The organism is Sphingomonas hankookensis (assembly GCF_022664465.1).
Taxonomy (GTDB): Bacteria; Pseudomonadota; Alphaproteobacteria; order Sphingomonadales; family Sphingomonadaceae; genus Sphingomonas; species Sphingomonas hankookensis.
This window is the reverse complement of record NZ_JAKREV010000003.1, coordinates 1-55,537: the sequence shown is the minus strand read 5'-3', so window position 1 is coordinate 55,537 and position 55,537 is coordinate 1. Positions and strand designations below refer to the sequence as shown.

Below are 55,537 nucleotides of genomic sequence, written 5' to 3'. Positions count from 1 at the left end.
CAGCTGGGTGAACTCGGCGGTCTTGGCGGCGACGAACTCGCTGTCGATCACGCCTTCGGCCGCGAGCCGCTTGCCATAGATTTCGCTGACGCCGGGATGGCCCTTGATCTTGGCGTACATCAGCGGCTGGGTGAACGACGGTTCGTCGCCTTCGTTATGGCCGAAGCGGCGATAGCACCACATGTCGATGACGATGTCGCGCTTGAACTGCTGGCGGAACTCGATCGCCATCTTGGTGGCGAAGGTCACCGCCTCGGGATCGTCGCCGTTGACGTGGAAGATCGGCGCCTGCACGCCCTTCGCCACGTCCGACGGATAGGGCGACGAGCGCGCGAACTGCGGGCTGGTGGTGAAGCCGACCTGGTTGTTGATGATGAAGTGGACGCAGCCGCCGGTATTGTAGCCGCGGATGCCGGAGAAGCCGAGGCACTCCCACACGATCCCCTGACCCGCGAACGCCGCGTCGCCATGGATCAGGACGGGCAGGACTTGTTCGTGCTTTTCCAGGTCGCCGCGGAAGGTCTGCTGCGCGCGCACCTTGCCCAGCACGACCGGGTTCACCGCTTCGAGGTGGCTGGGGTTGGCGACCAGCGACATGTGCACCGACACGTCGTCGAAGCTGCGGTCGGTCGAGGTGCCGAGGTGATATTTGACGTCGCCCGACCCGCCGATATCGTCGGGGTTCGCGCTGCCGCCGGCGAACTCGTGGAAGAGGACGCGGAACGGCTTGTTCATGACGTTGGTCAGCACGTTCAGGCGACCGCGATGCGCCATGCCGTACACGATTTCGCGCACACCCAGCTGGCCGCCGTATTTGATCACCGCTTCCAAGGCCGGGATCATCGATTCACCGCCGTCGAGGCCGAAGCGCTTCGTGCCGACATATTTGCGGCCGAGGAACTTTTCCCACTGCTCGGCCTCGATGACCTTGGCGAGGATCGCCCGCTTGCCCTCGGTGCTGAACTGGATCGCCTTGTCGCGGCCTTCCATCCGGTCCTGCAGGAACTTGCGTTCCTCCACGTCGGCGATGTGCATGTACTCGAGGCCGACATTGCCGCAGTAATTGGCGCGCAGGATTTCGACGATCTCGCGCACGCTCGCCCATTCGAGGCCCAGCGAACCGCCCAGATACACCGGCGTGTCGATTTCGGCATCGGAGAAGCCGTAATATTCGGTGCGCAGATCCTCGGGCAGCTCACGCCGCGCCAGACCCAGCGGATCGAGATTGGCGGCAAGGTGCCCGCGGACGCGATAGGTGCGGATCAGCAGCTGCGCGCGGATCGCGTCGCCCGCGGCCTTCGCCACATCGACCTTGGGTGCGGCAGGAGCGGCCGCCGCGGCGGGCTTGCCGCCCTTGGCGGGCTTCGGCGCCGGTTCCATCTGCGTCGGGTCGAGCGCGGCGGTCAGCGCGTCGGTCTCGGTCAACGGCCAGCGCTTGCTCTGCCAGCTGGGATGCTGAGTCGCACCCTCCAAGCCGTCGAACCACTGACGCCAGCCGGCATCAACCGACGAGGGATCCTCGCGGTAGCGACCATAGAGCGTTTCCACGAATGCCGGGCTGACGCCGGCGGCGATGTCGAAATCCTGGCCTTCGTAGCCCATGGTCGTTTCCTGTCCGCTTGCGCCCGGTCGAACCGGGCAGTGCCCCGTGCGGTTCCCCGCACGGGGCAAGTCACCTTCAGCCGTTCAGCACTTGCAGCAGCGTCGAACCCAGCTCGCTGGGGCTGGCCGCAACCTTGATGCCGGCGGCTTCCATCGCCGCGATCTTGCTTTCCGCGTCGCCCTTGCCGCCCGACACGATCGCGCCGGCATGGCCCATGCGACGGCCCGGAGGCGCAGTGCGACCCGCGATGAAGCCGGCCATCGGCTTGCTGCGACCGCGCTTCGCCTCGTCGATCAGGAACTGCGCGGCCTGTTCTTCCGCATCGCCGCCGATCTCGCCGATCATGATGATCGACTGGGTAGCGTCGTCGGCGAGGAACAGTTCGAGCACGTCGATGAAGTTGGTGCCGTTGACCGGATCGCCACCGATGCCGACCGCGGTCGTCTGACCGAGGCCCGCGTTCGAGGTCTGGAACACCGCCTCATAGGTCAGCGTGCCCGAGCGCGAGACGACGCCGACGCTGCCCTGCTTGAAGATCGACCCCGGCATGATGCCGATCTTGCACTCGCCCGGCGTCAGCACGCCCGGGCAGTTCGGGCCGATCAGCCGCGACTTCGAGCCGCTGAGCGCGCGCTTGACCTTGACCATGTCCAGCACCGGAATGCCTTCGGTGATCGCGACGATCAGCGGAATCTCCGCATCGATCGCCTCGAGGATCGAATCGGCGGCGAAGGGCGGCGGGACGTAGATGACTGAGGCATCGGCGCCGGTCTTCGACTTGGCTTCGGCGACGGTGTTGTAGACGGGCAGGCCGAGATGCTCGGTGCCGCCCTTGCCCGGCGTCACGCCGCCGACCATCTGCGTGCCGTATTCCAGCGCCGCCTTGGTATGGAAGCTGCCGGTTTCGCCGGTCATCCCCTGGGTGATGACCTTGGTGTTCTTGTTGACGAGGATGCTCATTCGCTCTCAATCCTATCGATGCGTGCATTCTGTTCGGCGTTGAAACGAAACAAAATTATCGCGAAACTTACGAAGCCGCCGAACCAAAGCGGTAGAAATCCGAGAAGGATAAAGCCGTGCGGCCCCAGGCCGATGGCGTACAGCGCGACCGCTGACAGCGACATCCAGATGGCGGTGACGAGTAGTCCCGTACCTGCCCGGCTAAACCTAAGTGCGATCAATCCCGGTGCCGCGCCGATCACGACGCAAGCACCGAAAAAGATCGTATCCTCCATCTTACGCCAGCGTCTCGTCGATCCCCTTGCAGGCGACCAGCAGTTCCTTGACCGCGTCGACCGACACGGTGAGGTTCGCCTTGGCTTCGGCGCCCAGCTTTACTTCGACGATCTTCTCGACGCCGCCGGCGCCGATCACGACGGGGACGCCGACATACAGGTCGTCGATGCCGTACTCACCCGACAGATACGCTGCGCAGGGCAGGACGCGCTTCTGGTCGTAGAGATAGGCTTCGGCCATCGCGATGCCGCTGGTCGCGGGCGCGTAGAAGGCCGAGCCGGTCTTGAGCAGGCCGACGATCTCGCCGCCGCCGCCGCGCGTGCGCTTGACGATCGCGTCGACGCGTTCCTTGGTCGACATGCCCATTTCGATCAGGTCGGTTACCGGGATGCCGCTGACGGTCGAATATTCGAGGACCGGGACCATCGTGTCGCCGTGCCCGCCCAGCACGAAGCTGTTGACGTCCTTGACCGACACCTTGAACTCGTCCGCCACGAAGTGGCTGAAGCGCGCGCTGTCGAGGACGCCGGCCATGCCGACGACCTTGTTATGCGGCAGGCCGCTGAATTCGCGCAGCGCCCATACCATCGCGTCGAGCGGGTTGGTGATGCAGATGACGAACGCATCGGGGGCATTGTTCTTGATGCCCTCGCCAACGGCCTTCATCACCTTCAGGTTGATGCCGAGCAGGTCGTCGCGGCTCATGCCCGGCTTGCGCGCGACGCCGGCGGTGACGATGATGACGTCCGCGCCCGCGATGTCGGCATAGTCGTTGGTGCCGGTGATCGTCGCGTCGAACCCTTCTACGGGTCCGCACTGCGACAGGTCCAGCGCCTTGCCCTGCGGCACGCCGTCGACGACGTCGAACAGAACGATGTCACCCAGCCCCTTAAGGGCGGCGAGGTGGGCGAGGGTTCCGCCGATGTTGCCAGCGCCGATCAGCGCGATCTTCTTGCGAGCCAAGACGTCTCTCTCCGTAGCAAGTTCGGACGCGGTCCTGCCGCGACGCGGGCGCTGTACGGCGTTTTGCCCGGAGAAACAACCCTAAAGCGCGCTTTAATGATAACGTATCGCAAAAGCAATATAGATCGTTCGTGGCAGTTTCGTGGCGGTTTGGCCGATCGCGGCTGCCGGAAATGGCTTTATCGGTTGATTCGTCTTGCACTGGTATTCGATTCGGACGCGTTGTCGTCGCGACTCTGCTGGCATGATGCGCCGGCTTTGCTATGCAGGGGCTAATTCGCGATCGCTCACAAGGTTTCGTCCATGCCCAACGCCCGTATCTATCAGATCCCCAAGAACGCGATGCAGTCGGGTCGCGCCAAGACGCATACCTGGATGCTGGAGTTCGAACCGACCGAGGCGAAGCAGGCCGATCCGCTGACCGGCTGGGCCGGGTCGGGGGACACGCGCGAGCAGGTGAAGCTGCAATTCCCGACGCTCGACGCCGCGACGGACTATGCCCGGCGCGAGGGGATCGAATACCACGTCGCGCCGGCGCCCGAGCGCAAGCTGAAGCTGCAAGCCTATGCAGACAACTTCAAATGATCCGCCCGATGGTCGCAACCGCCGCGCTGCTGATCGCGGTCCCGGCATCGGCCGCGACGCCGATTGCCGGGCGCTATCTGACCGAGGACGGGGCGGGTGTGATCGAGGTCGGTCGCTGCGGCAATCGCGTGTGCGGCAGGCTGGTGCGCATCCTGAAATCGGAACCGAACGCGCCCAAGACCGACGTCAACAACAGCGATCCGGCGCTGCGCTCGCGGCCGATCCTCGGCATGCCGATCCTGTCGAACTTCGCCGATGCGGGCAGCGACTGGCGCGGGCGCATCTACGACCCGCGCAACGGCAAGACCTACAAGTCGATCGTGTCGCGCCAGCCGAACGGGTCGCTGAAAGTGCAGGGGTGTATCGCGATCTTCTGCCAGACGCAGGTGTGGAAGCCGGCGGGGTAAGGCGGTTATCGCGCCTCGGCGATGGTCGCTTGTCGCGCGATCAGGCGCCAGCCCTCGGGCCGTTTGGCCCATATGTCGGTGAACGGACGCATCACCTGTTTTCCGGCACCCGGTCCCTTGACCGGAACCATCGTGTCGTACCCCATGACCACCGTCACTTCCGGCTTTTCGCCGACGAAGGCGATGTGCTTGTGGAAATCGCGATATTCCAAGAAGTCCTGCGCCATCACGGCGATGACTTCTTCGCGCCGCAGGACGCGGTTGTCGGGGGAGTTCACAATGAAGTCGTCCGCCCACACCGCGCGGACGCCGTCGGCGTCGCGGGCCATGATCGCCTTGCCCAGTCGCCCATAGGCCGCGCCGATGTCAGGCGGCATGCGTAGGCCGGGGGCAAGCTGCGCCGCAGCGGGCAGTGCGATGACGAGCGATGACAGTAGCGCGAATTGCTTGAGCATGATGGGCTCACCGATCGACGGGGCGGATCATGCTACCGGCGCCGATCGCCGGCAATAGGGGGCGGACAGGGAAAAGGCCGGGAAGGGGGGTCCCTTCCCGGCCTTTTCTGCCTTGAGCAGAACCGGCACCGGCGAAGCCGGTGCCCGTCGGTCGGGTGCCTTGGCACCCGCCGGCCGTTCTGATCTTGTATCCGGGGCAGGTTTCCCTGCCCCGGTCCAAAATCAGAAGTCCATACCACCCATGCCGCCCATGCCGCCGCCGGCAGGCATCGACGGTGCCTTGTCTTCCGGCAGTTCCGAAACGGTCGCTTCGGTGGTGATGAGCAGGCCGGCGACCGAGGCCGCGTTCTGCAGCGCGGTGCGGACGACCTTGGTCGGGTCGATCACGCCGGCGGCGACGAGGTTCTCGTACACGTCGGTCGATGCGTTGAAGCCGAACGAAGTGTCGTTCTGGTCAAGCAGCTTGCCCGAGACGACCGCACCGTCGTGGCCGGCGTTCTGTGCGATCTGGCGGACCAGCGAGGTCAGCGACTTGCGGACGATGTCGACGCCGCGCGTCTGGTCGTCGTTCGCGCCGGTGACGCCGTCGAGCGCCTTGGTCGCGTACAGCAGCGCGGTGCCGCCACCGGGGACGATGCCTTCCTCGACGGCTGCGCGGGTCGCGTGCAGTGCGTCGTCGACGCGGTCCTTGCGCTCCTTCACTTCGACCTCGGTCGCACCGCCGACCTTGATGACCGCGACGCCACCGGCGAGCTTCGCCAGACGCTCCTGCAGCTTTTCACGGTCATAGTCCGACGAGGTGACTTCGATCTGCTGACGGATCGCATCGGTGCGGCCCTTGATCGCGTCGGCTTCACCGGCGCCGTCGACCAGCGTGGTGTTGTCCTTGTCGATCGTCACGCGCTTGGCGGTGCCGAGCATGCCCAGCGTCACGGTCTCGAGCTTGATGCCGAGGTCTTCGCTGATGACTTCGCCCTTGGTCAGGATCGCGATGTCTTCCAGCATCGCCTTGCGACGATCGCCGAAGCCCGGGGCCTTGACCGCTGCGACCTTCAGGCCGCCGCGCAGCTTGTTGACGACGAGGGTCGCCAGCGCTTCGCCTTCGATGTCCTCGGCGATGATCAGCAGCGGACGGCCCGACTGTACCACCGCTTCGAGGATCGGCAGCATCGCCTGCAGCGACGACAGCTTCTTCTCGTGGATCAGGATGTACGGGTCGTTGAGTTCGACCTGCATCTTTTCCGGGTTGGTGATGAAGTACGGCGACAGGTAGCCGCGGTCGAACTGCATGCCTTCGACGACGTCGAGTTCGAATTCGAGACCCTTGGCCTCTTCGACGGTGATGACGCCTTCCTTGCCGACCTTTTCCATGGCTTCGGCGATCTTTTCGCCGACTTCACGGTCGCCATTGGCCGAGATGATGCCGACCTGGGCGATCTCGTTGGTGCCCGACACCGGCTTCGAACGCGCCTTGATGTCCTCAACGACCTTGGTCACGGCGATATCGATGCCGCGCTTCAGGTCCATCGGGTTCATGCCGGCGGCGACCGACTTCATGCCTTCGCGGACGATCGCCTGCGCCAGCACGGTGGCGGTGGTGGTGCCGTCGCCCGCGATGTCGTTGGTCTTCGAGGCCACTTCGCGCACCATCTGTGCGCCCATGTTCTCGAACTTGTCCTTCAGTTCGATTTCCTTGGCGACCGACACACCGTCCTTGGTGATGCGGGGCGCGCCGAACGACTTGTCGATGACGACGTTGCGGCCCTTCGGCCCGAGCGTCACCTTCACCGCGTCGGCGAGGATGTCGACGCCGCGCAGGATGCGTTCGCGGGCGTCACGACCGAATTTTACGTCCTTGGCTGCCATGGTGGCTACCCTTTCCAAATGTCAAAGTTCACTAAGTTCACACTCGCGACGCAAGTGTGACAGGATCAGAACCGGTCGCTCAGCCAACGATGCCGAGGATGTCCGATTCCTTCATGATGAGCAGGTCTTCGCCGTTCACCTTGACCTCGGTGCCCGACCACTTGCCGAACAGGATGCGGTCGCCGGCCTTGACGTCGAGCGGCGAAACTTCGCCCTTGTCGTTCTTGGCACCGGCGCCGGCGGCGACGACTTCGCCTTCCTGCGGCTTTTCCTTGGCGGTGTCGGGGATGATGATCCCGCCGAGCGTCTTTTCCTCGGCCTCGACGCGGCGGACGAGCACGCGGTCGTGCAGCGGACGGAAGTTCATGCGCGGTTCCCTTTAGTATGTTGAACGGTCTTGGCACTCACCGATCGGGAGTGCCAGCAGCCGGGATATGTGGAGCCGTTCGGCGACCGTCAAGCAGCGCCGGAACAAATTTGCGGGTAATACGTGGCCGCGATCAGACGGGCCGAACCAGCCCCAGTTTTTCCCGCCGCCGCCAGCGGTCGACCAGCAGCAACGCGACGACCAGCAGTCCGAGCGCAAGTCCGATCCACACGCCGGTGCCGGCGAGCGGGGTCCAGAAGCCCAGCGCCACTGAAATGGTGAAGCCGACCGCCCAATAGCCGATCAGCGCGATCACCATCGGCACGCGCGTATCCTGCACCCCGCGCAGCACGCCCGCCGCGACGGCCTGCGCTCCGTCGGCGAGCTGAAAGATCGCGGCGATGGCGAGATATTGCAGCGCCAGCGCGATCATCGCCGTATTGGCGGGCGCGTCGACATCGACATAGACCGACAGGAACGCGCGCGGGAACAGCCACAGGATCAGCGCGGTGAACCCCATGAAGCCGGTGCCGACCGCCAGCGCCGACCAGCCCGCGCGCGCGATCCACAGCCGGTCGCGCGCGCCGTACGCCAGGCCGACGCGGATCGTCGCCGCCTGCGCGATGCCGAACGGCACCTGGAACAGGAAGGCGGCGATCTGCAACGCTATGGCGTGGGCGGCTACTTCGGTCACGCCGATCCGGCCCATCAGGAAGCCGGCGGCGGAGAACAATGCTCCTTCGAAGGTCATCGTCGCCGCGATCGGCAGGCCCAGCACGACGATCTGGCGCAGGCGCGACCCTTCGCCGCGCCACCAGTTGCCGAACAGGTGGAAGCGCCGCAGCCGCCGGTCGATGACCAGCACCGCGGCATAGGCGAGCATCATCGCGATCGCGGTCGACAGGCTGGCGATCGCCGATCCCTCCAACCCCAGCGCGGGGAAGCCGAAATTGCCGAACACCAGCAGCCAGTTGACGAACACCGACACGCCCAGCCCCATGGCGGTGATCGCCATCGCCCAGCCGGGTCGGCCGAGCGCCGAGGCGGTGATGCGCATCACGGTGCCGGTCAGCGCCGGGACCAGCGCCCAGAGCAGGATGTCGAGGAAGGCGTCGGCGCGGGCGGCGACGCGCGCATCCTGTCCGGCGAGCAGCAACAGGCTCTGGCCATGCGCCATCAGGGCCATGAACGGAATGGCGCCCAGCACCGCGATCCACGCCGCCATGCGGAACGATCGGCGAACCTCGCGCACCGCATGGCGGCGCTGGCCCAGTTCGGCAGCGATGATCGGCGCGGCGGCACCGACCAAGCCGGACAGCGCGAACAGGATGACGCTGTAGACATAGACGCCCAACGTCGCGGCGGCGAGTTCGACCTCGCCCAGCCGCGCCACGAACACCACGTCGACCGCATAGACCGCCATCTGCAACAGGTTCGCGCCGACCAGCGGCGCGGCGAGCCGCAGCGTCGCGGCCAGTTCGGCGCGGGCGGTCGCGGGCGCAGCGGGGGCGGCGGCGTTGGTCATGGGAGGGCGTGTAGTCGGTTGGCGGTGGGGATGCCAGTTGGGGGGCGTGGTGAGGAATACGGGTTGAAGCCCAGCCTGCGCTGGGGCGACGGATGGGGAAAGATCTTCCTTCGTCACTCACGCGAAGGCAGGAGTCCATATGCGCCGACCGCGCGGTTCCAGCCGGACCGTCGGCGTGTATGGATTCCCGCCTTCGCGGGAATGACGCGGGGTAGGGGCAAGCACGACGTTGCCCCACCCCCATGACGCCGCCCGTTTTTCCCGGTAGGGCAAGGCGATGACCGAACCCGCCGACCCCCGGCCGACCCGCGCACCGCGTCGCGATGCCGCCCGGCGGCGTGAGGCATTGATCGCCGCTGCCGCCGCGCGTTTCGCCGAACAGGGCTATGGCGTACCGCTGGAGACGATCGCCGCCGCCGCCGGGGTCGGGCGGGCGACGCTATACCGCAATTTCGTGGATCGCGAGGCGTTGGCGCTGGCGATCTTTTCCAGCGCGGTCGACCGGCTGGAGGCGATGATCGATCCGCAAGCACCGATCGCCGCCACGCTGGCGACGACGGTGCGGGCTGGGACCGGTGCGCTGTCGCTGTTCGCGCGGATCGCCGCCGATCTGCATCTCGACGATGCCAACCGGGCGGCGTTCCAGCAGTTGGCGACGCGGATGGAGACGATGTTCGCACCGGTGCTGGCCGCGGCGCAGGCGCGCGGCGAGGTGAGCGGCGAGGTGACCCCCCGCGACCTCGTCCTGTCGATGCGCATGGCGGGCAGCGTGGTGCTGCCGTTCATGGACGAGGCCGAGGTCAGCGCGAAGATCGAGGTGGCGTTGCGGTTGCTGCTGAACGGCCTGCGTCCACGCTGACCGGGTCGGTCCAGCCAAGGCCCAGCGCCTTGTTCACCGCGATATAGCTCTGGGTCAGCTGGGCGCGCGCCTGCGTTACCGCGCTGGTCGCCGACAGCTGTTGGCGTTCGACGTCGAGCTGGTCGATCAGCGTGGTGGTGCCCGCCGCCACCCGTTGCCGGTTGAGCGCGGTGGCGCGAGCGGCGGTCGCCTGCGCCTGCACCAGCTGGCCCAGTTGTGCGCGCGTGTTGCCGAAGCGCGATAGCGCGGTTTCGGCGTCCTGCAGCGCGTCGAGCACGGTCTTGCGATAGGTCGCGTCGGCCTGGTCGCGCTGCGCCTCGCTGACGCGGGTGGCAGCGCGGTTCTTGCCGAAATCGAGGAACGACCAGCTTAGCGAGGGCGCGGCGAGCGCCGTCAGGTTGCCGAGGTCGAAGACCGAACCGGGCGAGGTGCCGCCGAGGCCAAGCAGCCCGAGGAAACGGATGCCGGGCAGTTCGCGCGCCTTTGCCACGCCGATCGCGGCGGTACCGGCGGCGAGCTGGCGTTCGGCGGCGCGGACGTCGGGGCGGCGGGCGATCAGTGCGGCGGGATCGCCGACCGCGACCTGCGCCGGGGGCAGCGGTACCGGCACGACGGCGCTGAGCGTCGCGTCGAGCGCGCCGGGGGTGCGGCCGGTCAGCACCGCCAGCTGGTTCAGATATTCGTCGCGCTGCGCGGCCAGCGGGATCGCCTGCGCCTGCGTATTTTCCAGCTGGGTCTGGAGCCGTTCGACCGACAGCTGCGACGCGGTGCCGGCGGCGAGGCGCTGGCGGGTGAGCGCAAGTTGTTGTTGTTGCAACCGGGTGGTGGCGTCGCTCAAGCCGATGCGGGCCTGTACGTCGCGCAAGGCGACATAGGCCTGCGCGACGCCGGCCGACAGCGACACCTGTACGTCGGCAAGGTCGGCGATGCGTGCGTCGCCGGTCGCGCGGGTCTGTTCGATCTGGCGCCGGCCGCCGCCGAACAGGTCGAGTTCCCAGCTGGCATTGGCGCCGACATTGTAGAATTGCACGCTGGTGGCGTCGCTGCCGGGCTGGAACGGCGGCAGTTCGGCGGCGAGCACCGTGGCGTTGGCGCTGGCGCTGGGTTTCAGCGAGGCGCGCTGTTGCGACAGTTGCGCTTGGGCCTCGCGGACGCGGGCGAGCGCCTGATCGATGGTCGGGCTGTGCGCCAGCGCATCGTCGACGAGGCGGGTGAGCAGCGGGTCGTTAAGTCCTTCCCACCAGCGCGCCAGACCGGGGGCGGGGGTAAAGGCGGGATCGGTCGCGCGCACGAAATTGCCGCGCGTCACCGCATCGGTGGCCGTGGCGGGCGGGCCGGCATAGTTCGGGCCGACGGTGCAGGCGCCGAGCAGCAGCAGGGCGGACAGGGAAAGCGTTCGGGTCATCAGTGCACCGTGGCCGGTTCGACGCCCTTGGGCAGGGGCCGGAGGAAAAAGACGAGCGGCAGGACGGCGAAGGCGCCGACGCCCATGATCCAGAAGATATCGTTGTAGGTCATGGTCAGCGCTTCCGCCGAAATCTGCCCAGACAGCAGGCGCATGCCGGCCGACGGGTCGCCGACCGCGCGGCCGAGCTGTGCGACGTAGCTCTGCACCGCTTCGCTGTTCGCGTTCAGGCTCTCCTCCATCCGGCGCGAATGGAAATACATCCGCTGGTCCTGCAGGATCGAGATGCCGGCGAGCGAGAAGCTGCCGCCCAGATTGCGGAACGCGTTGAACAGCCCCGACGCGTCGCCGGCATCCTCGGGCGGGACCGAGCGGACGCAGGCCTGGCTGAGGAACAGCATTGCGAGAATCTGCCCCACGCCGCGCAGCAGCTGCGACACGGTGAAGTCGGGGCCGGACGACAAGGCGGTCAGGTTCGCGTCGAGCAGCGCGGCGGTGCCCATGATGAGCAGCCCCGACGCCACCGCGATGCGAATGTCGATGCGCTTCAGCAGGATCGGGACCAGCGTCATCATGATCAGGCTGGGGATGCCCGACAGCAGCACGACCTTGCCCGCCTGCAACGCGTTATAGTTGGCGAGTGCGGCGAGGAATTGCGGGATGGCGTAGCTGGTGCCGTAGAGGACGATGCCGAGCACGATTCCCATCAGCGCGACCGATCCGAACTGGCGGTCGAGCAGCAGCTTCAGCTTGATGATCGGCCGCGGTGCGGTCGCCTGTCCCCAGAACAGCAGGACGAAGCCGATGACGCTGGTGAACGCCATCCAGCGGATCAGTTCGGAATCGAACCATTGTTCGCGCTGCCCGTCCTCGAGGAACACGGTCAGCCCGCCCAAACCCAGCGCGAGGCCGGCGATGCCGAGCCAGTCGGCCTGACGGAACAGGTGCAGCTTCGCCTTTTCATGCGGCAGCCCGACCAAGAGCAGCGTGATGAGGATCGCGCAGATCGGGATGTTGAGGAAGAAGGCATAGTGCCAGCTGATATTCTCGGTCAGCCAGCCGCCGACCAGCGGCCCCAGCACCGGCCCGAGGATCGCGGTCACGCCGAACACGGCGATGCCGATCGGCTGTTGCGAGCGCGGCAGGCGCTGCGCGATGATCGTCTGCGCGGTCGGGATCATCGCCCCGCCGGTAAACCCCTGTCCGACGCGGCCGAAGATCATCATCGGCAGCGTGGTGGCGATGCCGCAGATCACCGAAAAGACGGTGAACAACCCGGCGGCGACCAGCAGGAAGGTGCGCATCCCCAGCATCCGCTGCAGCCAGCCGGCCATCGGGATGATCACGATCTCGGCGACGAGATAGGCGGTGGCGATCCACGTCCCCTCGGTCCCGCTGGCGCCGATTTCGCCCTGGATCGTCGGCAGCGCCGAATTGACGATCGAGATGTCGAGCGTCGCCATCAGCGCGCCGAGATTGCCGGCGATCACCGCCAGCCATGCGGCGAGGTCGGCGCGTTCGGGCGGGGCGGCGGCGGCTACGCCCGCGCTGGCCATCTCAACGGTCCGCCTGTTCGCGCAAGCGTTTCAGCTCGTCGCGCGCGCTGCGGGTGTCGACGGTCACCGTCACCGACAGGCCGGGTACCAGCAGGCGGCGGGCGGCGGGCGTCGCCTCGATCGAGACGCGCACCGGCACGCGCTGCGTGATCTTGGTGAAGTTGCCGGTCGCGTTTTGCGGCGGCAGGAGCGAGAATTGCGCGCCGGTGCCCGGCGCGAGGCTTTCGACCCGGCCCTTCACTGCTACGCCGTCGAGGGCGTCGACGCTGATCTCGACCGGCTGGCCCGGCCGCATCAGCGCGAGCTGCGTTTCCTTGAAATTGGCGGTGATATAGAGCCGGTCGAGCGGGACGACCGACATGAGGCGCGTGCCGGCCTGCACGAACTGGCCGATCGTCACCGTCTTGTCGCCGATGCGGCCGCCGATCGGCGCGGTCAGCTGGGTCGCGCCGACATCGACGCTGGCGGCGGCAAGCTGCGCGCGGGCGGCCTGTCCTTGTGCGCGACCCTGCGCCACCTGACTTTCCAGCGAACCGACGCGGCGTTGTTGCGCGGCGACGGCGGCCTCAGCAGCGCGGACATTGTCGGCCGACTGGCGCGCGGTGATTTCGAGCTGGGCCAGCTGCTGCCGGGTTTCGGCACCCGACGCGGCGAGCGGGCGGTAGCGGGCGACCTCGGCGGCGTCATAGGCGGCCTTGCTGCGTGCGGCGGCGAGCTGGGCCTGCGCCTGATCGATCGCGGCAAATTGTTCGCGGATCTGTGCGCGGGCGGTATCGGCCTGTGCCCCGGCGACCGCGATCTGCGCCTCGGCCTGCGCCGCCTGCGCGCGGGCGTCGCGCGGGTCGATGCGGACCAGCGGCTGGCCGGCCGTCACGTCCTGATTCTCGGCGACCAGCACCTCGGCGACATAGCCCGACACGCGCGGGGCGATCGTCACCATGTCGGCCTGCACGGTAGCGTCGTTGGTTTCCTCGAAGAATTTGCCGTTGTTCTGATAGTCGACATACCACCAGATGCCGCCGACCAGCGCGATCAGCACCACCGCCAGCAGGATCAGCTTCGTGCGCGGGCTGATACGCTTGGCGGGCCGTTCGCCCGCGTCGTCTTGTGCCGCTTCGTCACCCTGCCGTTCGTCGCTCATCGCCTGCTCGCCACCCGTGCGGGGCCACAGTGTCCCGCGAGGTTCGGCTGATAAGCGGACAAAATGTCCGGATCAAGGCGGGTGTTGGTGCAGTGCACAATTTTTCTGTCGAGGTTCGTCATTCTCTCGCAGGCGCGAATCCGTTGACGCGACCGTATCGGCTTCCAGCGCGAGGGCAGTGGGTATGGACTTCCGCCTGCGCGGGAATGACGACGGGGATCAGGCGCCCTACGCCAATATCGTCGGATCGGCGGTGCGCAGCGTGGCGAGGATGGTGGCGATGACCAGTTGGTCGTCGTGGCCGAGGAAGTGACCGCCGGGCAGGCCGACGACCTGCGCCTTGCCGCCGCGCAGGGTCGGGCACAGGCTGTCGGCCTCTTCCTGCCCATAGATGCACACGACCGGCGCCCAGTTCAGCGCGCGCAGCGCCTCCGCCGGGCGGGCGTCGGGGGTGCCGTGATAGAGGATGCCGGTCGGGTCGGAGCGGAAATAGACGGTCTGGGCGGGCACGACGACGCTGATCGCGGCGATGCGCGCGCGCAGGTCGGCGGGCAGGTCGGGGGCGGTGGCCGATACCATGTCGGCGCCGAACGACTGGCCCATCAGGATCACCCGCTGCGCACCGGTGCGGGCGAGCGCGGTGCGGATCGCGCCCGCGATCACCGCGTCGACCTCGGCGCGCGTCTTGCGCGTGCCGAAATTGACCGGCGAGCTGACGCCGACGACCGGGATGCCGTGCCGGGCGAGCGCGGGGACGACGACGCTGCCCAGACCGAAGCGCAGCCCCATGTCGCCCGACACATAGACCGCGACGACCGAGGGGTGGCGCTTGCCCCCGTCGAACAGGCGCAGCGACTGGTTGTCGATCAGGTGCAGCGCCGGTGCGGCAAGGCCGAGCAGCACCAGCAGCCCGGCGAGCAGCGCGCCGATGCCGATGCGGCGGCGCAGGCGACGGCGGCGGGCGGGGCGGGACAGCGTCATGGCTGGGGTACTTTCGCAGGCGGCTGGGCGGGTTCGGCGGGGGCGGTGCCGAGATAATGGCGCGGCTGGGGCCGGCCGATCAGGCGGGAAAGGTCGCGCAGGCCCTTCAACAGGCCGATACCGCCGGGACCGGCGATGTAGCGCGGCTCCCAACCGGGCGCGAACTTCTCCTTGTAGGTGCGCAGGCCCCGGAAGCCGTAGAAGCGCTCGCCATGGCGGAAGATGAACGCGGCGGCCTTGGCCCAGGCGGGGGCGAGGCGGCGGTCCTCGATCCCCGACAGCGGCGCCATGCCGATCGAGAAGCGGGCATAGCCCTCAGCCTGCGCCCACAGCATCAGGTTGACCATCAGGAAGTCCATCGTTCCCGGCGGGGCATCGGCGCGGTGGCGCATCAGGTCGACCGACGCCTCCTTGCGGTTGGCGGTCAGCCAGAGATTGGCGAAGGCGATGATGCGGTCGTCGATCGTCACCACCGCGACGTCGAAATGGTCGAGATAGGCGCGGTCGAAATGGCCGAGGCTGAAGCCCTTTTCCTGCTGTGCCTTGGCCGACAGCCATTCGTCGGACACCGATTGCAGGTCGTCGAACACCGTCGCGATCTCCGCCGCGGCGACGATGTGCAGCCGGGCGCCCTTGCGCTCGACCGCCCGTTCGGACTTGCGCAGCGCGCGCAGGCGGGGGGTGTCGAGGGTGAAGGTGGTCAGGTCGACCACCGCGTCCTCGCCGAACTTGACGATGCTGAGCCCCATGCCGATCGCGATGTCGAGGACGGGCGAAGAGACTTCGTAGAGCAGCAGCCGCCCCTGTTCGCGGTCGGCAAGGTCGCGCAGGTTCCACAGCAGCTCGCCCCATGCCTCGCGCGGGCCGACCGGGTCGCCCATCGCGATCCAGCTGGTGCCATGGACCTGGTACATCACGAACGCGTCGCCGGCGTCGGACAGCAGGAAGCGCTTGTCGCCGGTCAGCGCCAGCATCGCGTCGGTGCGGTTCGCCTGGGTCAGGATGCGGCGGACCGTCGCCGAATCGACGGCCGACAGCGCGCCGCGCGCCGATGCCCGTCCGGGCGCCATCAACCGCCACACGCACGCGCCGGCGAGCATGACGATCACGCCCAGCGTCGCGCGCAGGAAGCGCGGCGCGTCGCTGTGCAGCGCGAACTTCCACCACAGATTTTCCGAATAGGGGACGTGGCGATAGGCGAAGAACCCGGCCCAGATCGTCAGCGCGATGACCGCCGCGACCGAGGCGAGCCAGCCCGCGCCGACCGGCTGGCCGGTCAGCGTGGTACGGCGGTAGAAGGCGGCGCGGGTCCATTGCAGCAGCGCGGCGAGGCACAGGCAGGCGGTCGCTTCCTCGTAATCCAGCCCTTTGCCGATCGAGAACAGTGCGGCGGCGATCAGCAGCGCGCGGGTAGCGAGGAACGCGCCGTCGAGCCGGCGGTAGAGCGCGGGGGCGAGCAGCAGCAGCGCGGTGCCGGTCAGGCTGGCGGCGATCGAGCTGCCCTCGATCAGCGGCAGCGGCAGGATCGCGGCGAGATCGCCCATGCGCGCGCGGACCGAGGGGAGCGAGCCCGACAGCAGCAGCATCGCGCCGCCCATGAAGGTCGCGGCGCTCAAGGCGAGCGGAGCGACGCCGGTGGCGATGGCGCGGACGCTGGAGAGGAAGCGGACCGAGTGCCGCCGCTGCCGTGCGCCTTCGTGCCATGCGAGGACGAGGATGCCGACACCCAGCGGCAGCAGGTAATAGAGGACGCGATAGGCGATGAGCGCCGCGAACAGCGTGGCGCGATCGACCGGGATCACCGCCAGCACCACCGCTTCGAACACGCCGATGCCGCCGGGGACGTGCGTCACCACCGCCGCGACGATGCCGAGCGTATAGGCGAGGATGAACGCAGGCAGCAGCGCGGGCGCGGCGCCGGGGATCAGCACGAACAGCGCGGCACTGGCGCAGGCGATGTCGGCCAGCGCGATGGCGATCTGCATCAGCAGCAGCGCAGGGGTCGGCAGCGGCAGGGTGAAGCCGAACAGGCGGATCGGTGCGCGCACCACCGCACAGGCGCCGAGCAGCGCGAAGGTCAGCGCGACCACCGCCCAGCCGGCGAAGCGCACCTCCGCCGCTGACAGGCGAAGGCCGGCGAGGTCGAGCGCGCCGGGATGGAGCAGCAGCGCGACGCCGGTGACGCTGACGACTCCGGCCCAGAAGGTACCGCTGGCGATCGCGACGATGCGGGCGACGTCGGGGCCGTCCAGTCCGGCGGCGCTGTAGATGCGGTAGCGCGCCGACCCGCCGGTCAGGAGCGCGAGGCCGAGATTGTGGCTGAGCGTATAGCTGGTGAACGATGCCAGTGCCGCGGTGCGCCAGGGCAGCGGTCGCCCGATCGTGCGCAACGCCAGCACGTCGTAAAAGGTCAGCGCGAGATAGCTGCCCGCGGTCGCCAGCAGCGCCAGCGCGACCTTGTCCACCGACAGGCTGTGCAGCGCGGCGCGGACGTCCGAAAACTTGATCTCCTGCGTCAGATGTTCGAGCGCGGCGAAGCCGAGGCCGATCAGCACGAGCACCACCAGCACACCGATCGGCGTGCGGTAGCGCTCCATCAGGCGGCGCAGCTCAACCATGCGGCACCTGGGCGATGCGCGACCATGTCTGGCTGCGACAGAGCATCCCGCCCCACAGGCAGCCGCGAATCCGCAGCCTGTCCGGATCGGGCAAGTCGATGCGCGAGGCGAAGCGGCGGCCCATGTCGGGGACGAACACCGTCCCGCTCCACGCACCGCTGCTGTCGGCGGCGTAATCCTGCAGCAATTCGGTGCCGAGCAGCCGGTCGGTGCCGCCGTCCTTCGCATCCGCCCGCGCCGACGCGCTGGCCCACACGACCCAGCCGCACAGATGCGCGCCGCACGGCCCGGTGCGGACGGCGACATTGTTGTGCGGGCTGAGCCACAGGCCGGCCGGCAGCTGCGTCGGTGCGTTGGCGCTGGCGGGCATGGTGATCGCCATCCCCAGCGCCGCCGCGATTCCGGTCGATCCGCGCATCGTTCGATTCCCCTTCATGGTGCGGGGATACCGGATCGCGGGTTGCCGGCGGTTCAGCGCGCGCTGAACAATCGGTAATGTTGGGGGATCGAGCGAGGCGACCCGTGCCTACCGATTGAGCGCGTACGTGATGATGAAGCAGGCGGCGGTCAGTAGCAGCATGGCGAGGATGAAGGTCGCATCGGCGATACGTTCCAGCCAGTGGAGCCGCGCGGTACCCTGTACCCGGAGCGCGAAATAGGAACTGAGCGTCGCGATCAGGAACAGCAGCGCGTCGACCGACAGCAGGTCGTCGGCCACCGTCTGGCGCGCACGCAGCGTGAGGGTGACGTGCAGCAGCCCGATGCCGGTCAGGCACACGCCGACCATGGCCGACGCGATCGGGCAGATCATCCGGCAGGTACGCTCGTCCAGCGCGATGCGGCGGCGGTGTCCGGCGGACGACGAGTCGTTGGGTTGGACCATGATCGCGCTCCAGCACCCGCAGTGGGCATGTCGTCAAGTCCCCCAGGGCGGCGGGGCGATGTGGCGGCGGTGCAACGCACGCGGCGGAAAACGGGGATTTCGCGCATCATATCGCCAAAGCATTATCCATTCGCTATGGCGCGCTTCGCCCGTCCGTGATGCCGATGCGGGGGCATGGGGTAGCTTGTCCCAAGCTGTCACAATTCGCCGATAGGGCGATGCGTTCATTCGGCAGGGGAATTTTGATGACGAGCGCAGCGCTGGAGCGGGATGGACGCCCCGGCCCGAGACTGGACGACGGATTCGGTCGTGCCGGTACGTGGGGATTCGCCGTCGCCATCGTCGCCGCCCTCGGCTATGTCGTCTATAACGTGTATCACGATGCGGCCGCGGCCAGCGTCGATCCGTTGACGCTGATGCCCTTCGCGCTGCTCGTTCTCGCGCTGATCATCGCGCTGGGGTTCGAATTCGTGAACGGATTCCACGACACCGCCAACGCGGTCGCGACCGTCATCTACACCAATTCGATGCCGGCGCATGTCGCGGTCGTGTGGTCGGGCTTCTTCAACTTCCTCGGCGTGCTGCTGTCGACCGGCGCGGTCGCGTTCGGCATCATCTCGCTGTTGCCGATCGAACTGATCCTCGGGGTCGGATCGTCGTCCGGGTTCGCAATGGTCTTCGCGCTGCTGATCGCCGCGATCGTGTGGAACCTCGCCACCTGGGCGCTGGGCATCCCGTCGTCGTCGTCGCACACGCTGATCGGGTCGATCATCGGCGTCGGCGTCGCCAATGCGGTGCTGCAGGGGCGCAGCGGCTCGGCCGGCGTCGACTGGGACAAGGCGGCCGAGATCGGCAAGGCGCTGCTGGTGTCGCCGCTGATCGGCTTCGGCGTCGCGGCTTTGCTGTTCCTCGCCATGAAGGCGCTGGTCCGCAACAAGGCGCTGTACGAGGCGCCGGTCGGCAATACCCCGCCGCCGCTGTGGATTCGCTGCCTGCTGATCTTTACCTGCACCGGGGTCAGCTTCGCCCACGGGTCGAACGACGGGCAGAAGGGCATGGGCCTGATCATGCTGATCCTGATCGGCACGGTGCCGACCGCCTATGCGCTCAACCGCGCGGTGCCGGCGCAATATGAAGCGCAGTTCGCGACCAACAGCGCCGCCGCGGTCCGCGTGCTGGCGCCGCAGGGCGATGGCGCGGCGATCGACGATGCGGCCGCACGCCAGCAGGCGCAGCGCTATATCGCCGAGCGCAAGCTCAGCCCCGAAACCGTGCCCGCGGTCACCACGCTGGTCGGCACGATCGAACGGCAGGTGCGCGAATACGGCACGCTGGCGAAGGTGCCCGCGGCGGTCAGCGGCAACATGCGCAACGACATGTACCTTGCCTCCGAAGCGGTGAAGCGGCTGGGCAAGGAGCCGACGCTGGCGCTGACCGATGGCGACAAGAAGGTGCTTACCGAATATCGCGGGTCGCTCGACGCGGGTACGCGCTTCATCCCGCTATGGGTCAAGGTCGCGGTCGCGTTCGCGCTGGGGCTCGGCACGATGGTCGGGTGGAAACGGATCGTCGTCACCGTGGGTGAGAAGATCGGCAAGACCCACCTGACCTATGCGCAGGGCGCGTCGGCCGAGCTGGTGGCGATGGGCACGATCTTCGGTGCCGACAGCCTCGGCCTGCCGGTATCGACCACGCACGTCCTGTCGTCGGGCGTCGCCGGCACGATGGCGGCCAACCGGTCGGGGCTGCAGATGTCGACCGTGCGCAACTTGTTGATGGCATGGGTGCTGACGCTGCCGGTGTCGATCCTGCTGTCGGGGTCGCTGTACCTGTTGCTCAACCGGCTCTTCTGAGCCCGGTGACGATGGTGGCGGGCGAGGGCGCGGCAGGTCGCAGGCTGCGCCGCGATCCGGTGGCGTGGGCGATCCTGATCCTCGTGTGGTTTTCGTGCGCGTGGTTCGGGTCGTGGGAGTTCAACCCCAACAACGCCGTGCGGATGTTCGCCACGCTGTCGCTGGTCGAGGACCGCGATGCGACGATCGACGAGTTCGCGCACCTGACGATCGACAAGGCGCATTTCGGCGAGCATTATTATTCGGACAAGGCGCCGGGGATGACCGTGCTGGGCATCCCTGCGGTCGCCATCGCCGATGCGGTATCGGGACAGAGCGCGCACGACTTCGTGCCGGGGTTCGAGAATCGCGAGTTCAATCGGTTCCTGAAGATTCGCATCCGGCTGGTCGCGGTGACCGTCTGCGCGCTGCTGACCGCGCTGGCGGCGATGCTGCTGTACGATCTGGTACGAGGGGTGACCGGCAATGGCGAGGCCGGGGCGGTCGCCGCAACGTCCTTCGGGTTGGGCACGACCATGTGGGGGTGGTCGACGACGATGTTCGGCCATGCCCCGGTCGCCGCGCTGCTGCTGATCGCGAGCTGGGCGGTGTGGCGCGGGACCGGGCCGGGTCGATCGCGCGTGCATGCGGTCGTCGCCGGGCTGGCGCTCGGCTGGGCGGTGCTGATCGAGCATTCGGCGCTGATCGCCGGGCTGCCGGTTGCCGGGTTCGCGCTGTGGCGGTTGCGCGATGTACCGCGCCAGCAGGCAGTGCGGACGGTAGGAATTGCGGTCGCGGCGGGAGCGACGGCGCTGGTGGTGCTGATCGGCTATAACCTGATGGCGTTCGGGACGGTGTTTCGCCTCGGCTATTCGGGAGTCACCGACTTTGCGGGGATGCAGGAGGGGCTGTTCGGGCTGACCTATCCCAAGCCTTATGTGCTGTTCGAACTTATCTTCGGCGAGCGGCGGGGGATGTTGTGGGTCGCGCCGATCCTGATCGTCGCGCCGTTCGGGCTGGCGATGTTGGTGCGTGCGCCGGCAACCAAGGCGATCGGCTGGCTGGGCGTCGCGGGTGCGGTGGTGCCGTTCCTGATCAACGCCAGCTATTATTACTGGGACGGCGGCAACGCCACGGGCCCGCGCCACGCGCTGCCGGCGGTCGGGTTTTTGTGCATCGGTGTCGGCATGTTCTGGGCACAGGCGACCCGCTGGTCGCGGATCGCGGTCGCGGCGTTGCTGGCGGGGTCGGTGGTGCTCAACATGGCGATCGCCAGTGCCGAGATCACCGCGCCGCAGGACGAACCGCGCGCGCTGGTGAAGGCGGTGTTCGAAGCGCGGTTCGATCCGGGCTATCTGCGCACGGTGGCCGATGAGTGGCTGGGGTTCACGCCGTGGCAGGGGCTGGCGATCTGGGCGGTGGTGGCCGGGGTCCTGACGGTCGGGCTGGCGGTGCTGGTGCGGCGGGCGCATCGGGGCGATTGATTCACGCGAAGGCGCGAAGACGCGAAGATGAGTGGTTCGCGCGGAGGAGGTGCGTCTGGGGCGATCGATCGCCTGCGTTGCGGCGTTCCGCTGGTTGGAGCACGCCCAGCCAGCCCCTCGTCACCCCGGACTTGATCCGGGGTCCCGCTTACTTACTTCGGTCGAGAAGAAGCCGGACCCCGGATCAAGTCCGGGGTGACGGGCGAGGGGCCGGTGTGAGACCTCTTCCGCCCTCCGCGCGGCCTATTCCGCCGCCTGCGCCTGCGCCTGCGGTTGGTCGATGGCGAACCCGAACCGCGCCTCGACCTCCGGGTCGAGCCATGCATGGATATGTGCGCGGTCGGCGTCGGAGATGTCGGCATAGGCGGTGGGGGTGAAGGGGCGCTTGCCCTGCCCCTTGTAGCTGTCCTGCGCGATGAACGGGTCGGCCATCGCCAAGCCGGTCGCAGTGGACAGGGCGGCAATCACCCCGGCGGGATCGGCGACGAACGCTTCGTGGCTGAGCAGCGCGACATGATGGGCGCGTTCGTGCAGGCCGCTCCAATGGCGCAGCTTCGCGGTGCGCTTGGCCAGCGGGTTGGCGAAACGCTCGCCGGTATCGGGGCAGCGTTCATGCAACATTTCCCGCCCCAGCACCGGGTGGCCGTGCTCGACGCCCCAGAATTCACTGTCCCAATAGCTGTGCCACGGCGCGCGGATGAAGTCGGAGAAGCCGAGCGCCTTGATCTCCGGATGGGCGTGCCATGGCTGGCGGTGCAGGCTGCGCACCCAGTCGACCGGATCGCGTGCGACCGCCAGCACCATCACGTCGCGCGGGAACAGCACCTGTTCAGGGACGAACCAGTGTTTGAAGCCATGGCTTTCCGTAAAGGCATTGCGGCCGAGATTGGCCTCGATCGACCGGATCAGGACGTTGGTGCCCGAGCAACGCTGTCCATAGACCTGGATCGCGCGGATCGGGGCGTCGCCGCGCCGCAGGATGGTCAGGCCGGGGCGGGGGCTGGTCCAGGTCGGCATTCGGCGTCTTATTCCCATGCGAATCATCGGAAATCATTGTGATCCCGAAATAATTTTCTGAATGGCGGCTACGCAGGGAGCCGGCAAGGGTTCCGCCGCGTTGCAGCGGTCAGCGTAAAAGACGGGTTCTTCGGGGGGCAGCATGACGACGCGACCGATCACGTTCTTCATCCATCATCAGGGACGTGGCCATGCCAACCGGGCGATGGCGATCGTGCGCGAACTGCCGCCCGAACGCCGGGTGACGATCCTGTGCGCGCGGCCCGACCTGTTCGACGGGTTCGACCGCCCGGTCGAGATCGTGGCGCTGCCCAACATGATCGGCGCACCGGTGCCGACCAAGGCGTTGTTCGATCAGTCGACGCCCGAAGTGCTGCACTGTGTGCCGCTGGGCGTGGAGGCGACGCGGCGGACGATGCGCACGATCCTCGACCATCTCGACGACGTGTCGCCGGCGCTGTTCGTGGTCGACGTGTCGGCGGAGATCGCGCTGCTGTCGCGCATCGCCAGCGTACCGGCGATCAAGATCCGTATGCATGGCGACCGCACCGATCCGGGGCATCTCGGCGCGTATCAGGCGTGCGTCGGGCTGCTGGCGCCGTTCGACGAGGTGATCGAGCAGGACGACTTCCCCGACTGGGGCCGGGCCAAGACCTGTTACACCGGTGGCCTGTGCACCACGACCGATGCGGTGCCGAGCCGGGCGGAGGCGCGGGCACGGCTGGGGATCGATCCTACCCAAGAAGTCGTGCTGGTTTTGACCGGCGGCGGCGGGGCGGGGACGCCCTATGCCCCGCTGACCATGGCGGCGCGGGCGGTGCCGGATGCGCTGTGGCTGGTGGTCGGGCCGGTGCACCGCGAAGGGCATGAGACCGATTTTGGTAATCTGGTCGAGAAGGGCTGGGTCGAGGGAGTCACCGACCATATTGCCGCCGCCGACGTCGTGATCGCATCGGCCGGCGACAATACGGTGCACGAGATCGCCCGCGTCGGTCGCCCCTATATCTGCGCGCCCGAATGGCGGTACTTCGCCGAACAGACGCGCAAGGCCGACCGGCTGGCCGAGGTCGGTGCGGCGGTGGCGCTGCACCAGTGGCCGGGGTCGTTGGCGCCGTGGCGCGGGTTGCTGGATGCGGCGAAGGCGCTGGACCCGGCGGCGCTGGCGGCGCTGTATGATCCGGGCGCTGCGGCGCGGGCGGCGGATTATATCGAGGGGCTGGCGGTGCGGCTCTGGGCGGACTGACGCGCGGCGCGGGCGAACAGCGCGGCCGAGGCGAGCCAGAGGACGCAGAAGAACGCGGTACCGAGCAGGGTCAGGCGTATGCCTGTCGCGCCGGGATCGGCCCAGCCGGCGGCGAGGCCGGTCAGCCCGATCGTCAGCTGCGTCGCGGCGGCGGCGGCCATGGCCTTCGCGACGCCGGCGGCGCGCAACCGTGCGAGCAACGTGCCGCCGATCGCAACCAGCAGGACGAGGCCGAAGACCGCGTTGATGTCGTTATCCTCGCTGCCGAAGAACCCGACTGCGGCGTTGATCCACACCAGCAGGAACGCGGCGGCGACCGCGACGACCGTGCCGCCGCGATAGGCGAGGCCGGTCGCGGCGCGATGGCCGAGCTCGATCGCGCCGCCCGCTACCCCCAGCATTACCGCTGCAAAGACGTAATCGGCCGGCGACCACGGCGCGCCGGCAACGAACGGCAGACCAAGCAGCGCGGCAGCGGCGCCCCAGCCAAGCAGATGCGGGTTGATCGAGCGGGTCATGGCGGTCCTTCGTGGTTTCTGCCGAAGGGTATGGCAGGGCGGTGTCGACCGCGAAGGGAGCGCTTGTGCAGATTCGGTGGAGAGTGAGGGGCGGAACCCTACCTCACCTTCACCCCGGACTTGATCCGGGGTCCCGCTTCTTCTTCCACGGCCGAAAGAAAGCGGGACCCCGGGTCAAGCCCGGGGTGACGAAGGGTAGCTAACTGAACAAGGCATCCTCACGCCGGCTGGCGGCGATCTCCGCCGGTGTCGGCGTCCGCACCCGTTCGATCGCTTCCGCCTCCGCATTCCAGCGGATCAGCCCCATCTCGGCGAACTGGCCGAGCCAATAGTCCATGCACCACCGGCCCCAGCGCGCGCGGAAGCGGGTGGCGTTGCGCAGGATCGCGTCGAACTGGTGAAGCGGGGGGATGTGGACTGTGTGATGCTGGTGATAGGCGACCGCGCCGCCGACCCACGCCATCGGTATGCCGGCGGCTTCGAGGCGCCACGCGAAGTCGGTTTCCTCCGCGCCATAACCGACATAGCCGGTGTCCATGCCGCCCACCGCATCCCATGCCGAGCGGGGCAGTGCGAACGACAGGCCCCATAGCTCGCCATGGCTGGGGACGGGACGGATTTCATCGTCGGCCAGCGCGGGCTTGGCGGGGTGGCGGACGGCCCTTGCCGGATTGAATGGACCCGGCGGGCAATAGCGGACTTCGCCGAGATAGACGGCGGGGGCATGCGCAAGCGCTTGCGCATAGCGTTCGACGAGCGTCGGCGAGGGCACGCAGTCGACGTCGAGGAAGATCAGTCGGTTGCCCTTTGCCGCTCCCGCAGCCGCATTGCGGGCCTGTGCCAGCGGCATCGGGTGGCCGGGCACGAACACTTCGCGCACCGGCACGCCCGGATCGGGCAGGCCGACGGGCGCGGCGTCCTGCATATAGGCGATGACCAGTTCGTCCGGCGCGCGGGTCTGCGCGGCGAGGCCGGTGAGCAAATTCGCCAGCTGCGCGGTCCGCCCGCGCACCAGCGTGCAGACCGAGATCACGCCGACAGACGCTGCGCCGCGGGCACCTTGCGGAAGTGCGCAACCCCCTCCATGATTCCGAACGCATAGCCACGCTGCGCCACATAGCTGTGCGCGAGGTCGGGGCGCTGGGCCAAGCCGTCGGAATAGTTGCCGACGATGATGGCGTGCGAGCAGGCGCGCAGCATTTCGACATCGTTGCCGCTGTCGCCCGCGACGATCACCTGATCGCGGCGCATGGCCGCGCGCTTGCGGACATACTCGACCGCCGTGCCCTTCGACGCGGCGAGCGGCAGGATGTCGAGATAGCGGCCATGGCTGTGGATCACCGACGCGGCGAACCCGGCATCGGCGAGCAGGTCGCGCACGCGCTCGGCGATATCCGCCTCGCCCGCGGTGAAATAGCTCAGCTTGTGGCTGCGCTGTTCGAGCGGGCTTTGCGGGCGCAGATCACCCTGCGTCGCCAGCAGTGCGGCGATCGCGTCACGGTCCCAGCCGGCATCGATCGTCGCCGTCCAGGCATCGTCGCGGACATAGATGCCGCCATGCGCGCGGTGGTAGATTTCCGATCCGACCGACGTGATCATGACCGCAGGCGGCGCGACGCGGTTCTGCGCGAGGATCGCCAGCGCACTGTGCAGGCTGCGCCCGGTGGCGATGCCGAAGCACATGTCGTGCTGGTCACCATGCCACAGGTTGAACGCCTGCGCCGCCTCGCTCTCGCCCAGCAGCGTGTTGTCGATGTCGGAGATCAGCAGCAGGCGCGGTGCGTCGACCGCCGGGGCGGGCGGGGCGATGACCGCGGCGGCGAGTTCGGCATAGCGCGCGACATGGCCGTCCCAGTCGTACAATTCGGCGGCGGTCGCCCCGGCCCGTGAATAGCGGTCCCACAGCGCGTCGTCGGACAGGATCTTCAGCAACGCCTGTCCGATCGCCATCGGGTCGCGCGGATCGACGAGGATGCCGTTGCCGCAGCCTTCGATGATGTCGTTCGGCCCGCCGCTGTCGGTCGCCACCAGCGGCAGGCCCGAGGCGGCGGCCTCCAGCAGCGTCAGCCCGAACGGTTCGTTGAGCGCCGGGTTGACGAACACGCCGCGCCGCGCGCGGGCATGGGCGTAGATCGCGGGGACTTCGTGGGGTGCATGCGTCTTGGGGATGGCGACCGATCCGTACAGGTCGTAGCGGTCGATCAGCGCGAACAGTTCGGCCATATTGCCGGCCAGTTCGGGTTCGAGGCTGCGCGGATCGTCGCGCGTGCCCGCGACGATGACGAGGTTCGCGGCTGTCTGCAGCGCCGGGCAGCGGCCATAGGCGTGGACCAGCGCCGCGAGGTTCTTCTTGCTGACCGGGCGCGCCAGCGCAAGGATCACCGGCTTCGACGGATCGGCGAGGAAGCGGTCGATGCGCGCGTCGACCATCGCATCGGTACAGGTGCCGGCGAACAGCCCGAGGTCGCTGCCCGGCGGGATGATGCGGATGCGGCCGGGATCGTAGCTGGCATAGCCGGCATATTGCACCTCCGCCTCGTCGCGCGAGGACGCGATGATCGCGTCGGCAGCGGCGATGGCACAGTCCTCGATCGCGATGCGGCGTTCGAGCCCGGCGGTCTCGACACAGTCGGTGCCGAACGCCGCCTGCTTGACCCGGCCGAGCGAGTGGGCGGTGAAGAGATAGGGGATGCCGAGCCGCGCCTTGATTGCCGCGGCGACCGCGCCGGCATCGGCATAATGGGCGTGGATCAGGTCGGGACGCTCGTCCAGCCCCTCGATATGCGCGACCAGCGCGTCGACAAAGCTGTCGGTCTCGCGCCACAGCGCTTCCTTGGGCAGATACGCATCGCTGGCCGAGCGCAAGCGGACGATGCGCGTGCGGGCGTCGACGATATCGACCGGGCGCCAATATTCCTCGCCCAGCGGCCCGCCGTGAAAGGCGCGAGTGACGATCTCGGTCCGAGTGATCGCATCGTGACGCCCCGTGGCAGCGACCAGATCGAGCAGATAGCGGATGTGCCCGCCAGTGTCCGCGGTTACCCCATATTCCACCTCGCGCGCACGCAAACAGCCCTGTAACGCAAGGTGCAGGATAAACATTACGGAACTTTCCCGTTCAAAAACGCGGACTTATTGCCGCCTGGACAGGAGCCGATGCCCGTGCGCTTTGTTCCGGTGGCGATGGAATCGCCGCTTCGTATCGCCCAGCTCGCCCCGGTCATCTACCCGACCCCGCCGCGCGGCACGGGGGGCACCGAACGGGTGGTATCCGACCTGACCGAGGCGCTGATGGCGATGGGCCATGACGTCACGCTGATCGCGCCCAGCGACAGCGTGACCACCGCCCGCCACCTGTCGGCGCATCCCAGCCTGTCGGCGCTCGAAGCCTATCACGGACCGGTCGCGCCGGGGGTGCCCGCCGCGCTGGAGGCGGCGCAGTTGGGGCTGCTGGCGAAACATCTGGCCGAGTTCGATATCGTCCATTGCCATGGCGAGTTCGCGCACGCCGCGGTGTTGGGCGACCGGATCGGGCACAGCGTGACGACGGTGCACTGGCGACTGGACGAGTTGGACCGAAAACTGTTCTTCCATAGCTTTCCCGAGCTGCCGGTCGCGGCGATCTCTGCGGCGCAGGGGCGGGACCTGCCGCGCGCCAACCGGACGGGGGTTGTGCATCACGGGATTCCCGTCGATCGGTTCCAGGCGGGACCGGGGGGTGGCGGCGTCGCCTTTATCGGGCGGATGACCGACCAGAAGCGGCCCGACGTCGCGATTCGTGTTGCGCGCGCCGCGGGGCGGCCGATCCGGCTTGCGGGCGGGATCGATGTCGGCAATCCGCGTTATTTCGACGAGCGCGTCGCGCCGCTGCTGGGCGAGGACGCGGTGCATGTCGGCGAGATCGACGATCGCGCGAAACAGGGATTGCTGGGCGAGGCGGCGGCGTTGCTGTTCCCGATCGACTGGCCCGAACCCTTCGGGCTGGTGATGATCGAGGCGATGGCGTGCGGCACGCCGGTGATCGCGTGGGACCGCGGCAGCGTGCGCGAGGTGATCGACCCCGGCGTCACCGGCTTCGTCGTCCGGACCGAGGAAGAGGCGGTGGCGGCGCTGGCGAAGATCGACACGATCGACCGCGCCGGCGTGCGCGAACGGTTCGAGGCGCGCTTCACCGCGGCGCGGATGGCGGAGGACTATGTGGCGATCTACCGCGAATTGCTGGGCCGGGCATGAGGATCGGCATCCTCAGCTGGGCCTATCCGCCCGAGAAAAGCGGCCTGTCGCGCGCGGCGTGCGAGATCGCGCAGGCGCTGGCCGAGGCGGGGCATGACGTCCGCGTCGTGACGATGGACCGTAGCGACCGCAGCATGGACGGCGCGGTCGAGGTGATCGGGGCGAGCGAGGACGGCTGGCTGGCGCGGTGGCGGCGCCTGCCGGGTATCGGCCATCTGTGCGGGCCGGCGATGGTCGCGCGCACGCTGCGCCGGCTGCATGCCGAACGCCCGTTCGATGTGGTCGAGGCGACGAACTGGTATGCGCCGGGGCTGTGGGTCGCGCTGACCGGACCGGTGCCGCTGGTTACGCGCAACTCGACGCCGGTCGCGACCAGCGCGGCGAAGCCACGTAGCCTGCGCGACCGGATCGATCGGTGGGCGGCGGTGACGCTGGAGGCGCTGTCGGCGCGGGCGTCGGCCGGGTTGATTTCCAATACCGAAGCGCATGGTGTGAAGGTCGCTGCGCTGTACGGCACCCGGCCGCCCGGCGCGGGCCATGCGGTCATCGGGCTTAGCCTGCCGCCGGCGATCGTCGATGCCGGGCGGGCGGCACCCTATCCGCCGGGCAACGCCGAGCTGCGGATGCTGTTCGTCGGGCGCAACGAACCGCGCAAGGGCACCGACGCGCTGATCGGAGCGCTGCCGGCACTGGCGGCGGAGGCCGATGCGGGGACGCTGCCCGATTTCCGACTGACGATGATCGGGCTGCACCGGCAGGAGCTGGACGGCCTGCCCCCGGCGGCGCTGCGGCGGATCGACAGCCATCACCGGGTCGAGGACGATGCGCTGCACGCCGCGCTGGCGGCGGCGGATATCGTCGTGGCACCGTCGCGCTACGAGAGTTTCGGGCTGGTGTATCAGGAGGCGATGACCTTTGGCCGGCCGATCGCGGCGTGCGGCGAGGACCCGAGCGCGCAGCTGTTCGTCGGCGGCAGCGGCGCGGGGTTGCTGGCCGACGATTGCACCGCGCAGGCGCTGGGCGCGATCCTGCGGCGGATGCTGCGCGATGGCGAGTTGCGACGGGCATTGTCGGCCGCGGCGCGGGTGGCGGCGGGGCGGTTCACTCGCGCCGGCCTCGCCACCGAAACCGCCGCGGCCTATGTCGCGGCGGTGAACGGACGGAGCAAGGCGGCTTCGTCGCCTGGGCGGCCGGCGCCGGTCGACATGGCTTCGTAGATCCGCGAGCGTTCGACGACGCGTGCCCGGCTGAGGTGATGGTCGATCGCGCCGGCCAGCGCCAGCGAGGTCTGCTCGAACGGCACGACCGGGCGTTCGTGGACGGTGCCGGCGTAGCGGACATCGGCATGGGTGAGGCGGTACTGGATGTCAGGCCATAGCGCCGACGCCACGCCGTCGACGAGGTTGCGACGGGGCAACCCAAGGGCGCGCAGCCCGTCGCGCTCGGCCGCCTGTATCAGCCAGCCGAGCGCAGCCAGCAGCGCGGCATCGGGGCGCTCGTCGCTGTCGATTTGCAGCACCCAGCCGGTCGCCATCGCCTGTACCCGGTTGCGTTGTGCGGCGAAGTCGCCGGCAAGTGGATGCGACGCCACCCGTGCCCATGGCAGCCGCCGCGCAAGGTGCGTCGCGTCGCCGTCCACCAGCAGGATCGTATCGGCGAAATGGGGGCGCAGGTCGTCGAGCAAGGCGGCGACCGTGTCCGCCTCGCTGGCGCGCGCGATCATGCCGAGCGTGACGGCATGCGGCACCGGCGTCGCCACCCGCCAGCCATCACCGTCCGCGACGAAGCCCAGCGCCCATGCCGCGTTGCGCCGGGCGTGCGGTGCGAGCGCGAAGCCGCGATCGGGCACGCCGTCGACGAGGCTGGCGCGGATCGCATCGCGTAATCCCGCCGCATCGAAGCCGAGATCGGCGACCGCCAGCCCGCAATGGGTGCATTCGGGCAAGCCGCGGGCGTGCCAGTTGGCATTACCGCAGATGGGGCAGCGTGGGCGCTCGTTCATACGGCCGGTCCTTGACGGTGCCGTACCCCTGCGCAGGCGGGGGTCCAGGGCGACAAACGCAGCCCTCCGTTGTGCTGCGCTCCGGACCCCCGCCTGCGCGGGGGTACAGCAGGAGCGGACGGCAGCGGCCGTTCCAGCGGCCCCGATCCCTTGCCAACCGGCGATCCGATACGCCCGTGTTTCAATCCTGCCCCCTTGCGTTGCCGCCACGGGGAACGCACGACGGTGTCGGCGGTTCGCCGGGGACGGGCTACGGGGAACGAACATGGACACGATCATCGTCGCGGGCGCCACCGGTGACCTCGGCACCCGCATTGCCACGGCCGCGATCGCGCGCGGGGCGAAGGTGCGTGCGCTGGTCCGGCTGGGCACGGCGCGCGACCGGATCGCCACGCTGGAGGCGATCGGCGCCGATCCGTGGGCGGTCGATTTCGACGATGCGCAGGCGCTGGCGCATGCGTGTCGCGGGGTGGTGTGCGTGGTGTCGGCGCTGAACGGGCTGGGCGAGACGATCTTGGGTACGCAGACCAAGCTGCTCGATGCGGCGCTGGGTGGCGGGGCGGCACGGTTCATTCCATCGGATTTTTCGATCGACTATCGCGCGCTGCCGACCGGCACCAACCGCAATTTCGACCTGCGCCGCGCGTTCCGTACCCGGATCGATACTGCGCCGATCATGGCGACGTCGATCTTCAACGGTGCCTTTGCCGACATGCTGAACGGCGAGATGCCGCTGATCCAGCGGCGGGTGCGGCGGGTGCTCTATTGGGGCAGCGCCGATACCAGATTCGCGCTGACGACCAAGGACGATGTCGCATCCTATACCGCCGCGGCCGCGCTCGATCCCGCCGCGCCGCGCAACCTGCATATCGCTGGCGCCGAGGTCAGCGCGCGCGATCTGGCGGCGCTGATGGGCGAGGTGACGGGCAGGCCCTATGGCCTGATCCGTGCCGGGTCGCTCGCCACGCTGGCGCGGATGATCGGGGTGACGCGGCGGCTGTTTCCGGCGAAGGATCAAGTGTTCCCGGCATGGCAGGGGATGCAGTATCTCCACAATATGTTCGACGGGCGGGCGCCGAGCGCACCGGTGGATAATGCGCGGTATGACGTGGCGTGGACCGATTTGCGGGACGTGCTGGCGGGCTGACGCGATCGTATCCCCGCGCAGGCGGGGATCCAGGGTTGCCAAGCGTGCCGTTCGCGGCTCTGGACCCCCGCCTGCGCGGGGGTACGTTCAGATGCTGGCGGTCGGATCGAACCGTTCCAATGGCAATACCATCCCCGCCACCACGAACCACGTCCGATCGACCGCCGCCGCCACTGCCTGATTGAGCCGACCCGCCTCGTCGCGAAATGCGCGGCCGAGCGGGTGGTCGGGGACGATGCCCAGCCCCACCTCGTTGCTGACCAGCATCAGCGGATGCGTCGCGGCACCGATCGCGGCGATCAGTTCGGCGTTGCAGCGCGCCACGTCATGCCCGCCCAACATCACGTTGGTTAGCCATAGCGTCAGGCAGTCGACCAGTACCGGCCCGTCCACCGTCCGGATCGTCTGCGCGAGGTCGAGCGGACATTCGACCGTGTGCCATCCCGGCCCACGATCGGCGCGGTGGCACGCGATGCGGTCGGTCATCTCGTCGTCCCAGCCTTGCGCGGTCGCGACATAGGTCCATGGCCGCGGCAGCGCTTCCATCGCGCGCTGCGCCAGCCGGCTCTTGCCCGAACGGGCGCCCCCTGTGAACAAACTCGTCGCCATCTTGCCCTTCGCCTTGGCACGCTCTAAGGGCGCGATCGCGACAGGTTCCCAGAAATGGGATGAAAAGGGAACCCGGAAGCGCGCCTTGGGCGCGTCATCCGGGGCTGCCCCCGCAACTGTGACCGGCGAGTCCTGCTCCCACGTGTGCCACTGGATGCAAATCCGGGAAGGCCGGGCAGGGCGATGACCCGCGAGCCAGGAGACCTGCCCGTCGCGGTTGTCCTTCGCGCGGACGGGGTGTGCCGGGCGATCGAGGGTTTCCTCGCGTGACGACGTCGTTTGGGGGTCGTGCGCGTGGGGGACATCCGTCCGCCGCCGCGTGTCGTGCGTACCCCCTTGTTGGATGCCAAGGGGGGATACCCGAATGAAGACCCGTTTCCTGTTGCTGCCGTGCCTGTTGGCGGCAACCCCGAGCTTTGCGCAGAGCGCGCAGTCGACCGCCGGCCTCGAACGCGTGGCGGATACCGACGACGAGATCGTCGTCACCGCCAACCGCGAAGCGCGCCCGGTCGATACCGTCGGCCAGGCGGTCACCGTGCTCGACACCGCCACCATCGAACAGCGTCAGGCGGTGGTCGTGTCCGACCTGCTGCGCCAGACGCCGGGCGTGACCGTCACCCGCAACGGCGGCCCCGGTACCAACACCAGCGTCAACATCCGCGGCGCTGACAGCGACCAGACCGTGGCGCTGATCGACGGCGTGAAGCTGAACGATCCGTCGTCGCCGGGCGGCGGGTTCAATTTCGGCAATTTGCTGATCGGCAACATCGCGCGCATCGAAGTGCTGCGCGGCGCGCAGTCGGTGCTATGGGGTAGCCAGGCGATCGGCGGCGTCGTCAACCTGATCACCCGCCAGCCGACCGAGGACCTTGCGATCAACGCCCGTGCCGAGGGCGGGTCGTTCGGCACCGGACAGGCCTTCGCCAACGTGTCGGGCAAGGCCGGGCCGGTTTCAGCGAGCATCGGCGGCGGCTATTTCACCACCGACGGCATCTCGGCCTATGCGCCGGGTCGCGAGAAGGATGGGTATCGCAACTATGGCGCGAACGGCAGCGTCGCGGTGGCGCTGGCGGACAATGTGTCGGTCGATGTGCGCGGCTTCTATGCGAACGGCCGGACCGAGATCGATGGCTTCCCGGCGCCCAGCTTCACCTTCGGCGATACGCGCGAATATGGCGATTCGGAGCAGTGGACCGGCTATACCGGCCTGAACGCCGCGCTGTTCGACGGGCGCTTCCGCAACCGCATCGGCTATGCCCATACCCAGAGCAACCGGACCAACACCGACCCGGACGGTACGCCCACCGAAACCTTCCGGGGCAAGGGGCGCAACGACCGCATCGACTATCAGGGATCGTTCGACCTGACCGAGGCGGTGTTCGCGACCTTCGGCGTCGAGCGTGAGGTGTCGCGCTTCACCACCGCCAGCTTCGGCGGTCCGGCGACGACGGGTCGTGCGCGGCTGCTGGGCGTGTACGGCCAGCTGGCGGTGACGCCGATCGAGAATCTGACGCTGACCGGTGGCGTACGCCACGACGACCACAACATCTTTGGCGGCGCGACGGTGTTTTCCGGCAGCGGCGTGTGGTCGCCCAATCGCGGCAACACCGTGCTGCGCGCCAGCTATTCCGAAGGGTTCAAGGCGCCGACGCTGTACCAGTTGCAAAGCGAATATGGGAACCAGCTGCTAACCCCCGAACGCTCGAAGGGCTGGGATGCCGGCATCACCCAGCGTGGCCTGGGCGGCGCGGTGGAGGCCAGCGCGACGTGGTTCGACCGCACGTCGAAGGACCTGATCGTGTTCGTGTCGTGCCCGGCGAACGGCACCGGCATCTGCGCGGGACGCCCGTTCGGCACCTATGACAATATCCAGCGCGCCGAGGCCAAGGGGCTGGAATTCGCGCTGCGCCTGCGCCCGGTCGAGGCGTTCACCGTCGCGGCCGCCTATACCTGGCTGGAGGCGGAGAATCGGTCGGTCGGCACGACCAATTTCGGGCGCAAGCTGCCGCGGCGGCCGTCGGACAGCCTGACGGTCAATGCCGATTACCGCTTCGGCTTCGGTCTGGCGACCGGCGCGACGGTGACGATGGTCGGCGACAGTTTCGACAATGCATCGAACGCCCGCCGGCTGGACGGCTATGTCCTGACCGACCTGCGCGCGTCGTTCCCGGTGACCGAGCGGGTCGAGGTCTATGGTCGCGTCGAGAACCTGTTCGACGAACGCTACCAGACGATCTTCCAGTACGGGACGCCCGGCCGTGCCGCCTATGGCGGCGTGCGCGTGCGCTACTGATGGACGACCTCGCCGAATTCTGCGCGCATGGGGGGCGGGTCGTCGCCGCCGCGCGCGCGTTCGGCGGGGACGACTGGATCGACCTGTCCACGGGAATCGCGCCATGGCCGTATGACCATGGCGGACACGACCTCGGCTTCGATCGCCTGCCCGAGCCCGGCGAACTGGCCGAACTGGAAGCGGCGGCGGCGCGGGCGTTCGGGGTGGTCGATCCGGCGCGGGTCGTGGCGGTGCCGGGCACCGACCTCGCGCTCAGGCTGCTGGCGATGATCCTGCCGGCCGAGCGCCCGGCGGTGGTGCGGCCGGGCTATGCCGGCCATGCCGCGGCGTGGGGGCAGGCGCGCAGTGTTGCCGCCCACACCGATCCGGGCGATGCCGACCTGCTGGTGCTGGCGAACCCGGCCAATCCCGACGGGCGGGTGACGCCGGCGGACCAGCTGCGCGCACTGGCGCAGCGGATGACGGTGGTCGTCGACGAAGCCTATGCCGATCCCGCCCCGGGCCTTGCCGCAGAGGCGTCGGATCGGCTGGTCGTGCTGCGGTCGTTCGGCAAATTCCACGGCCTGCCGGGCGTGCGGCTGGGCTTCGTGATCGCCGGCGCGCGGGTGACAGGGGCGTTGCGGCATCTGCTCGGCGACTGGCCGGTGTCGTCCGCGGCGGTGGCGATCGGGTCCGCCGCCTATGCCGACCGGGCGTGGATCGCGGAACAGGCCGAACGGATCGATACGGTCGGCACGCTGCTCGATCTCGCGCTCACCGACCTCGACACGATCGGTCATGCGCCGCTGTTCCGGCTGGTGCGGACACGGCACGCGCATCGCCTGTTCCGTCATCTGTGCCGCCATGCCATCCTGACCCGGCCGTTCGCCGACCGGCCCGACCGGTTGCGGATCGGCCTGCCGCGCGACGGCGCGGCGCTCGCCCGCCTGACCACTGCCCTGATGGAGGTTGATCGATGACCGAGACGCCCGACGACCATGCCCGCCACAATGCCCGGATGCAGCGCATGGCGGCGGCGCGCGAAAAGATGCAGGCGCGGCGCACGCTCGAACGCGGGCTGCTGATCGTCCATACCGGCAACGGCAAGGGCAAGTCGTCGAGCGCGTTCGGCATGGCGATCCGCAGCATCGGCTGGGGGATGCGCGTAGCGATCCTTCAGTATGTGAAGGGCAAGTGGGAGACGGGCGAGCGCAACTTCTTCGACGCGCATCCCGACCTCGCCAGTTTCGAGGTGATGGGCGAAGGCTTTACGTGGGAGACGAAGGACCGCGCACAGGACATCGCCGCCGCGCAGGCCGCATGGGAACGGTCGAAGGAAATGATCCTCGACCCCGCGATCGATTTCGTGATCCTCGACGAGTTGAACATCGTGCTGCGCGACGACACCCTGCCGATCGCGGAGATCGTCGCGTTCCTGAACGACCGCCCGCTGACCAAGCATATCTGCATCACCGGGCGCAATGCGAAGCCCGAATTGCTGGCGATCGCCGATCTGGTGACCGAGTTCGGCGAGGTGAAGCATCCTTATCATGCCGGGTTCAAGGCGCAGAAGGGCGTCGAATATTGATCCGCGCCCTTGCCCTGCTGGTCGCGGCGCCATGGCTGGTGTCGACCGCGCCGCGTGCGCCGCGGATCGTGTCGATCAACCCGTGCGTCGATGCGGTGCTGCGCCATGTCGCCGATCCGGCGCAGATCGTCGGCATCAGCCATTATTCGCAGGATGTGCGGGCGACCTCGGTGCCGCTCAGCTGGTCCAGCCGGTTCAAGGCGACGTCGGGCACGGCGGAGGAAGTGGTGGCTCTACGCCCCGATATCGTGCTGGCGGGACCGCATGTCGAACCGGCGACGATCGCCGCGCTGAAACGGCTGAAGATCGCGCTGGTGCAGTATCCGGTGGCGGAATCGGTGCCCGAGAGCCTGGAACAAGTCCGCGCCATCGCCGCCGCCGCCGGCCATGCCGATCGCGGCAGGGCGCTGGCCGACCGGATCGCGGCGGCGGCGGTGCCCGTGCGGGGCAAGCCGGTCGCGGCGCTGGTGTGGCAGGGCGGCGGGCTGGTGCCGGGAAGCGGCACGCTGACCGACGACCTGCTGAAACGCGCAGGGTTTCGCAACATGAGCGCGACATACGGGCTGAAGCAATGGGACGTGCTGCCGCTCGAATATCTCGTCGCCGATCCGCCGCGCGTGCTGCTTTCGACCGCGCCGGAAGGTGTGCAGGACGACCGGATGACCGGGCACCCGGCGCTGCGACGGCTCCGGCAGCATATCACCGTCGCGCCGTACCCGACGCGGCTGATGAACTGTGGCGGGCCGACGATCATCGCGGCGATGGCGCGGTTGCGACAGGTACGTGAGGGACTGGGGACATGAAGCGGCTGACCATCGGCCTGATCGTCGCGCTCCTGCTGGCGGCCTGCCTGTCGGTCGCGGCGGGCAAGGTGTGGGTCCCGCTCGACGCATGGACGGTTGAAGATCCGCGTTCCATCATCATCGTCGAACTGCGCCTGCCGCGCACCGTGCTGGCGATGCTGGTCGGCGCGGCGCTGGGGCTGTCGGGAGCGGTGATGCAGGGGTATCTGCGCAACCCGCTGGCCGATCCGGGGCTGTTCGGCGTGTCGTCGGGCGCGGCGTTCGGCGCGGTGCTGGCGCTGTATTTCGGCTATGCCGCTCAGCTGTGGCTGTTGCCCGGCTTCGCGCTGACCGGGGCGGGGATTGCGATGGCGCTGCTGGCGCTGATCGCCGGGCGGTCGGGCAGCCTGATCCTGTTCACGCTGGGCGGCATGATCCTGACCAGTATCGCCGGATCGCTGACCGCACTGGCCATCAGCCTCGCGCCGACGCCGTTCGTGTCGTCGCAGATCGTGGTGTGGCTGATGGGCGCGCTGACCGATCGCAGCTGGGACGATGTGAAGGTCGCCGCGCCGTTGATCGGGATCGGCATGGCGCTGCTGGCGATGACCGCGCGGTCGCTCGACGCGCTGACGCTGGGTGAGGCGGCGGCGCGATCGATGGGGGTCGATCCGGTGCGGCTGCAACGGCTGGTGATCGCCGGCATCGCGCTGACGGTCGGTGCTTCGGTCGCATCGGCCGGGATCATCGGGTTCGTCGGGCTGATGGTGCCGCATTTGGTGCGGCCGCTGGCGGGCAACCGGCCCTCGGCGATCCTGCTGCCTTCGGCCTTGGGTGGCGCAGTGCTGCTGACGATGGCCGACAGCCTCGTTCGGCTGGCCCCGACGGTCAGCGAATTGCGGCTGGGCATCGCCATGTCGATGCTCGGCGGGCCGTTCTTCCTCTACCTGCTCCTCGCGATGCGCCGGAGGCTGGCATGACCGATCTGGTGGCCGATGCGGTGCGCCTGACGCTGGGCGGGCGGCGCGTGCTGGACGACGTGTCGTTTGCGTTCCGGCCCGGACGGGTGACCGCGCTGCTGGGCGCGAACGGTGCCGGCAAGTCGAGCCTGCTAGCCTGCCTCGCCGCGCTGCGACGGCCCGATCGCGGCGCGGTGCGGCTGGGCGGCACCGATGTGCAGGCGCTCGACCGGTGGGTGCGCGCGCGGGCGATCGGGTTGCTGCCACAGGCCGCCGACGTGCACTGGGACATCGACGTCCAGACCTTGGTCGGGTTGGGCCGGTTCGCGCATCGCGGGCGATGGGGTGAGAGCCAGGCGGACCGCGATGCGGTGGCGGCGGCGCTGGCGGCGACCGACATGACCGGGTTCGCGACGCGCGGGGTCGAGCGGCTGTCGGGCGGCGAGCGTGGCCGGGCGCTGCTGGCGCGGGTGCTGGCGGGCGAGCCCGACTGGCTGCTGGCCGACGAACCGCTCGCCAGCCTCGACCCCGCGCACCAGCTCGACGTGCTGGCACGGTTGCGGGGGGTCGCGGGCAGCGGACGGGGCGTGGTGCTGGTGCTGCACGACCTGCATCTGGCGGCGCGGGTCGCCGACGATGCGGTGCTGCTGAAGGACGGGCGCGTCGTCGCGTCGGGCGCGGCGGACGATGTGCTGACCGCGCCGGCGATCGCCGAGGCGTATGGCATCGACGTCGAGATCGGGCGCACGCCACAGGGGCATCGCTACATCCTGCCGGTCGCGCGGTGATCGCGCTGGCGGCGCTGATCGTCGAAGCGGCGTTCGGCTATCCGCGGCGGTGGTGGCATCCGGTGATGGGCGTCGGGGTGCTGATCGATCGGTTCGAGGCGCGCTGGAACCGGCGACGGCGGTTGGAGGGTGTGGCGCTGGTCGTGTTGCTGGTCGCGCTGTCGGTCGCGTTGGGGCTGGCGATCGAACGGCTGGGGACGGTGGTGTCGGTGCTGGTCGCGACGACCGGGCTCGCGCAGCGCAGCCTCAACGATCATGTCGCCGCGGTGGCGCAGCCGCTGGCGGCGGGCGACCTGCCGGCGGCACGCGCTGCGGTGGCGATGATCGTCGGGCGCGATACCGACCGGCTGAACGATGCGGGGGTGGCGACGGCGGCGATCGAGAGTTTGGCGGAGAGCTTCTGCGACGGGGTGGTGGCACCGGCGATCGGTCTCCTGCTGTTCGGGCTGCCCGGGCTGTTCGCGGTGAAGACGATCAACACCGCCGATTCGATGGTCGGACACCGCACGCCGGAACTGCGGGCGTTCGGCTGGGCGTCGGCGAAAGCCGACGACGTGGTGAACTTCGTGCCGGCGCGCATCGCCGGCGCGCTGGTGGCGATCGCCGGGCGGGGCGGTTGGCGCACGATGTGGCGCGACGCCCCCGGCCACGCTTCCCCCAATGGTGGCTGGCCCGAAGCGGCAATGGCGGGGGCGCTGGGGCGGCGGCTGGGCGGGCCGGTCAGCTATGATGGCAAGGTAGCGGCGCGTGCCGTGCTGGGCGACGGCCCACGCCCGGATGCGCGCGACCTGATGGCGGCGTTGCGCATCTATCGCACCGCCTGCCTGTTGCTGTGGTTGCTGATCGGGGGATTCGCATGGGTGCGGTGATGATCCAGGGGACGGGATCGGACGTCGGCAAGTCGGTGCTGGTCGCAGGCCTCTGCCGGCTGCTCACGAACCGCGGGATGACGGTGCGGCCGTTCAAGGCGCAGAACATGTCGAACAACGCCGCGGTCTGTGCCGATGGTGGCGAGATCGGCCGGGCGCAGGCGTTGCAGGCGATGGCGTGTCGCGTCGCGCCGACGACAGACATGAACCCCGTGCTGTTGAAACCGCAGAGCGACCGCACGTCGCAGCTGGTCGTCGGAGGACGGGTGGCAGGCACGATGGCGGCGGGCGATTATCGGCGGCGGCGGCCCGAGCTGCTGGACGCCGTACTGTCCGCCTATCACCGACTGGCGCGCGGCGCGGATATCGTGGTGGTCGAGGGCGCTGGGTCGCCCGCCGAGATCAACCTGCGCGCCGGCGACATCGCCAATATGGGCTTTGCCCGGGCGGCGCGGGTGCCGGTGGTGCTGGCGGGCGATATCGATCGCGGCGGGGTGATTGCGGCGCTGGTGGGGACGCAGGCGGTGATCGACCCGGCCGACGCGGCGATGATCCGCGGTTTCCTGGTCAACAAGTTTCGCGGTGATCCGACGCTGTTCGACGATGGTCGGACGGAGATCGCCCGGCGGACCGGATGGCGCGATATCGGGTTGGTACCGTGGCTGGCCGATGCCGCGCTGTTGCCGGCCGAGGATGCGGTGGCGCTGGGGCGCGGGGTTGTTGGCGGCGAGGGGCCGCTGATCGCGGTGCCGATGTTGTCGCGCATCGCCAATTTCGACGATTTCGATGCGCTCGCGCATGATCCCGGTGTGCGGCTGGCCATGGTGCCACCTGGCCAGCCACTGCCGGGCGATGCCGCGCTGGTCATCCTGCCGGGGACCAAGGCGACGATCGCCGACCTCGCCTTCTTCCGTGCACAGGGGTGGGACATCGACCTGGCCGGCCATGTCCGGCGCGGGGGTCAGGTATTGGGGATTTGCGGCGGGTATCAGATGCTCGGCACCCATATCGCCGACCCGAACGGGATCGAGGGACCGGCGGGGAGCGCCGCCGGGCTGGGGCTGCTCCCGGTTGAAACGGTGATCGCGCGGGCCAAGACGACGCGGCCGGTGCTGGGGACGCTGGCGGGTGGGGCGACCTTTGCCGGGTATGAGATTCATGCCGGGGTGACCGAAGTGGCACCCGATACGCCGCCGCTGCTGCGCTTCGCCGACGGGACGCACGATGGCGCTACCGCACGCGACGGGCAGATCGGCGGTTGCTATGTCCATGGCCTGTTCGACGGGGCGGATGCGCGCGCGGCGCTGCTGGCGCGGATCGGCGGGACCGCCGACCCGCTCGACCGGCGCGAGCGGATCGACGCCGCGCTCGACGGGGTGGCGCGGGCGTTGGAGGCGGCGCTCGATATCGATGCGCTGCTGGCGATTGCGGGAGAAGCGGTTTGATCGACGAGATACGCGCGCATCTGGACGCGCTGGCGAAACCGCGCGGGGCGATGGGGCGGCTGGAGGCGCTGGCGACCGAGCTGGCGCTGACGCAAAGGCGGGTGGATGCACGGACCGCGCCGCGCCGCGCGGTGCTGTTTGCCGGCGACCATGGCTGTGTCGGCGAGGGGGTATCGGCTTGGCCGTCCGAAGTGACGCAGATGATGGTCGCGACGATCCTGTCGGGTCAGGCGACGAGCAATGCGCTGGCCGCCGCTGCCGATTGTCCGCTCCGGCTGGTCGATGTCGGGATGATGGGGCCGCGCGTTGTGGGGGGCAGTTTCTTTAGTGATGCGCGGGTCAGTGATGGCAGCGCGCCGCTGGGGCAGGCGCCGGCGCTCACGCGCGCGCAGTTCGATGCGGCATGGGCCGTCGGTGCCAGCGAAGCCGATGCCGCGATCGATGCGGGAGCGGTGCTGTTGATCGCGGGGGAGATGGGGATCGGCAATACGACGCCCGCCGCGTGCCTGACCGTACTGCTCGCCGGGATCGATCCGGACGCCGCGGTCGGACGGGGTGCGGGGGCGGACGATGGCGTGCTGGCGACCAAGCGCGCGGTCGTCGCGGCGGCGTGTGCGCGGGCAGCGGCCGAACCGGACCTGCGCCACGCCATCGCCGGGGTTGCGGGATATGAGATTGCGGCGATGGCGGGCTTCTATGCGGCCGGGGCTGCGCGCGGTGCCACGTTGCTGCTCGACGGCTATGTCGCGACCGCCGCCGCACTGATCGCGCAGGCGTTGGCGCCGGGCAGCGTACAGGCGATGATCGCGGCGCACCGCTCGGCCGAGCCGGGGCATGGCGCGGCGCTGGCGGCGCTGGGGCTGACGCCGCTGCTCGATTGGGAGATGCGGCTGGGCGAGGGGAGCGGGGCGCTGGTGGCACTGCCGCTGCTCGACGCGGCGGCGGCGCTGCTGAACGACGTCGTGCGCCTTGATGCGATCGGGGCGGACCGTGCCGATTGAGACGCCGCGCTGGGTACCGCCGCTGCTGGCGGTCCAGTTCCTTACCCGGGTGCCGGTGCCGATCCTCGCGCGGTTGAGCGCGGATCAGGCGGCGGACGGGCTGGCGCGGGCGCTGGCGTGGTTGCCGCCGGTCGGGTCGCTGATCGGGGCGGTAACTGCGTTCGTGTTCGTGGGCGCGCAGGCGTTCTGGCCGGTGTGGGTCGCGGCGGTGCTGGCGCTGATGGTCGAGGCGCTGTTGACCGGAGCGTTCCACGAGGATGCCGTCGCCGATTTCTGCGACGCGTTCGGCGGGACGGTCAGCGGCGAGCGGGCGCTGGCGATCATGAAGGACAGCCGGATCGGCAGCTATGGCACGCTGGGGCTGGGCTTGGTCGTGCTGTTGCGGGTGGCGGCGATGGTGGCGCTGCCGCCGTTGCTGGCGAGTGCCGCGATCATCGGCGCGGCGACGGTCGGGCGACTATGCGCGGTGACGCTGGCGGCGATCGTGGCGTCGGTCGGGCAGGGATCGGCGGCGCGGGCCGGGCGGATGCCGCCGAGGCGGCTGGCGATGGCGATGCTGCTTGCGTTGCCGGGGATGGCGCCGATCGCATGGCTGCGGCCCGGTGCGACGCTTGCCGCGTTGCTGGCGATGGCGGGGCTGCTGTGGTGGCTGCGGCGCTTCGTGTTGCGGCGGATCGGGGGGAGTACCGGCGACTGTCTCGGCTTTGCCGCGGCGATGGGACAATTGGCGCTGTTGCTGGCGGTCGCGGCGCGGTGAGCGTCCTGCTGCTGCGCCACCCGCCGGTCGCGGCGGCGTGGAAGGGGCGCTGCTATGGCCGGTCGGACATGGGGTGGAACCGCGCGGGCTGGGCGATGGCACGCCGGATCGTGGGCGAGATCGCGCCGGTCGATGCGGTCGTCCATTCGGGGGCGATCCGCACGCGGCGACTGGCCGAATGGATCGGCGCGGCGCAGGGGGTGCCGGTGATCGCCGACCCCCGTTGGCTGGAACGCGACTTCGCCGCGTGGGAGGGGCGGTCGTGGGACGCGATCTGGCGGGACAGCGGCGCGGCGATGGATGGAATGATGACCGATCCGGAAACCTATCGTCCCGGCGGCGGGGAGACCGGACGCGACCTTGCCGATCGGGTGCAGGCGGCGTGGGGCGCGCTGCCTGTCGCCACGACCGTGCTGGTGGTCGCGCATGGCGGGCCGATCGCGACGCTACGCGCGCTGCAGGCCGGTGCACCGCTTGCCCAAGCGGTCGACTTCATTCCCGCCTGCGGAGAGTTTGTGACGCTTCAGCGCTGCCAGTAGCGGACGTAGTCGACCTGCATCGATTGCGGGAATTTGCTGTCGTCGATGCCCATCTTGCCGCCCCAGTCACCACCGACGGCGACGTTCATGATCAGGTTGAACGGCTTGTCGAACGGCCATGCCGCCTGCCCGCCGGGCTGATCGTTGGCGACGCGCATATAGCCGCGCCCGTCAACGCCGATGGTAATCGCCTGGGGGCTCCAGTCGAGCTGGTAGTTGTGCCATTCGCCGCACGCCGTCGGCAGCTTCATCGACCCGCCGCGCTGCGTTCCCTTGGCGTGGTTGAACGCCGAACTGTGCAGTGTTGCGTGGACCTGCCCGGGGTCGAAGCCGACCAGTTCGAGGATATCGATCTCCCCGCCTGCGGGCCAGCCCCCGGTGGGCGGGACCATCCACAATGCCGGCCAGATACCGCGCCCGCACGGCAGCTTCGCGCGGATGTCGTAGAAGCCGTATCCCATCGCTTTTGTCGAAACGATCCGGGCGGAGGTATAGGCCTGCCCGCCCGAATCCGCGCCCTTGGGTTTCTCGCGCCGCGCCTCGATCACCAGCGCGCCTTTTTCGACGCGGGCATTGGCGGGAGTGTTGGCGGGCGAATAATATTGCCGTTCGTTGTTGTACCACCCGTCGCGGTTGCGACTGGTGTCGAAGCGCCAGTTCGCCGGATCGATCGTCTTGCCCGAAAACTCGTCGGCGAAGGTCGGTTTCGTCGCTGGCGGCGCGATCGCCACGTTGACCGACTGGTTGCTGGCGCCCAGCGTCGGCTTGTCCTGCGCCGGTGCCGCCGCGCTCAGGCCGAGGGTCACGGCCGCCCATAGCATACGCATCGATCAAGCTCCTATAATTGCGGCCGCATGCCGGTGCTTCGCGCCATATCGTACGGAGGGGACCTGTCCTCGCGCAACCCCTGTCGATACGCGACGTTCAAGGCGCAACTTTTCGGATCGGAGCAGACGCATGACGGTGGAACAGTTCGACTATCGCGATGGCGATACGGTGTTGCAGGCCGGGGTGGCATTTCCGGCTGATGCGTCCAAGGCGCCGGCTGTGCTGATCGCGCATCAATGGGCCGGGCGCGGCGACGCCGAACACAAGACGGCCGGGCGGCTGGCCGAACTCGGCTATGTCGGCATTGCGATCGATATGTTCGGCAAGGATGTGAAGGGCGACCCGTCGGGCGACAACACCCACCTGATCAACCCGCTGCTGTCGGATCGCGCCGCGTTGTTGCAGCGGATGCAGGCAGGCGTCGCGTTCGCCGCCACGCTCGACCGGGTCGATGCATCGCGGATCGCGGCGATCGGCTATTGCTTCGGCGGGTTGTGCGTCCTTGACCTCGCGCGCGGCGGGGCGGACGGGGTGCTGGGCGTGGTCAGCCTGCACGGGATGCTCGACGGCAACGACCTGGGTCAGGACGGCGCGATCGCGGCGAAGGTGCTAGTCGAACATGGCTGGCGCGATCCGATGGCCGCGCCGGACAAGGTGCTGGCCTTTGCCGACGAAATGGGCGGGCGCGACGCCGACTGGCAGCTCCACGCGCATGGTCGGGCGATGCACGCCTTCACCAACCCGCATGCCGCCGCGCCCGAAAAGGGCATGGCGTACGACGCCGATGCCGATCGCCGGTCGTGGGAATCGACCACGGCGTTCCTTGCCGAACTGTTCTGATCCGGTTGCCGGGCGGGTGCCCGCGCACCATCTATCGGGCAACGAAGGAAGCACCATGACCGACTATCGCAAGACCGACGAGGCGATCGCCCGCCTGACCCCCGAGCAATTCTATGTGACGCAGGAAAGCGGTACCGAGCGCCCCGGCACCGGCGAATATCTGAACGAGAAGCGCGCCGGCATCTATGTCGACATCGTGTCGGGCGAACCGCTGTTCGCATCGGCCGACAAGTTCGATTCGCATTGCGGCTGGCCAAGCTTCACCAAGCCGATCGAGCCGGCCAACGTCGCCGAACTGCGTGACGTGACGCACGGCATGGTCCGCACCGAAGTGCGTTCGGCGGGCGGCGACAGCCATCTGGGGCATGTCTTTCCGGATGGGCCGCGCGACCGGGGTGGCCTGCGCTACTGCATCAATTCGGCGGCGCTACGCTTCGTCCCGCGCGAGGCAATGGCGGACGAAGGGTATGGGGCGTATCTCGACCAGGTCGAGGGGTAGGCGTGGGCGATCTTGCTCTACTCGCATTCCCTTGACCAGAATTGTCACTCCAGCGCAGGCTGGGGTTTCCTCGTGGCGAGCGCCGCGCTTCGCAACAGGGAGACCCTAGCCTGCGCTGGGGTGACGATCGTGGGGTATGTGGTCAGAGCGCCACATCGCCCCGCACCAACGCCGACCGGTCGATCTCCGCGATACTGCGCACGCCGGTCAGCGCCATCGCGACGCGCATCTCCGCCTCGAACAGCGACAACAGCTTCGTCACCCCGGCCTCGCCGCCCGCGGCCAGCGCGTAGATGAACGCGCGGCCGATGAGCGTCGCATCCGCCCCCAGCGCCAGCATCCGCACTACGTCCAGACCCGAACGGATGCCGGAATCGACGAGGATCCTGATCTGGCCCTTCACCTTGTCGGCGATGGGGGGCAGCGCGCGGACGGTCGACAGCACGCCATCGAGCTGTCGCCCGCCATGGTTCGACACGACGATCCCGTCGGCGCCGAAGCGCACCGCATCCTGCGCATCGTCGGGGTCGAGAATGCCCTTGATGACGATCGAGCCCTTCCACATGTCGCGAATCCATTCGAGGTCGCGCCACGCGATCGACGGATCGAAATTCGCGCCCAGCCAGCCGATATAATCCTCCAGCTTCGTCGGCGTACCGCGATAGGTGGAGATGTTGCCCAGATCGTGGGGTCGCCCGTGCAACCCGACGTCCCACGCCCAGCGCGGATGCGTTGCCGCCTGCACCATCCGCCGGAACGCGGCGTTCGGCCCCGACATGCCCGAATGGGCGTCGCGATAGCGCGCGCCCGGCACCGGCATGTCGACGGTGAAGACCAATGTCGTCACCCCCGCCGCCTGCGCCCGTTCCAGCGCGTCGCGCATGAACCCGCGATCCTTCAATACATAGAGCTGGAACCAGATCGGTGCGCTCGACGCGTCCTGCACTTCCTTGATCGCGCAGACCGACACGGTCGACAGGGTGAAGGGGACGCCCTTCACCGCCGCCGCCCGCGCCGCCTGCACTTCGCCCCGCCGCGCATACATGCCGGTCAGCCCGACCGGGGCCAGCACCACCGGCATCGCCAGCTTCGTGCCGAACAATTCGGTGTCGAGCGTCAGGTCGGCGACATCGCGCAGCACGCGCTGGCGCAATTCAACCTGCGACAGGTCCGACACATTGTGGCGCAGCGTATGTTCGGCATAGGCGCCGCCGTCGATATAATGGAACAGGAACGGCGGCAGCCGCCGCCGGGCGGCTTCGCGAAAATCGGTGGTCGCAGCAATTATCATGGGCGGCGGACTCGGCGTGGGCGGTGGGACGGCGCGGACCGGTACGATCCGGTCGTTCCGACGCTGCGCAGCCGACGATATCACGCCCGCGCGCGCCGTTCGACCGCGATCGAACGGCCATGCCGGTTCGACTGTTCGTCCTATATATCGGAACGCTGTCCCAAATTCCAGTCGAAGCTTGCGACGACGATCGGATATTACGTCGCGAAGTCAGGATGTCGTGCCGCGCGACGCCATCGATCGCATCGCTCAGGGAATCTCAGGATAGATCGAATGTGCGCGATCGCGAGCCGCTGCTCGCTTCATGCGACCTCGGCGGGGCCGCGCTCCGTCAGGCGGAAAAAATGGTGCTGCCGGTGAGGATTGAACTCACGACCTCAGCCTTACCAAGGATGCGCTCTACCACTGAGCTACGGCAGCACTCCGAGCCAGGGGGAAGCCCCTCGGCGGCGGGAGGGGCCTATGTGCAGGCATTGGGGGGGATGTCAAGCGACCGTTGCCAGATTGCAGGCGAAAAGCGTAGAAAGCGGCCATGAGCGATGCGGAACGCAAGGCACGGCTGGCACAAGCGCTGCGGCAGAATTTACGCCGTCGCAAGGGGCAGGCGCGCGGCGAACCGGGCGGCGAGGCGGCGGCGGTCGGGCAGGAGGTCGAGCCGCCGCAGGACTGACGGTTCGGGCGGTGGTTGACACCGTTGACACGGACGATCACCTTCCCGCTCAAGTGTTGCGGGAGAGGTGGAATGCGTCGCTGGTGGCTGCTGCTGGTAGCGTTGTTGCTGGGACCGGTCGCGTGGGCCGCGCCGCCCGCACCGGCGGGATCGCCGGTGGCGGCGCATGGTCGACTGGCGGTAAAGGGCAACCGCGTCGTCGATGCGCAGGGACAACCCTATGCGGTGCACGGCATGTCGCTGTTCTGGAGCCAGTGGCAGCCGCGCTATTACGACCCGGCGACCGTTGCGTGGCTGGTCAGCGACTGGCGGGTGAGCGCCGTCCGCGCGGCGATCGGCGCGCAGCAGGGTGGCTATGACACGCAGCCCGAGGCGGAGACGAAGCGCGCCGAGACGGTGATCGACGCGGCGATCGCGCAGGGCATCTATGTCGTGGTAGACTGGCACGCGCATCAGCCGCGCGCCGACGACGCCGTCCGCTTCTTCAGCCATATCGCGACCAAATATCGCGGCGTGCCGAACCTGATCTACGAAACCTATAACGAACCGCTGCCCGAACATGGCTGGGCGACCGTGCTGAAACCCTATCATGCCAGGGTGATCGGCGCGATCCGGGCGATCGACCCGGATGCGTTCGTGGTCGCCGGCACGCGCAGCTGGTCGCAGGACGTCGACGAGGTGGCGGCCGATCCGCTGCCCTTCGCCAACGTCGCCTATACGCTGCACTTCTATGCCGCGACGCATAAGGCCGAGCTGCGGGCGAAGGCGGACCGGGCGATGCAGCGCGGCATCGCGCTGTTCGTCACCGAATATGGCACCACCGCCGCCAATGGCGACGCCCCGATCGACGCGAAGGAGACGCAGACCTGGTGGGACTGGTGCGCGAAGAACGGCATCAGCACTCTGAACTGGTCGGTCGCGAACAAGGATGAAGCATCGGCGGTCCTGAAACCGACGACGCAGGCGCTGTCGGGTTGGGCTGAGGGCGACCTGACCGAGTCGGGTCGGCTGGTACGGGCGCATCTGCGGGCGGCGCGGTAGGGCCACGATCTGCTCCCCTCCCTTGCAGGGAGGGGAGTCAGTAGCCTCCCTATCCCTTCGGCGAGGAGCATGGCATGGATCGGCCCATGACCGACTCCCGCCCGCTCGCCTATCGCCATACCCCCGGCACCGGCCCGACCATCCTGTTCCTGCCGGGCTATGCGTCGGACATGAGCGGCACCAAGGCGCTGGCGATCGAGGCATGGGCGCGTGAGGCGGGCCGGGCATTCGTGCGCTTCGACTATGCGGGGTGTGGCGAGAGCCCCGGCGCGTTCGAGGAGCAGACGCTGGCCGGCTGGGTCGACGATGCGCTGGCGATGATCGACCATGCGATCGAGGGGCCGGTGGTGCCGGTCGGGTCGTCGATGGGCGGGTGGATCGCGTTGCTGGCGGCACGCGCGCGGCCCGATCGGATCGCCGGGCTGGTTGGTATTGCACCCGCGCCCGACTTCACCGACTGGGGCTTTTCGCAGGCCGAGAAGATGGCGCTGCTGACCGAGGGGCGGATCGAGCGACCGTCACCCTATGCCGACACGCCAACGGTGTTCACCCGCGCCTTCTGGTCGTCGGGGGAGGCGAACCGGGTGATGCACAGCGAACTGCCGATCGACGTGCCGGTGCGGCTACTGCAGGGGCAGCGCGACGCCGAAGTGCCGTGGGAGCGCACCGTCCACCTCGCCTCGCGCCTGCGTTCAGCCGATGTGCAGACTATTCTGGTCAAGGATGGCGACCATCGCCTGTCGCGTGACGGCGACATCGCGCTGATCCTGCGCGCCATCGAGGATGTTCTGGGCTGATGCTGTTTCCGCTGTTCCTTGCGCTCCAGGCCGCCACCGGGCCGCAACTGCCCGCCGGTGCCACGCCGGAGGCAAAGTACGACGCATGCGTCGATGCGGCGACGACTGCGCCCGAACAGGCGGAGAGGATCGCCGGGCAGTGGCGGCTGGTCGGCGGCGGGTTTCTGGCGCGGCAGTGCCTCGGCATGAGCTATGCCACACGCCAGCGTTGGACCGCGGCCGCCGAGGCGTTCGAAAAGGCGGCGCGCGAGGCGGAGATGGCGAAGGACGCCCGCGCCGCGAACTATTGGGCGCAGGCGGGCAATGCCCGGCTGGCCGATGGCGATACGATCGCGGCGGGCACCGCGCTGGATGCGGCGCTGGCGAGCGGATCGCTGACCGGGCTGGCGCGCGGCGAGGCGCAGCTCGACCGGGCGCGGGTGCGGGTGGCCGGTGGCGACCTGTCCGGCGCGCGCGGCGACCTCGACCGCGCTTTGAAAGACGCGCCGGCGGACCCGCTGGCATGGCTGTTGTCGGCGACGCTGGCGCGACGGACGGGCGATTTGGCGCGGGCGAAGGCGGATATTGCCGAGGCGGTGCGCCGCTCGCCCGACGATGCGTCGGTCCAACTGGAGGCGGGCAACATCGCCGGCTTGTCGGGCGATACCAAGGCGGCCCGCATCGCGTTCGAGGCGGTGCAACGCCTGTCCCCGGACAGCGTGCAGGCCAAGGCTGCCGCGGCGGCGCTCGACACGCTGCCGCCGGCCTGATGGCGGTTGCGGCGGACCCCGGCGGACCCGATATGCCGGGTCAATGTTTAGGGAGCCGTCGATGACCCGCTATCTCCACACCATGATCCGGGTGTCCGACCCGGACGCGACCATCGCCTTTTTCGACATGCTGGGCCTGAAGCAGGTCCGGCGGATGGATAACGAACAAGGCCGCTTCACGCTGATCTTCCTCGCCGCGCCGGGGCAGGAGGGTGTGGCCGAGGTCGAGCTGACCCATAACTGGGACCCTGAACCCTATGCCGGCGGGCGCAATTTCGGGCATCTGGCGTTCCGGGTCGACGATATCTACGCCACCTGTCAGCGATTGCTGGACGCAGGCGTGACGATCAACCGCCCGCCGCGCGATGGGCATATGGCGTTCGTGAAGACGCCCGACGGCATCTCGATCGAGCTGTTGCAAGATGGGTCGCTGGACCCGGCCGAACCCTGGGCGTCGATGCCGAACACGGGGACGTGGTGATGGAGATCGTCCAGATCCCGGTCCTGTCGGACAATTATGCCTGGCTGCTGCACGACGAGGCGAGCGGCGAGACGGTCGCGATCGATCCGGGCGCGGCGCAGCCGGTGCTAGACGCCGCTGCGGAACGGAGCTGGACGATCACCGCGATCTGGAACACCCATTGGCACCCCGACCATGTCGGCGGCAATGCAGCGATCAAGGCGGCGACCGGGGCCAAGGTGACCGGGCCGGAGGCGGAGCGCGGCAAGATCGCCGACATGGACAATGGCGTGGGTGAAGGGGCGATGCTGTCGATCGGCGATGCGCAGGCGACCGTATGGGCGGTGCCGGGCCATACCGCCGGCCATGTCGCGTTCCATTTTGCCGACGACGCCGTGCTGTTCAGCGGCGACACGTTGTTCGCCATGGGCTGCGGCCGGCTGTTCGAAGGGACGGCGGCGGAGATGTACGGCAATATGCAGCGCTATGCCGAGCTGCCGACCGACACGCGGGTCTATTGCGGGCACGAATATACGCTGTCGAACGGTCGCTATGCTCTGTCCGCCGAGCCGGACAATGCGGCGATCGTCGAGCGGATGGCGGCGGTCGAGGCGCTCCGCGAAAAGGGCGAGCCGACCGTGCCGACCACGATCGGCGCGGAGCTGGCGACCAATCCGTTCCTGCGCGCCGGTTCGGCGGACGAACTGGCGCGGCACCGCGCGGCGAAGGATGCGTTCTGATCGGCAGAGGAGAAGCGCAATGAGGCGAATGGCATGGACGGCGGCGCTGTTGCTGGGCGCATGCGCGACCCCGCAGCAGATTGCGGAGACGCAGGCGAAAGGCGATGCCGAGCTTGCGAAGACGCTGGAAGGGCGCGTGGCGGGCAAGCCCGAAAACTGCATTCCGACGGGCTTCATCGACGGACCGCAGGTGGTGGGCGATTCGCTGATCTATCGCCAGACCGGCAAGCGGCTGTGGCGGACCCAGGTGCGCGACCGCTGCCCGTTCCTGCGCGACGACCAGATCGTGGTGTCGATCCTGTACGGGGCGCAGGTGTGCCGCAACGACCGGTTCCGGCTGGTCGATCGCGGGTCGCCGATCGCGTCGGCGGACTGCACGTTCGGGGCGTTCGTGCCGTATGATAAGGTGGGGTGAGGCTTAATTGGCTCCTCCCCCCCTCCCGTTTGGTTCGAGCTTGTCGAGAACGGGGTGGCCCAAATGAGCGCGTTCTCGACTGACGCTTCTCGACAAGCTCGAAGCTGCTCGAACCGAACGGATGGGGGGCAGAGTAGGTGTCCAAACCACCCCCGTTCAGTTCGAGCTTGTCGAGAACCCCTTCCCCTTACAACACGTAGCGGCTGAGGTCCGTATTCCGCGCAATGCTCGCCAGCTGCTTCTCCACATAGGCGGCATCGATCGTCACCGCGCTGCCCTTCCGGTCCTCGGCATCGAAGCTGACTTCCTCCAGCAGCTTTTCCATCACCGTTTGCAATCGCCGCGCGCCGATATTCTCGATCTCGGCATTCACCTCTGCTGCAATGCGGGCGATGGCGGCGATGCCGTCGTCGGTGAAGGTCACCTCGACCGATTCGGTGCCGAGCAGCGCGCGATACTGGGCGGGGAGCGATGCCTTGGTATCCGACAGGATCGCGATGAAGTCCGCCTCGGTCAGGCCCTTCAGCTCGACCCGGATCGGCAGGCGCCCCTGTAGTTCGGGCAGCAGGTCGCTGGGCTTGGCGACATGGAACGCACCCGAGGCGATGAAGAGGACATGGTCGGTCTTCATCGGGCCGTACTTCGTGGCGACGGTCGTGCCCTCGATCAGCGGCAGCAGGTCGCGCTGCACGCCTTCGCGGCTGACGCTGCCGCCGCGCACGTCGCTGACCGCGATCTTGTCGATCTCGTCGAGGAAGACGATGCCGTTCGCCTCGGCATCAGCGAGCGCGGCGCGGCTGACCTCATCCTGGTCGAGGCGCTTGTCGGCCTCTTCCTCGACCAGCTTGTCCCACGCGGCGCGGACGGTCAGCTTGCGGCGCTTCTGCTGGCCACCGCCGAACGCCTTGCCCATCATTTCGGACAGGTTGATCATCTGCGGCGCGGCGCCGGGGATTTCGAACGGCATCTGCGGGGCGGCGTCGAGTTCGATCTCGACTTCCTTGTCATCCATATGCCCGTCGGCAAAGCGCTGGCGGAACGCCTCGCGCGTCGCCTCGCTGGCGCCCTTGCCGGTCAGCGCGTCGAGCAGGCGGGCCATCGCCGCCTCCTCGGCCTTGTCCTTAACCGCGACGCGGCGGCGTTCGCGTTCCAGCCGGATCGCTTCCTCGACGAGGTCGCGGGCAATCTGTTCGACGTCGCGGCCGACATAGCCGACCTCGGTGAACTTGGTCGCCTCCACCTTCACGAACGGCGCGTCTGCGAGCTTCGCCAGACGGCGGCTGATCTCGGTCTTGCCGCAGCCGGTGGGGCCGATCATCAGGATGTTCTTCGGGGACACCTCGTCACGCAGATCGGGCGCGAGCTGTTGCCGGCGCCAGCGGTTGCGCAGCGCCACCGCGACGGCGCGCTTGGCGTCCTGCTGGCCGATGATGTGCGCGTCCAATGCGGCGACGATCGCCTTCGGAGTCAGATTGTCTTGCATGGAATGTCCGTCAGTTCGCGCTGTCGAGCGCTTCGAGGGTGACGCGATCGTTGGTGTAGACGCAGAGTTCGGCGGCGATGGCCAGCGCCTTGCGCGCGACCTTTTCGGCATCGCCTTCATAGTCGGACAGCGCGCGGGCGGCGGCCAATGCGAAATTGCCGCCCGAGCCGATCGCGGCGATGCCGGCCTCGGGTTCCAGCACGTCGCCATTGCCGGTGATGACCAAAGTCACGTCCTTGTCGGCGACGATCAGCATCGCCTCGAGGTTGCGCAGGAACTTGTCGGTGCGCCAGTCCTTCGCCAGTTCGACCGCGGCGCGCAGCAACTGGCCCTGATGGCGCTCCAGCTTGGCTTCAAGCCGTTCGAACAGGGTGAAGGCGTCGGCGGTGGCGCCGGCGAACCCGGCGATCACCTTGCCATCGCCCAAGGGACGGACTTTCCGCGCATTGGGTTTCATGACCGTCTGTCCGGCCGAAACCTGCCCATCCCCCGCGATCACCACGCGACCGCCGCGACGCACGGATACAATCGTGGTGCCGTGCCACACCGTCTCTTTGCTCATGGGGCGCGATATGGGGAGGGGTGGGAGTTGGACAAGATGGGGTGCAGATCCTCCCCGCTTTGCGGGGAGGGGGACCGTCCGCAGGACGGTGGAGGGGTGCACCGCGAACGCCGTCGGTGCGTTTGGGGCGGTGCCCCTCCACCATCGCCTTCGGCGACGGTCCCCCTCCCCATGGAATGGGGAGGAATTACTTCTCTACCCCCTTTGCCTTCCCCCAAGCGCGGGCGGCGGTGTAGCCGAGATATCCGGTGCCGAAGAGCGCGTACAATTCCTCCGGAATGCCGCGCAGGTATGCGGTCATCCCTCTCGCGATGCCGGCGGCCATGTCGGGTTGCACCGCCGAGATCAGCCCCATGGGGATCGCCCACAGCAGCAGCGCGTACATGACATACAGGAACCCCGGCCTTGCGCGCGAAGTCCAGGGGTCGGTCGATTGTGCCTCCGCGACGATCGCCGAGAGTTGCGCCTTCACCCGGTCGAGATCGGCGGTCGATTCGAGTTTGAGCAGTTCCAGCTTGGCGGCATCGCGGGCCTTGGGATCGGGAATGAGCTTGTCGAGCAGCGCCGCGATCGGCGCGATCAGGGTGTTGAGCATGGGTGTAGTCCTGTCGTGGAAGTTGGCGAAGGTTGTTCGAATCAGGCGGTGCGCCCCGCCAGCCAGCCGTAGAGAAAGGCTTCATTGGCAGGCCGCGTCTCGGCGAGGCGGAGATAGCGTTCGCCCTGCAAGGCATTGATCGCCTTGACCAATACCGTCTCCGCCGCCGGGCCGCGCGTGACGAGCAGCGCGTCGAGCGCGGCGAGGGTTTGCGGGCCGATGTTTGCGTCGACGGTCAGATCGGGCCAGTCGCGCTGTTGCCGGTTGAGCGCGTTCAGCACGCGTTGCAGGAAGGTCGCGGCGACCGCCGGCCCCATGTTGACGCCTGTGTCGAACAGCTCGGCCGCCAGTGTCGGTGCGCGGGTCGCTACCCGGTCGAAGTTCGGGATTTGCCAGTAGCGGCGGCGATAGATGCGTGCGGCCAGCGTGCGGGGCAGGTCGCGCATCGCTTGCGTGTAACCTTCGGCGCGGGCGACGGCCTGGGTGATGCCATAGCGGGTCGCGCCGCCACGGTCGGCGGGGTGGTCGACATAACCGCCCTCGCGGTCGATCACGTCGTCGATCAATTGGGTAACGTCCATTTCCATCCTCCTGTTGCGAAGGGAACGTAACCAGAACGGTTCGTTGTAGGAAAGTTGGATTGCGCAGCCGTCAGGTTGCGCAATCCAACCCCCGCGCAGGCGGGGGTCCAAGGGGTATTATGCGGCGGCGTTGCGTCTTGGGCTCTGGACCCCCGCCTGCGCGGGGGTAGGGGATGCGGTGGGGCCTGCGCCTGTCAGTGACGTATCCGGCCTTAGCCGGGGGACAGGTTGGGATGAGGTCCATACCCAACCCGTTTGGTTCGAGCAGCTTCGAGCTTGTCGAGAAGCGTTCGTCGAGAACGCGTCGTTTGGGGCGCGCCCTTCTCGACTACGGTTCTCGACAGGCTCGAACCTGCGCTCGAAGCGAACGGAGGGGATTGGGGGAGAGGGGAGAGGGGAGAGGGGAGAGGGGAAAGGGGAAAGGTCGGGGCAAACCACCGGCGTTTCCCGA

56 protein-coding genes, 1 tRNA gene and 1 riboswitch (1 of these 58 cut by a window edge) are annotated in these 55,537 nt (G+C 68.4%); of the genes, 29 read left to right on the top strand and 28 right to left on the bottom strand.

Annotation, left to right across the window (positions count from 1 at the left end; all coding sequences use genetic code 11):
* The 4 genes from MF610_RS09615 to mdh form a co-directional block, all read right to left on the bottom strand.
* Positions 1-1,602: the 5' portion of a 2-oxoglutarate dehydrogenase E1 component gene (locus tag MF610_RS09615; RefSeq protein ID WP_242195534.1), read on the bottom strand. 1,359 nt of this gene lie to the left of the window's left edge; only the first 1,602 of its 2,961 coding nucleotides appear in the window; its start codon is at positions 1,600-1,602; its stop codon lies beyond the left edge, outside the window.
* 76 nt (positions 1,603-1,678) lie between these two features.
* Complete coding sequence (sucD, locus tag MF610_RS09610; protein WP_242195530.1) at positions 1,679-2,563, bottom strand: succinate--CoA ligase subunit alpha; 885 nt, start codon at positions 2,561-2,563, stop codon at positions 1,679-1,681.
* Complete coding sequence (locus MF610_RS09605; protein WP_242195528.1) at positions 2,560-2,838, bottom strand: hypothetical protein; 279 nt, start codon at positions 2,836-2,838, stop codon at positions 2,560-2,562. Before MF610_RS09605 ends, sucD begins: the two co-directional genes overlap by 4 nt.
* A 1-nt stretch (position 2,839) precedes the next feature.
* Complete coding sequence (gene mdh / locus MF610_RS09600; protein ID WP_242195525.1) at positions 2,840-3,802, bottom strand: malate dehydrogenase; 963 nt, start codon at positions 3,800-3,802, stop codon at positions 2,840-2,842.
* Positions 3,803-4,105: 303 nt separating this feature from the next.
* Between mdh and MF610_RS09595 the strand changes: the two genes are divergently transcribed.
* Positions 4,106-4,387, top strand: a complete 282-nt coding sequence (locus MF610_RS09595; protein ID WP_242195520.1) for an ETC complex I subunit — start codon at positions 4,106-4,108, stop codon at positions 4,385-4,387.
* Positions 4,384-4,794 (top strand): DUF2147 domain-containing protein, encoded by a 411-nt coding sequence (locus MF610_RS09590; protein WP_242195517.1) that lies wholly within the window; start codon positions 4,384-4,386, stop codon positions 4,792-4,794. Before MF610_RS09595 ends, MF610_RS09590 begins: the two co-directional genes overlap by 4 nt.
* 5 nt (positions 4,795-4,799) lie before the next feature.
* Here MF610_RS09590 and MF610_RS09585 read toward each other — a convergent pair whose 3' ends face one another.
* The 4 genes from MF610_RS09585 to MF610_RS09570 all read right to left on the bottom strand — a co-directional run bounded on the left by MF610_RS09585 (position 4,800) and on the right by MF610_RS09570 (position 9,007).
* Entirely contained in the window at positions 4,800-5,249 is a 450-nt protein-coding gene (locus tag MF610_RS09585; RefSeq protein WP_242195514.1) for a nuclear transport factor 2 family protein, read from the bottom strand.
* Positions 5,250-5,471: 222 nt separating this feature from the next.
* Entirely contained in the window at positions 5,472-7,115 is a 1,644-nt protein-coding gene (gene groL, locus MF610_RS09580) for a chaperonin GroEL (protein ID WP_242195511.1), read from the bottom strand.
* Between the two features lie 79 nt (positions 7,116-7,194).
* Positions 7,195-7,482 carry a co-chaperone GroES gene (gene groES, locus MF610_RS09575; protein WP_055757672.1) on the bottom strand — a complete coding sequence of 96 codons (288 nt, stop codon included), beginning with the start codon at positions 7,480-7,482 and terminating at the stop codon, positions 7,195-7,197.
* A 133-nt stretch (positions 7,483-7,615) separates the two neighbouring features.
* Entirely contained in the window at positions 7,616-9,007 is a 1,392-nt protein-coding gene (locus tag MF610_RS09570) for an MATE family efflux transporter (protein WP_242195508.1), read from the bottom strand.
* Positions 9,008-9,284: 277 nt separating this feature from the next.
* On the opposite strand from MF610_RS09570, the gene MF610_RS09565 reads away from it, so the two are divergent.
* A complete protein-coding gene (locus MF610_RS09565) occupies positions 9,285-9,866 on the top strand; it encodes a TetR/AcrR family transcriptional regulator (protein ID WP_242195505.1) in 582 nt (193 codons plus the stop codon).
* Here MF610_RS09565 and MF610_RS09560 read toward each other — a convergent pair.
* The 7 genes from MF610_RS09560 to MF610_RS09530 all read right to left on the bottom strand — a co-directional run bounded on the left by MF610_RS09560 (position 9,808) and on the right by MF610_RS09530 (position 18,450).
* Positions 9,808-11,271: an efflux transporter outer membrane subunit gene (locus MF610_RS09560; RefSeq protein WP_242195503.1), complete on the bottom strand. Its 1,464-nt coding sequence runs from the start codon at positions 11,269-11,271 to the stop codon at positions 9,808-9,810. The genes MF610_RS09565 and MF610_RS09560 overlap by 59 nt on opposite strands.
* Positions 11,271-12,827 (bottom strand): MDR family MFS transporter, encoded by a 1,557-nt coding sequence (locus tag MF610_RS09555; protein ID WP_242195500.1) that lies wholly within the window; start codon positions 12,825-12,827, stop codon positions 11,271-11,273. The genes MF610_RS09560 and MF610_RS09555 overlap by 1 nt, the downstream gene beginning before the upstream one ends.
* A gap of 1 nt (position 12,828) precedes the next feature.
* Positions 12,829-13,968, bottom strand: coding sequence for an HlyD family secretion protein (locus tag MF610_RS09550; protein ID WP_242195497.1), 1,140 nt, complete (start codon positions 13,966-13,968; stop codon positions 12,829-12,831).
* Between the two features lie 228 nt (positions 13,969-14,196).
* Positions 14,197-14,949 (bottom strand): virulence factor, encoded by a 753-nt coding sequence (locus tag MF610_RS09545; RefSeq protein WP_242195495.1) that lies wholly within the window; start codon positions 14,947-14,949, stop codon positions 14,197-14,199.
* Positions 14,946-17,567 (bottom strand): bifunctional lysylphosphatidylglycerol flippase/synthetase MprF, encoded by a 2,622-nt coding sequence (gene mprF, locus MF610_RS09540; protein WP_242195492.1) that lies wholly within the window; start codon positions 17,565-17,567, stop codon positions 14,946-14,948. Before mprF ends, MF610_RS09545 begins: the two co-directional genes overlap by 4 nt.
* Positions 17,560-18,003: a DUF2147 domain-containing protein gene (locus tag MF610_RS09535; RefSeq protein ID WP_242195488.1), complete on the bottom strand. Its 444-nt coding sequence runs from the start codon at positions 18,001-18,003 to the stop codon at positions 17,560-17,562. Before MF610_RS09535 ends, mprF begins: the two co-directional genes overlap by 8 nt.
* 90 nt (positions 18,004-18,093) lie before the next feature.
* Positions 18,094-18,450 (bottom strand): hypothetical protein, encoded by a 357-nt coding sequence (locus tag MF610_RS09530; RefSeq protein WP_242195486.1) that lies wholly within the window; start codon positions 18,448-18,450, stop codon positions 18,094-18,096.
* A gap of 245 nt (positions 18,451-18,695) precedes the next feature.
* Between MF610_RS09530 and MF610_RS09525 the strand changes: the two genes are divergently transcribed.
* A complete protein-coding gene (locus tag MF610_RS09525; protein WP_242195483.1) occupies positions 18,696-20,303 on the top strand; it encodes an inorganic phosphate transporter in 1,608 nt (535 codons plus the stop codon).
* 11 nt (positions 20,304-20,314) lie between these two features.
* Entirely contained in the window at positions 20,315-21,766 is a 1,452-nt protein-coding gene (locus tag MF610_RS09520; protein ID WP_242196520.1) for a hypothetical protein, read from the top strand.
* Between the two features lie 243 nt (positions 21,767-22,009).
* Here the strand turns inward: MF610_RS09520 and MF610_RS09515 are convergent, their stop codons facing one another.
* Positions 22,010-22,783: a hypothetical protein gene (locus MF610_RS09515; protein ID WP_242195480.1), complete on the bottom strand. Its 774-nt coding sequence runs from the start codon at positions 22,781-22,783 to the stop codon at positions 22,010-22,012.
* Between the two features lie 142 nt (positions 22,784-22,925).
* Between MF610_RS09515 and MF610_RS09510 the strand changes: the two genes are divergently transcribed.
* Positions 22,926-24,026, top strand: a complete 1,101-nt coding sequence (locus MF610_RS09510) for a glycosyltransferase (protein ID WP_242195477.1) — start codon at positions 22,926-22,928, stop codon at positions 24,024-24,026.
* Here the strand turns inward: MF610_RS09510 and MF610_RS09505 are convergent.
* The 3 genes from MF610_RS09505 to MF610_RS09495 form a co-directional block, all read right to left on the bottom strand.
* Positions 23,987-24,544 (bottom strand): hypothetical protein, encoded by a 558-nt coding sequence (locus tag MF610_RS09505; protein WP_242195475.1) that lies wholly within the window; start codon positions 24,542-24,544, stop codon positions 23,987-23,989. The genes MF610_RS09510 and MF610_RS09505 overlap by 40 nt on opposite strands.
* Before the next feature lie 199 nt (positions 24,545-24,743).
* Complete coding sequence (locus MF610_RS09500) at positions 24,744-25,577, bottom strand: glycosyltransferase family 2 protein (protein ID WP_242195472.1); 834 nt, start codon at positions 25,575-25,577, stop codon at positions 24,744-24,746.
* Complete coding sequence (locus MF610_RS09495; RefSeq protein ID WP_242195469.1) at positions 25,574-27,646, bottom strand: HAD-IIB family hydrolase; 2,073 nt, start codon at positions 27,644-27,646, stop codon at positions 25,574-25,576. The genes MF610_RS09500 and MF610_RS09495 overlap by 4 nt, the downstream gene beginning before the upstream one ends.
* 60 nt (positions 27,647-27,706) lie before the next feature.
* Here MF610_RS09495 and MF610_RS09490 point away from each other — a divergent pair, with 60 nt between their 5' ends.
* Together MF610_RS09490 and MF610_RS09485 are read left to right on the top strand one after the other, a co-directional pair.
* Complete coding sequence (locus MF610_RS09490; protein ID WP_242195466.1) at positions 27,707-28,777, top strand: glycosyltransferase family 4 protein; 1,071 nt, start codon at positions 27,707-27,709, stop codon at positions 28,775-28,777.
* On the top strand, positions 28,774-29,994 hold the full coding sequence (locus MF610_RS09485) for a glycosyltransferase family 4 protein (protein WP_242195463.1): 1,221 nt from the start codon (positions 28,774-28,776) through the stop codon (positions 29,992-29,994). The genes MF610_RS09490 and MF610_RS09485 overlap by 4 nt, the downstream gene beginning before the upstream one ends.
* On the opposite strand, the gene MF610_RS09480 is transcribed toward MF610_RS09485, so the two are convergent.
* Positions 29,916-30,779 carry a glycosyltransferase family protein gene (locus MF610_RS09480; protein ID WP_242195461.1) on the bottom strand — a complete coding sequence of 288 codons (864 nt, stop codon included), beginning with the start codon at positions 30,777-30,779 and terminating at the stop codon, positions 29,916-29,918. The two genes, MF610_RS09485 and MF610_RS09480, sit on opposite strands and share 79 nt — an antisense overlap.
* Positions 30,780-31,044: 265 nt before the next feature.
* Between MF610_RS09480 and MF610_RS09475 the strand changes: the two genes are divergently transcribed.
* Positions 31,045-31,926 (top strand): NmrA family NAD(P)-binding protein, encoded by an 882-nt coding sequence (locus MF610_RS09475; RefSeq protein ID WP_242195458.1) that lies wholly within the window; start codon positions 31,045-31,047, stop codon positions 31,924-31,926.
* A gap of 87 nt (positions 31,927-32,013) precedes the next feature.
* Here the strand turns inward: MF610_RS09475 and cobU are convergent, their stop codons facing one another.
* Positions 32,014-32,535, bottom strand: a complete 522-nt coding sequence (cobU, locus tag MF610_RS09470) for a bifunctional adenosylcobinamide kinase/adenosylcobinamide-phosphate guanylyltransferase (protein ID WP_242195455.1) — start codon at positions 32,533-32,535, stop codon at positions 32,014-32,016.
* Positions 32,536-32,560: 25 nt separating this feature from the next.
* Positions 32,561-32,761: riboswitch (cobalamin riboswitch) on the top strand.
* Positions 32,762-32,899: 138 nt separating this feature from the next.
* Here cobU and MF610_RS09465 point away from each other — a divergent pair.
* The 11 genes from MF610_RS09465 to MF610_RS09415 are packed head-to-tail and all read left to right on the top strand — an operon-like array spanning position 32,900 to position 43,535.
* On the top strand, positions 32,900-34,828 hold the full coding sequence (locus MF610_RS09465; protein ID WP_242195452.1) for a TonB-dependent receptor plug domain-containing protein: 1,929 nt from the start codon (positions 32,900-32,902) through the stop codon (positions 34,826-34,828).
* Positions 34,828-35,787: an aminotransferase class I/II-fold pyridoxal phosphate-dependent enzyme gene (locus tag MF610_RS09460; RefSeq protein ID WP_242195449.1), complete on the top strand. Its 960-nt coding sequence runs from the start codon at positions 34,828-34,830 to the stop codon at positions 35,785-35,787. The genes MF610_RS09465 and MF610_RS09460 overlap by 1 nt, the downstream gene beginning before the upstream one ends.
* Positions 35,784-36,395 carry a cob(I)yrinic acid a,c-diamide adenosyltransferase gene (gene cobO, locus MF610_RS09455; protein ID WP_242195447.1) on the top strand — a complete coding sequence of 204 codons (612 nt, stop codon included), beginning with the start codon at positions 35,784-35,786 and terminating at the stop codon, positions 36,393-36,395. Before MF610_RS09460 ends, cobO begins: the two co-directional genes overlap by 4 nt.
* Positions 36,392-37,198 (top strand): ABC transporter substrate-binding protein, encoded by an 807-nt coding sequence (locus tag MF610_RS09450; protein ID WP_242195444.1) that lies wholly within the window; start codon positions 36,392-36,394, stop codon positions 37,196-37,198. Before cobO ends, MF610_RS09450 begins: the two co-directional genes overlap by 4 nt.
* On the top strand, positions 37,195-38,157 hold the full coding sequence (locus tag MF610_RS09445) for a FecCD family ABC transporter permease (protein ID WP_242195441.1): 963 nt from the start codon (positions 37,195-37,197) through the stop codon (positions 38,155-38,157). Before MF610_RS09450 ends, MF610_RS09445 begins: the two co-directional genes overlap by 4 nt.
* On the top strand, positions 38,154-38,924 hold the full coding sequence (locus MF610_RS09440; RefSeq protein ID WP_242195437.1) for an ABC transporter ATP-binding protein: 771 nt from the start codon (positions 38,154-38,156) through the stop codon (positions 38,922-38,924). The genes MF610_RS09445 and MF610_RS09440 overlap by 4 nt, the downstream gene beginning before the upstream one ends.
* Positions 38,924-39,793, top strand: coding sequence for an adenosylcobinamide-phosphate synthase CbiB (gene cbiB, locus MF610_RS09435; protein WP_242196517.1), 870 nt, complete (start codon positions 38,924-38,926; stop codon positions 39,791-39,793). The genes MF610_RS09440 and cbiB overlap by 1 nt, the downstream gene beginning before the upstream one ends.
* Positions 39,781-41,238, top strand: coding sequence for a cobyric acid synthase (locus MF610_RS09430; RefSeq protein WP_242195433.1), 1,458 nt, complete (start codon positions 39,781-39,783; stop codon positions 41,236-41,238). The genes cbiB and MF610_RS09430 overlap by 13 nt, the downstream gene beginning before the upstream one ends.
* Positions 41,235-42,239 (top strand): nicotinate-nucleotide--dimethylbenzimidazole phosphoribosyltransferase, encoded by a 1,005-nt coding sequence (gene cobT / locus MF610_RS09425; RefSeq protein WP_242195430.1) that lies wholly within the window; start codon positions 41,235-41,237, stop codon positions 42,237-42,239. The genes MF610_RS09430 and cobT overlap by 4 nt, the downstream gene beginning before the upstream one ends.
* The gene (locus MF610_RS09420) at positions 42,229-42,996 is read left to right on the top strand and encodes an adenosylcobinamide-GDP ribazoletransferase (RefSeq protein WP_242195428.1); all 768 of its coding nucleotides are present in this window, start codon (positions 42,229-42,231) and stop codon (positions 42,994-42,996) included. Before cobT ends, MF610_RS09420 begins: the two co-directional genes overlap by 11 nt.
* Positions 42,993-43,535: a histidine phosphatase family protein gene (locus MF610_RS09415; protein WP_242195425.1), complete on the top strand. Its 543-nt coding sequence runs from the start codon at positions 42,993-42,995 to the stop codon at positions 43,533-43,535. The genes MF610_RS09420 and MF610_RS09415 overlap by 4 nt, the downstream gene beginning before the upstream one ends.
* Here the strand turns inward: MF610_RS09415 and MF610_RS09410 are convergent.
* On the bottom strand, positions 43,520-44,362 hold the full coding sequence (locus MF610_RS09410; protein ID WP_242195422.1) for a glycoside hydrolase family 16 protein: 843 nt from the start codon (positions 44,360-44,362) through the stop codon (positions 43,520-43,522). The genes MF610_RS09415 and MF610_RS09410 overlap by 16 nt on opposite strands.
* A gap of 130 nt (positions 44,363-44,492) precedes the next feature.
* On the opposite strand from MF610_RS09410, the gene MF610_RS09405 reads away from it, so the two are divergent.
* Entirely contained in the window at positions 44,493-45,203 is a 711-nt protein-coding gene (locus MF610_RS09405) for a dienelactone hydrolase family protein (RefSeq protein WP_242195419.1), read from the top strand.
* A gap of 55 nt (positions 45,204-45,258) precedes the next feature.
* Positions 45,259-45,702 (top strand): peptide-methionine (R)-S-oxide reductase MsrB, encoded by a 444-nt coding sequence (gene msrB / locus MF610_RS09400; protein WP_242195417.1) that lies wholly within the window; start codon positions 45,259-45,261, stop codon positions 45,700-45,702.
* Between the two features lie 142 nt (positions 45,703-45,844).
* On the opposite strand, the gene lldD is transcribed toward msrB, so the two are convergent.
* Together lldD and MF610_RS09390 are read right to left on the bottom strand one after the other, a co-directional pair.
* The gene (gene lldD, locus MF610_RS09395; RefSeq protein ID WP_242195414.1) at positions 45,845-46,993 is read right to left on the bottom strand and encodes an FMN-dependent L-lactate dehydrogenase LldD; all 1,149 of its coding nucleotides are present in this window, start codon (positions 46,991-46,993) and stop codon (positions 45,845-45,847) included.
* A 345-nt stretch (positions 46,994-47,338) separates the two neighbouring features.
* Positions 47,339-47,413 (bottom strand) — tRNA-Thr (locus MF610_RS09390).
* A gap of 112 nt (positions 47,414-47,525) precedes the next feature.
* Between MF610_RS09390 and MF610_RS09385 the strand changes: the two genes are divergently transcribed.
* From MF610_RS09385 to MF610_RS09355, 7 genes are all read left to right on the top strand, one after another.
* Positions 47,526-47,663: a hypothetical protein gene (locus MF610_RS09385; protein WP_242195411.1), complete on the top strand. Its 138-nt coding sequence runs from the start codon at positions 47,526-47,528 to the stop codon at positions 47,661-47,663.
* 72 nt (positions 47,664-47,735) lie between these two features.
* Complete coding sequence (locus MF610_RS09380; protein WP_242195407.1) at positions 47,736-48,704, top strand: glycoside hydrolase family 5 protein; 969 nt, start codon at positions 47,736-47,738, stop codon at positions 48,702-48,704.
* An 86-nt stretch (positions 48,705-48,790) separates the two neighbouring features.
* Positions 48,791-49,501 carry an alpha/beta hydrolase gene (locus MF610_RS09375; RefSeq protein WP_242195405.1) on the top strand — a complete coding sequence of 237 codons (711 nt, stop codon included), beginning with the start codon at positions 48,791-48,793 and terminating at the stop codon, positions 49,499-49,501.
* Entirely contained in the window at positions 49,501-50,250 is a 750-nt protein-coding gene (locus MF610_RS09370) for a tetratricopeptide repeat protein (RefSeq protein ID WP_242195402.1), read from the top strand. Before MF610_RS09375 ends, MF610_RS09370 begins: the two co-directional genes overlap by 1 nt.
* 61 nt (positions 50,251-50,311) lie before the next feature.
* Positions 50,312-50,731: a VOC family protein gene (locus tag MF610_RS09365; RefSeq protein ID WP_242195399.1), complete on the top strand. Its 420-nt coding sequence runs from the start codon at positions 50,312-50,314 to the stop codon at positions 50,729-50,731.
* Positions 50,731-51,450: a hydroxyacylglutathione hydrolase gene (gene gloB / locus MF610_RS09360; RefSeq protein WP_277924022.1), complete on the top strand. Its 720-nt coding sequence runs from the start codon at positions 50,731-50,733 to the stop codon at positions 51,448-51,450. Before MF610_RS09365 ends, gloB begins: the two co-directional genes overlap by 1 nt.
* 19 nt (positions 51,451-51,469) lie before the next feature.
* Entirely contained in the window at positions 51,470-51,865 is a 396-nt protein-coding gene (locus MF610_RS09355) for a hypothetical protein (RefSeq protein WP_242195390.1), read from the top strand.
* A gap of 187 nt (positions 51,866-52,052) precedes the next feature.
* Here the strand turns inward: MF610_RS09355 and hslU are convergent, their stop codons facing one another.
* The 4 genes from hslU to MF610_RS09335 form a co-directional block, all read right to left on the bottom strand.
* A complete protein-coding gene (gene hslU / locus MF610_RS09350) occupies positions 52,053-53,348 on the bottom strand; it encodes an ATP-dependent protease ATPase subunit HslU (protein WP_242195387.1) in 1,296 nt (431 codons plus the stop codon).
* A gap of 10 nt (positions 53,349-53,358) precedes the next feature.
* Complete coding sequence (gene hslV / locus MF610_RS09345; protein WP_242195384.1) at positions 53,359-53,910, bottom strand: ATP-dependent protease subunit HslV; 552 nt, start codon at positions 53,908-53,910, stop codon at positions 53,359-53,361.
* A 187-nt stretch (positions 53,911-54,097) separates the two neighbouring features.
* A complete protein-coding gene (locus MF610_RS09340) occupies positions 54,098-54,505 on the bottom strand; it encodes a holin family protein (protein WP_056457201.1) in 408 nt (135 codons plus the stop codon).
* Positions 54,506-54,546: 41 nt separating this feature from the next.
* Positions 54,547-55,086, bottom strand: coding sequence for a glycoside hydrolase family 108 protein (locus MF610_RS09335; protein ID WP_242195381.1), 540 nt, complete (start codon positions 55,084-55,086; stop codon positions 54,547-54,549).
* Positions 55,087-55,537: the final 451 nt, after the last annotated feature.

Bases quoted from the DNA above. Each gene is read 5' to 3' on its own strand.
- sucD (WP_242195530.1), bottom strand. From the start codon at position 2,563: ATGAGCATCCTCGTCAACAAGAACACCAAGGTCATCACCCAGGGGATG.
- MF610_RS09605 (WP_242195528.1), bottom strand. From the start codon at position 2,838: ATGGAGGATACGATCTTTTTCGGTGCTTGCGTCGTGATCGGCGCGGCA.
- MF610_RS09595 (WP_242195520.1), top strand. From the start codon at position 4,106: ATGCCCAACGCCCGTATCTATCAGATCCCCAAGAACGCGATGCAGTCG.
- MF610_RS09590 (WP_242195517.1), top strand. From the start codon at position 4,384: ATGATCCGCCCGATGGTCGCAACCGCCGCGCTGCTGATCGCGGTCCCG.
- MF610_RS09585 (WP_242195514.1), bottom strand. From the start codon at position 5,249: ATGCTCAAGCAATTCGCGCTACTGTCATCGCTCGTCATCGCACTGCCC.
- groL (WP_242195511.1), bottom strand. From the start codon at position 7,115: ATGGCAGCCAAGGACGTAAAATTCGGTCGTGACGCCCGCGAACGCATC.
- groES (WP_055757672.1), bottom strand. From the start codon at position 7,482: ATGAACTTCCGTCCGCTGCACGACCGCGTGCTCGTCCGCCGCGTCGAG.
- MF610_RS09570 (WP_242195508.1), bottom strand. From the start codon at position 9,007: ATGACCAACGCCGCCGCCCCCGCTGCGCCCGCGACCGCCCGCGCCGAA.
- MF610_RS09565 (WP_242195505.1), top strand. From the start codon at position 9,285: ATGACCGAACCCGCCGACCCCCGGCCGACCCGCGCACCGCGTCGCGAT.
- MF610_RS09560 (WP_242195503.1), bottom strand. From the start codon at position 11,271: ATGACCCGAACGCTTTCCCTGTCCGCCCTGCTGCTGCTCGGCGCCTGC.
- MF610_RS09555 (WP_242195500.1), bottom strand. From the start codon at position 12,827: ATGGCCAGCGCGGGCGTAGCCGCCGCCGCCCCGCCCGAACGCGCCGAC.
- MF610_RS09550 (WP_242195497.1), bottom strand. From the start codon at position 13,968: ATGAGCGACGAACGGCAGGGTGACGAAGCGGCACAAGACGACGCGGGC.
- MF610_RS09545 (WP_242195495.1), bottom strand. From the start codon at position 14,949: ATGACGCTGTCCCGCCCCGCCCGCCGCCGTCGCCTGCGCCGCCGCATC.
- mprF (WP_242195492.1), bottom strand. From the start codon at position 17,567: ATGGTTGAGCTGCGCCGCCTGATGGAGCGCTACCGCACGCCGATCGGT.
- MF610_RS09535 (WP_242195488.1), bottom strand. From the start codon at position 18,003: ATGAAGGGGAATCGAACGATGCGCGGATCGACCGGAATCGCGGCGGCG.
- MF610_RS09530 (WP_242195486.1), bottom strand. From the start codon at position 18,450: ATGGTCCAACCCAACGACTCGTCGTCCGCCGGACACCGCCGCCGCATC.
- MF610_RS09525 (WP_242195483.1), top strand. From the start codon at position 18,696: ATGACGAGCGCAGCGCTGGAGCGGGATGGACGCCCCGGCCCGAGACTG.
- MF610_RS09520 (WP_242196520.1), top strand. From the start codon at position 20,315: ATGGTGGCGGGCGAGGGCGCGGCAGGTCGCAGGCTGCGCCGCGATCCG.
- MF610_RS09515 (WP_242195480.1), bottom strand. From the start codon at position 22,783: ATGCCGACCTGGACCAGCCCCCGCCCCGGCCTGACCATCCTGCGGCGC.
- MF610_RS09510 (WP_242195477.1), top strand. From the start codon at position 22,926: ATGACGACGCGACCGATCACGTTCTTCATCCATCATCAGGGACGTGGC.
- MF610_RS09505 (WP_242195475.1), bottom strand. From the start codon at position 24,544: ATGACCCGCTCGATCAACCCGCATCTGCTTGGCTGGGGCGCCGCTGCC.
- MF610_RS09495 (WP_242195469.1), bottom strand. From the start codon at position 27,646: ATGTTTATCCTGCACCTTGCGTTACAGGGCTGTTTGCGTGCGCGCGAG.
- MF610_RS09485 (WP_242195463.1), top strand. From the start codon at position 28,774: ATGAGGATCGGCATCCTCAGCTGGGCCTATCCGCCCGAGAAAAGCGGC.
- MF610_RS09480 (WP_242195461.1), bottom strand. From the start codon at position 30,779: ATGAACGAGCGCCCACGCTGCCCCATCTGCGGTAATGCCAACTGGCAC.
- MF610_RS09475 (WP_242195458.1), top strand. From the start codon at position 31,045: ATGGACACGATCATCGTCGCGGGCGCCACCGGTGACCTCGGCACCCGC.
- cobU (WP_242195455.1), bottom strand. From the start codon at position 32,535: ATGGCGACGAGTTTGTTCACAGGGGGCGCCCGTTCGGGCAAGAGCCGG.
- MF610_RS09465 (WP_242195452.1), top strand. From the start codon at position 32,900: ATGAAGACCCGTTTCCTGTTGCTGCCGTGCCTGTTGGCGGCAACCCCG.
- MF610_RS09460 (WP_242195449.1), top strand. From the start codon at position 34,828: ATGGACGACCTCGCCGAATTCTGCGCGCATGGGGGGCGGGTCGTCGCC.
- cobO (WP_242195447.1), top strand. From the start codon at position 35,784: ATGACCGAGACGCCCGACGACCATGCCCGCCACAATGCCCGGATGCAG.
- MF610_RS09445 (WP_242195441.1), top strand. From the start codon at position 37,195: ATGAAGCGGCTGACCATCGGCCTGATCGTCGCGCTCCTGCTGGCGGCC.
- MF610_RS09440 (WP_242195437.1), top strand. From the start codon at position 38,154: ATGACCGATCTGGTGGCCGATGCGGTGCGCCTGACGCTGGGCGGGCGG.
- MF610_RS09430 (WP_242195433.1), top strand. From the start codon at position 39,781: ATGGGTGCGGTGATGATCCAGGGGACGGGATCGGACGTCGGCAAGTCG.
- MF610_RS09410 (WP_242195422.1), bottom strand. From the start codon at position 44,362: ATGCGTATGCTATGGGCGGCCGTGACCCTCGGCCTGAGCGCGGCGGCA.
- MF610_RS09405 (WP_242195419.1), top strand. From the start codon at position 44,493: ATGACGGTGGAACAGTTCGACTATCGCGATGGCGATACGGTGTTGCAG.
- msrB (WP_242195417.1), top strand. From the start codon at position 45,259: ATGACCGACTATCGCAAGACCGACGAGGCGATCGCCCGCCTGACCCCC.
- lldD (WP_242195414.1), bottom strand. From the start codon at position 46,993: ATGATAATTGCTGCGACCACCGATTTTCGCGAAGCCGCCCGGCGGCGG.
- MF610_RS09385 (WP_242195411.1), top strand. From the start codon at position 47,526: ATGAGCGATGCGGAACGCAAGGCACGGCTGGCACAAGCGCTGCGGCAG.
- MF610_RS09380 (WP_242195407.1), top strand. From the start codon at position 47,736: ATGCGTCGCTGGTGGCTGCTGCTGGTAGCGTTGTTGCTGGGACCGGTC.
- MF610_RS09375 (WP_242195405.1), top strand. From the start codon at position 48,791: ATGACCGACTCCCGCCCGCTCGCCTATCGCCATACCCCCGGCACCGGC.
- MF610_RS09370 (WP_242195402.1), top strand. From the start codon at position 49,501: ATGCTGTTTCCGCTGTTCCTTGCGCTCCAGGCCGCCACCGGGCCGCAA.
- MF610_RS09365 (WP_242195399.1), top strand. From the start codon at position 50,312: ATGACCCGCTATCTCCACACCATGATCCGGGTGTCCGACCCGGACGCG.
- gloB (WP_277924022.1), top strand. From the start codon at position 50,731: ATGGAGATCGTCCAGATCCCGGTCCTGTCGGACAATTATGCCTGGCTG.
- MF610_RS09355 (WP_242195390.1), top strand. From the start codon at position 51,470: ATGAGGCGAATGGCATGGACGGCGGCGCTGTTGCTGGGCGCATGCGCG.
- hslU (WP_242195387.1), bottom strand. From the start codon at position 53,348: ATGCAAGACAATCTGACTCCGAAGGCGATCGTCGCCGCATTGGACGCG.
- hslV (WP_242195384.1), bottom strand. From the start codon at position 53,910: ATGAGCAAAGAGACGGTGTGGCACGGCACCACGATTGTATCCGTGCGT.
- MF610_RS09340 (WP_056457201.1), bottom strand. From the start codon at position 54,505: ATGCTCAACACCCTGATCGCGCCGATCGCGGCGCTGCTCGACAAGCTC.
- MF610_RS09335 (WP_242195381.1), bottom strand. From the start codon at position 55,086: ATGGACGTTACCCAATTGATCGACGACGTGATCGACCGCGAGGGCGGT.